Origin of the sequence: Levilactobacillus huananensis (genome assembly GCF_003946145.1) — a bacterium.
Lineage (GTDB): Bacteria > Bacillota > Bacilli > Lactobacillales > Lactobacillaceae > Levilactobacillus > Levilactobacillus huananensis.
Map to the genome: position 1 here is coordinate 1 of NZ_RHOC01000010.1, position 57,671 is coordinate 57,671.

The 57,671-nt window shown below is 48.1% G+C and carries 53 protein-coding genes, 5 tRNA genes, 1 rRNA gene and 1 other annotated feature (1 of these 60 running past the window's edge); of the genes, 51 read left to right on the forward strand and 8 right to left on the reverse strand.

The genetic code is table 11. The features are described from left to right. The 16 genes from rrf to EKM71_RS08370 form a co-directional block, all read left to right on the forward strand. Positions 1-85: ribosomal RNA gene (gene rrf / locus EKM71_RS11345) — 5S ribosomal RNA — on the forward strand; the annotation flags it as partial. Positions 86-91: 6 nt separating this feature from the next. Further along, positions 92-164, forward strand: a tRNA-Asn gene (locus tag EKM71_RS08295). Between the two features lie 26 nt (positions 165-190). Next, positions 191-263: transfer RNA gene (locus EKM71_RS08300), tRNA-Thr, on the forward strand. Positions 264-513: 250 nt separating this feature from the next. Then, positions 514-837 carry a PTS sugar transporter subunit IIB gene (locus EKM71_RS08305; RefSeq protein ID WP_125574143.1) on the forward strand — a complete coding sequence of 108 codons (324 nt, stop codon included), beginning with the start codon at positions 514-516 and terminating at the stop codon, positions 835-837. Between the two features lies 1 nt (position 838). Further along, positions 839-1,141: a PTS lactose/cellobiose transporter subunit IIA gene (locus EKM71_RS08310; RefSeq protein ID WP_125574144.1), complete on the forward strand. Its 303-nt coding sequence runs from the start codon at positions 839-841 to the stop codon at positions 1,139-1,141. Between the two features lie 311 nt (positions 1,142-1,452). Next, positions 1,453-2,934 (forward strand): peptide MFS transporter, encoded by a 1,482-nt coding sequence (locus EKM71_RS08315; RefSeq protein WP_125574145.1) that lies wholly within the window; start codon positions 1,453-1,455, stop codon positions 2,932-2,934. Positions 2,935-3,009: 75 nt separating this feature from the next. Then, positions 3,010-3,816 carry a metallophosphoesterase gene (locus tag EKM71_RS08320; protein ID WP_318530885.1) on the forward strand — a complete coding sequence of 269 codons (807 nt, stop codon included), beginning with the start codon at positions 3,010-3,012 and terminating at the stop codon, positions 3,814-3,816. A gap of 80 nt (positions 3,817-3,896) precedes the next feature. Further along, positions 3,897-3,979, forward strand: a tRNA-Tyr gene (locus EKM71_RS08325). Between the two features lie 10 nt (positions 3,980-3,989). Further along, positions 3,990-4,061, forward strand: a tRNA-Gln gene (locus EKM71_RS08330). A gap of 512 nt (positions 4,062-4,573) precedes the next feature. After that, a complete protein-coding gene (locus tag EKM71_RS08335) occupies positions 4,574-7,093 on the forward strand; it encodes a leucine-rich repeat domain-containing protein (RefSeq protein WP_125574147.1) in 2,520 nt (839 codons plus the stop codon). A gap of 93 nt (positions 7,094-7,186) precedes the next feature. Next, entirely contained in the window at positions 7,187-9,880 is a 2,694-nt protein-coding gene (locus tag EKM71_RS11085) for a leucine-rich repeat protein (protein ID WP_164504765.1), read from the forward strand. Between the two features lie 284 nt (positions 9,881-10,164). Continuing rightward, on the forward strand, positions 10,165-12,114 hold the full coding sequence (locus EKM71_RS08350; protein WP_125574148.1) for a S9 family peptidase: 1,950 nt from the start codon (positions 10,165-10,167) through the stop codon (positions 12,112-12,114). Beyond that, positions 12,115-12,918 carry a pyrroline-5-carboxylate reductase gene (proC, locus tag EKM71_RS08355; protein ID WP_125574149.1) on the forward strand — a complete coding sequence of 268 codons (804 nt, stop codon included), beginning with the start codon at positions 12,115-12,117 and terminating at the stop codon, positions 12,916-12,918. It begins immediately after the preceding gene. A gap of 84 nt (positions 12,919-13,002) precedes the next feature. Further along, positions 13,003-14,145 carry an N-acetylglucosamine-6-phosphate deacetylase gene (nagA, locus tag EKM71_RS08360; protein WP_125574150.1) on the forward strand — a complete coding sequence of 381 codons (1,143 nt, stop codon included), beginning with the start codon at positions 13,003-13,005 and terminating at the stop codon, positions 14,143-14,145. A 36-nt stretch (positions 14,146-14,181) separates the two neighbouring features. After that, a complete protein-coding gene (locus EKM71_RS08365) occupies positions 14,182-14,883 on the forward strand; it encodes a GntR family transcriptional regulator (RefSeq protein ID WP_057877500.1) in 702 nt (233 codons plus the stop codon). 269 nt (positions 14,884-15,152) lie between these two features. Next, the gene (locus EKM71_RS08370; RefSeq protein ID WP_125574151.1) at positions 15,153-15,641 is read left to right on the forward strand and encodes a GNAT family N-acetyltransferase; all 489 of its coding nucleotides are present in this window, start codon (positions 15,153-15,155) and stop codon (positions 15,639-15,641) included. Here EKM71_RS08370 and EKM71_RS08375 read toward each other — a convergent pair. After that, positions 15,638-16,372: a WecB/TagA/CpsF family glycosyltransferase gene (locus EKM71_RS08375; protein WP_125574152.1), complete on the reverse strand. Its 735-nt coding sequence runs from the start codon at positions 16,370-16,372 to the stop codon at positions 15,638-15,640. The genes EKM71_RS08370 and EKM71_RS08375 overlap by 4 nt on opposite strands. Positions 16,373-16,524: 152 nt before the next feature. On the opposite strand from EKM71_RS08375, the gene EKM71_RS08380 reads away from it, so the two are divergent. The 11 genes from EKM71_RS08380 to EKM71_RS08430 all read left to right on the forward strand — a co-directional run bounded on the left by EKM71_RS08380 (position 16,525) and on the right by EKM71_RS08430 (position 26,550). Continuing rightward, complete coding sequence (locus tag EKM71_RS08380) at positions 16,525-17,991, forward strand: nicotinate phosphoribosyltransferase (RefSeq protein WP_125574153.1); 1,467 nt, start codon at positions 16,525-16,527, stop codon at positions 17,989-17,991. A gap of 32 nt (positions 17,992-18,023) precedes the next feature. Next, positions 18,024-18,854: an ammonia-dependent NAD(+) synthetase gene (gene nadE, locus EKM71_RS08385; protein WP_125574154.1), complete on the forward strand. Its 831-nt coding sequence runs from the start codon at positions 18,024-18,026 to the stop codon at positions 18,852-18,854. 24 nt (positions 18,855-18,878) lie between these two features. Further along, the gene (locus EKM71_RS08390; protein WP_125574155.1) at positions 18,879-19,313 is read left to right on the forward strand and encodes a hypothetical protein; all 435 of its coding nucleotides are present in this window, start codon (positions 18,879-18,881) and stop codon (positions 19,311-19,313) included. Between the two features lie 197 nt (positions 19,314-19,510). Continuing rightward, the gene (locus EKM71_RS08395) at positions 19,511-21,706 is read left to right on the forward strand and encodes a Tex family protein (RefSeq protein ID WP_125574156.1); all 2,196 of its coding nucleotides are present in this window, start codon (positions 19,511-19,513) and stop codon (positions 21,704-21,706) included. After that, positions 21,699-22,184 carry a SprT family protein gene (locus tag EKM71_RS08400; RefSeq protein WP_125574194.1) on the forward strand — a complete coding sequence of 162 codons (486 nt, stop codon included), beginning with the start codon at positions 21,699-21,701 and terminating at the stop codon, positions 22,182-22,184. Before EKM71_RS08395 ends, EKM71_RS08400 begins: the two co-directional genes overlap by 8 nt. 13 nt (positions 22,185-22,197) lie before the next feature. Further along, a complete protein-coding gene (gene thrB / locus EKM71_RS08405) occupies positions 22,198-23,082 on the forward strand; it encodes a homoserine kinase (protein WP_125574157.1) in 885 nt (294 codons plus the stop codon). 80 nt (positions 23,083-23,162) lie between these two features. Continuing rightward, positions 23,163-23,247, forward strand: a tRNA-Leu gene (locus EKM71_RS08410). A gap of 25 nt (positions 23,248-23,272) precedes the next feature. Beyond that, positions 23,273-23,554, forward strand: a complete 282-nt coding sequence (locus tag EKM71_RS08415; RefSeq protein ID WP_125574158.1) for a hypothetical protein — start codon at positions 23,273-23,275, stop codon at positions 23,552-23,554. 362 nt (positions 23,555-23,916) lie between these two features. Next, the gene (locus EKM71_RS08420) at positions 23,917-25,359 is read left to right on the forward strand and encodes an MATE family efflux transporter (RefSeq protein WP_125574159.1); all 1,443 of its coding nucleotides are present in this window, start codon (positions 23,917-23,919) and stop codon (positions 25,357-25,359) included. 77 nt (positions 25,360-25,436) lie between these two features. Next, complete coding sequence (locus tag EKM71_RS08425; RefSeq protein ID WP_125574160.1) at positions 25,437-26,045, forward strand: HAD family hydrolase; 609 nt, start codon at positions 25,437-25,439, stop codon at positions 26,043-26,045. 100 nt (positions 26,046-26,145) lie between these two features. Continuing rightward, positions 26,146-26,550 carry a PTS sugar transporter subunit IIA gene (locus EKM71_RS08430; RefSeq protein ID WP_125574161.1) on the forward strand — a complete coding sequence of 135 codons (405 nt, stop codon included), beginning with the start codon at positions 26,146-26,148 and terminating at the stop codon, positions 26,548-26,550. 54 nt (positions 26,551-26,604) lie between these two features. Here EKM71_RS08430 and EKM71_RS08435 read toward each other — a convergent pair whose 3' ends face one another. The 3 genes from EKM71_RS08435 to EKM71_RS08445 form a co-directional block, all read right to left on the reverse strand. Continuing rightward, positions 26,605-27,735, reverse strand: coding sequence for a GGDEF domain-containing protein (locus tag EKM71_RS08435; protein ID WP_125574162.1), 1,131 nt, complete (start codon positions 27,733-27,735; stop codon positions 26,605-26,607). A 122-nt stretch (positions 27,736-27,857) separates the two neighbouring features. Next, positions 27,858-28,514: an EAL domain-containing protein gene (locus tag EKM71_RS08440; RefSeq protein ID WP_125574163.1), complete on the reverse strand. Its 657-nt coding sequence runs from the start codon at positions 28,512-28,514 to the stop codon at positions 27,858-27,860. Between the two features lie 248 nt (positions 28,515-28,762). Further along, complete coding sequence (locus tag EKM71_RS08445; RefSeq protein WP_125574164.1) at positions 28,763-29,908, reverse strand: LCP family glycopolymer transferase; 1,146 nt, start codon at positions 29,906-29,908, stop codon at positions 28,763-28,765. A 363-nt stretch (positions 29,909-30,271) separates the two neighbouring features. Here EKM71_RS08445 and EKM71_RS08450 point away from each other — a divergent pair, with 363 nt between their 5' ends. The 6 genes from EKM71_RS08450 (at position 30,272) to EKM71_RS08475 (ending at position 37,196) form a co-directional block, all read left to right on the forward strand. Beyond that, positions 30,272-31,219: an AEC family transporter gene (locus tag EKM71_RS08450; RefSeq protein ID WP_125574165.1), complete on the forward strand. Its 948-nt coding sequence runs from the start codon at positions 30,272-30,274 to the stop codon at positions 31,217-31,219. A gap of 39 nt (positions 31,220-31,258) precedes the next feature. Further along, positions 31,259-32,353: a DMT family transporter gene (locus EKM71_RS08455; RefSeq protein WP_125574166.1), complete on the forward strand. Its 1,095-nt coding sequence runs from the start codon at positions 31,259-31,261 to the stop codon at positions 32,351-32,353. 157 nt (positions 32,354-32,510) lie between these two features. Continuing rightward, positions 32,511-33,182, forward strand: a complete 672-nt coding sequence (locus tag EKM71_RS08460) for a 2,3-bisphosphoglycerate-dependent phosphoglycerate mutase (protein WP_125574167.1) — start codon at positions 32,511-32,513, stop codon at positions 33,180-33,182. Positions 33,183-33,306: 124 nt separating this feature from the next. Further along, entirely contained in the window at positions 33,307-34,533 is a 1,227-nt protein-coding gene (locus EKM71_RS08465) for a serine hydrolase domain-containing protein (protein ID WP_125574168.1), read from the forward strand. Between the two features lie 205 nt (positions 34,534-34,738). After that, positions 34,739-36,040, forward strand: a complete 1,302-nt coding sequence (locus tag EKM71_RS08470) for a GntP family permease (protein ID WP_125574169.1) — start codon at positions 34,739-34,741, stop codon at positions 36,038-36,040. A 25-nt stretch (positions 36,041-36,065) separates the two neighbouring features. Beyond that, the gene (locus EKM71_RS08475; protein ID WP_125574170.1) at positions 36,066-37,196 is read left to right on the forward strand and encodes a glycerate kinase family protein; all 1,131 of its coding nucleotides are present in this window, start codon (positions 36,066-36,068) and stop codon (positions 37,194-37,196) included. A 126-nt stretch (positions 37,197-37,322) separates the two neighbouring features. Here EKM71_RS08475 and EKM71_RS08480 read toward each other — a convergent pair whose 3' ends face one another. The 4 genes from EKM71_RS08480 to EKM71_RS08495 form a co-directional block, all read right to left on the reverse strand. After that, on the reverse strand, positions 37,323-38,657 hold the full coding sequence (locus tag EKM71_RS08480; protein WP_125574171.1) for a C1 family peptidase: 1,335 nt from the start codon (positions 38,655-38,657) through the stop codon (positions 37,323-37,325). Between the two features lie 353 nt (positions 38,658-39,010). Beyond that, positions 39,011-39,817, reverse strand: a complete 807-nt coding sequence (locus EKM71_RS08485; protein ID WP_125574172.1) for an aldo/keto reductase — start codon at positions 39,815-39,817, stop codon at positions 39,011-39,013. A 348-nt stretch (positions 39,818-40,165) separates the two neighbouring features. Beyond that, on the reverse strand, positions 40,166-40,852 hold the full coding sequence (rpiA, locus tag EKM71_RS08490) for a ribose-5-phosphate isomerase RpiA (RefSeq protein ID WP_057877376.1): 687 nt from the start codon (positions 40,850-40,852) through the stop codon (positions 40,166-40,168). 6 nt (positions 40,853-40,858) lie between these two features. Further along, entirely contained in the window at positions 40,859-41,200 is a 342-nt protein-coding gene (locus EKM71_RS08495) for a GNAT family N-acetyltransferase (RefSeq protein WP_125574173.1), read from the reverse strand. Between the two features lie 165 nt (positions 41,201-41,365). Here EKM71_RS08495 and EKM71_RS08500 point away from each other — a divergent pair, with 165 nt between their 5' ends. The 18 genes from EKM71_RS08500 to EKM71_RS08585 form a co-directional block, all read left to right on the forward strand. Next, positions 41,366-41,905: a dCTP deaminase/dUTPase family protein gene (locus EKM71_RS08500; protein WP_125574174.1), complete on the forward strand. Its 540-nt coding sequence runs from the start codon at positions 41,366-41,368 to the stop codon at positions 41,903-41,905. 93 nt (positions 41,906-41,998) lie between these two features. Then, on the forward strand, positions 41,999-43,375 hold the full coding sequence (gene radA / locus EKM71_RS08505) for a DNA repair protein RadA (protein ID WP_125574175.1): 1,377 nt from the start codon (positions 41,999-42,001) through the stop codon (positions 43,373-43,375). Positions 43,376-43,404: 29 nt separating this feature from the next. After that, positions 43,405-44,592 carry a PIN/TRAM domain-containing protein gene (locus EKM71_RS08510; RefSeq protein ID WP_125574176.1) on the forward strand — a complete coding sequence of 396 codons (1,188 nt, stop codon included), beginning with the start codon at positions 43,405-43,407 and terminating at the stop codon, positions 44,590-44,592. Positions 44,593-44,743: 151 nt separating this feature from the next. Further along, positions 44,744-46,234 (forward strand): glutamate--tRNA ligase, encoded by a 1,491-nt coding sequence (gltX, locus tag EKM71_RS08515; protein ID WP_125574177.1) that lies wholly within the window; start codon positions 44,744-44,746, stop codon positions 46,232-46,234. Between the two features lie 188 nt (positions 46,235-46,422). Next, the gene (cysS, locus tag EKM71_RS08520) at positions 46,423-47,835 is read left to right on the forward strand and encodes a cysteine--tRNA ligase (protein WP_125574178.1); all 1,413 of its coding nucleotides are present in this window, start codon (positions 46,423-46,425) and stop codon (positions 47,833-47,835) included. Then, positions 47,835-48,254 carry a Mini-ribonuclease 3 gene (locus tag EKM71_RS08525; protein ID WP_125574179.1) on the forward strand — a complete coding sequence of 140 codons (420 nt, stop codon included), beginning with the start codon at positions 47,835-47,837 and terminating at the stop codon, positions 48,252-48,254. The genes cysS and EKM71_RS08525 overlap by 1 nt, the downstream gene beginning before the upstream one ends. Continuing rightward, positions 48,251-49,024, forward strand: coding sequence for a 23S rRNA (guanosine(2251)-2'-O)-methyltransferase RlmB (gene rlmB, locus EKM71_RS08530; protein ID WP_125574180.1), 774 nt, complete (start codon positions 48,251-48,253; stop codon positions 49,022-49,024). Before EKM71_RS08525 ends, rlmB begins: the two co-directional genes overlap by 4 nt. Before the next feature lie 21 nt (positions 49,025-49,045). Further along, positions 49,046-49,597 (forward strand): NYN domain-containing protein, encoded by a 552-nt coding sequence (locus EKM71_RS08535; protein WP_125574181.1) that lies wholly within the window; start codon positions 49,046-49,048, stop codon positions 49,595-49,597. A gap of 84 nt (positions 49,598-49,681) precedes the next feature. Further along, positions 49,682-50,242 carry a sigma-70 family RNA polymerase sigma factor gene (locus tag EKM71_RS08540; RefSeq protein ID WP_225418024.1) on the forward strand — a complete coding sequence of 187 codons (561 nt, stop codon included), beginning with the start codon at positions 49,682-49,684 and terminating at the stop codon, positions 50,240-50,242. Positions 50,243-50,317: 75 nt separating this feature from the next. After that, positions 50,318-50,467 (forward strand): 50S ribosomal protein L33, encoded by a 150-nt coding sequence (rpmG, locus tag EKM71_RS08545; protein WP_083488483.1) that lies wholly within the window; start codon positions 50,318-50,320, stop codon positions 50,465-50,467. Between the two features lie 49 nt (positions 50,468-50,516). Continuing rightward, a complete protein-coding gene (gene secE, locus EKM71_RS08550) occupies positions 50,517-50,693 on the forward strand; it encodes a preprotein translocase subunit SecE (protein WP_057877849.1) in 177 nt (58 codons plus the stop codon). 125 nt (positions 50,694-50,818) lie between these two features. Continuing rightward, positions 50,819-51,370, forward strand: a complete 552-nt coding sequence (nusG, locus tag EKM71_RS08555; protein ID WP_125574183.1) for a transcription termination/antitermination protein NusG — start codon at positions 50,819-50,821, stop codon at positions 51,368-51,370. 193 nt (positions 51,371-51,563) lie between these two features. Then, entirely contained in the window at positions 51,564-51,989 is a 426-nt protein-coding gene (rplK, locus tag EKM71_RS08560) for a 50S ribosomal protein L11 (RefSeq protein WP_020088139.1), read from the forward strand. Positions 51,990-52,087: 98 nt separating this feature from the next. Then, positions 52,088-52,786: a 50S ribosomal protein L1 gene (gene rplA / locus EKM71_RS08565; protein WP_125574184.1), complete on the forward strand. Its 699-nt coding sequence runs from the start codon at positions 52,088-52,090 to the stop codon at positions 52,784-52,786. Positions 52,787-52,857: 71 nt separating this feature from the next. Next, positions 52,858-52,982: a sequence feature (ribosomal protein L10 leader region), on the forward strand. Between the two features lie 24 nt (positions 52,983-53,006). Beyond that, positions 53,007-53,513, forward strand: coding sequence for a 50S ribosomal protein L10 (gene rplJ / locus EKM71_RS08570; RefSeq protein WP_125574185.1), 507 nt, complete (start codon positions 53,007-53,009; stop codon positions 53,511-53,513). A gap of 48 nt (positions 53,514-53,561) precedes the next feature. Next, positions 53,562-53,930, forward strand: coding sequence for a 50S ribosomal protein L7/L12 (gene rplL / locus EKM71_RS08575; RefSeq protein ID WP_057877845.1), 369 nt, complete (start codon positions 53,562-53,564; stop codon positions 53,928-53,930). A 463-nt stretch (positions 53,931-54,393) separates the two neighbouring features. Continuing rightward, a complete protein-coding gene (locus tag EKM71_RS08580; protein WP_164504766.1) occupies positions 54,394-57,018 on the forward strand; it encodes a YfhO family protein in 2,625 nt (874 codons plus the stop codon). Between the two features lie 182 nt (positions 57,019-57,200). Then, positions 57,201-57,671: the 5' portion of a response regulator transcription factor gene (locus EKM71_RS08585; RefSeq protein WP_125574187.1), read on the forward strand. It continues 225 nt past the right edge of the window; the window shows 471 of its 696 coding nt (coding positions 1-471); its start codon is at positions 57,201-57,203; its stop codon lies beyond the right edge, outside the window.

The following is a 57,671-nucleotide window of genomic DNA, read 5'->3' on the forward strand; positions in this document are numbered from 1 at the left end:
TCCCATGCCGAACACGGAAGTTAAGCTTCAGCACGCTGATAGTAGTTGGGGGATCGCCCCCTGCGAGGATAGGACGTCGCTACGCGATTATTCCGGCATAGCTCAGTTGGTAGAGCACCTGACTGTTAATCAGGTTGTCGACGGTTCGAGCCCGCCTGCCGGAGTCGGGTTAACCACGTTAGCCAGATATGCCGGCTTAGCTCAGCTGGTAGAGCATCGGTATCGTAAACCGAGGGTCGGGGATTCGAATTCCTCAGCCGGCATCAGATAAGCTTCTAGTCGTTGACTAGAAGCTTTTTTTGTTTCTAAAAAGTATGCGGGTGTTCAGTGAATTGTCTAGGTGATTAAAAATTGGTCTAAAATTTCTATACCAATTGGTATAGAAACGAGAACGCCGTCATACCAACATTAATTAAAAGTAATGATGAATTGATTTTATTAATAAATCTATTGTGGTATAGGTGTGTTAGTGCTATTCTGAGAGTAACTAGAAAAGGATAGGGAGTTGCCATCATGAAAAACATTCTGTTAGTTTGCGGTCAAGGAATCTCAAGCCATTTGTTTATCGGGGAAGCAAAGCGGGTATCGGAAACACAACGGGTACCATTACACTTTCAGGCAGTGAGTTATTTGGAGTTAACACCAGAATTGTTGGACGACCAAGATTTAGTCTTGTTGACGCCACAGGTGGCCTATCAAGCCGAAATTCAAGCCAAGATTGGCGACCGAGTACCAATGGCCGTGATTCCTAATGATATCTATGGTTGGCTAAACAGTCAGGCTCTCGTGAAGTTCACTTGTAAGCAACTAGCCGTTCACCCCGAAGTGGCTTACTAAAATGACGCCTGCAACGGTCACGCAACTGGCGATGCAACTTCTGTTAGCAGCGGGGGAGGCGAAGCAACTGTTGCTTAAAGCAGCAGCTGCTGGAGAGCTGACGCCGACTGGTGGGTTAGCGCCGTGTCGAACCAAGTTAGTCACAGCGCATCAGTTTCAGACTAAAATCATGGCTGAGTTGACATCTAAGGGGCTCGATCCCGATATCCTAGTGATTCATGCAATGGATAGCCTCATGGCGGTAGAAAGCAATTTTGAGTTAATTCAACTATTAAATCTAAAACAAGTGAAAGACGTCGACTAATCACGACGTCTTTTTATATTCACCGTAACTTTATTCATTAAAAGTATAATAGTCAATCAGATTAGAAATGAATAAAAAATAAGAGGATTGCATGAGACAGCTAATGCTTTCATCATTATTTTTTCCTAGGCGTGACGCGGTATGCGACGCTTTTTCTACCGAAAACCGTTGCGTAACGGCACTTCATGCAGTATAATTACTACTATGTTTTATTAGAGGTCTATGAGACACCGTGACTGTCGCCTTTTTCTTGGCGACGAGACAAAAATAAAAATATTCATTTTAACAATCGTACTGGAGGTATTATCGTTTTGAATAACAAACCAGAAACGCCTACCCAAGATCGCACTTTCTTTGGTCAACCGCGAGGGTTATCGACGCTGTTCTTCACTGAAATGTGGGAACGGTTCAGTTACTACGGGATGCGGGCCATCCTTATCTACTACATGTACTACTCTGTTACTAAGGGTGGTCTGGGCTTCGACCAAGCCACGGCTGCTTCGGTTATGTCCATCTATGGGTCCATGGTTTACCTGGCATCCGTTTTAGGTGGTTACTTAAGTGACCGTGTCTGGGGGAGTCGTAAGACTGTCTTCATTGGTGGGGTTTTAATTATGTTCGGGCATATTGCTTTGTCCATTCCTGCCGGTGCTATGGCACTCTTTATCTCCATTCTCTTGATTGTCTTAGGGACTGGGCTGTTGAAGCCTAACGTTTCTGAAATGGTTGGGGGTCTCTATGATGAAGGCGATACTCGACGGGATGCCGGGTTTACTATCTTTGTCTTCGGGATTAACTTAGGTTCTCTGGTCGCACCACTGATCGTTGGCTGGTTAGGTCTGAAGTACAACTTCCATTTAGGGTTCTCTCTGGCTGCTATCGGAATGTTCCTTGGTTTAATTCAATACTGGTATGGTGGAAAGAAGTACCTGAGTAAGGAAAGTCTTTACCCAACCGACCCCTTGGAACCAGGTGACATGTCCAAGTTAACGGTTCGTTCACTCGTTGGCTTAGTTGCCTTCGGGTTAGTCGTTCTCTTGATGTTCTTGTTAGGTTCTCTGAACTTAAACAATTTCGTGATGTTACTTTCTACGATTGCCTTGGCCGCACCTGTGATCTACTTCGTTATCTTCCTGACGAGTAAGAAGGTTACGCCAACCGAAAGAAAGCACGTCTGGGCTTACCTTGGACTCTTCATTGCCGCAACGATCTTCTGGGCAATTGAAGAACAAGGGTCATCCGTGTTAGCCTTATTTGCTGCTAACCAAACGAACAATAACTTCATGGGCTTCCACATCTTACCTTCTTGGTACCAGATGTTAAACCCACTGTTCATCCTGATTTACACGCCATTCTTTGCAATGTTGTGGAACCGTTGGGGCAAGAAGCAACCAAGTTCACCAGCTAAGTTTGCCACTGGGATGTTATTTGCTGGGGCTTCCTTCTTACTGATGGTTGTTCCTGTAACATTGTTTGGGACGGATGCTAAGATTAGCCCACTGTGGTTAGTCGGGAGTTGGGCAATCGTTGAAATCGCCGAACTGTTGATTTCCCCAATTGGGTTGTCTGTGACGACTAAGTTGGCACCAAAGGCCTTCCAATCTCAAATGATGAGTATGTGGTTCTTGGCCGATGCTGCTGGGCAAGCTGTTAACGCTCAAGCTGTTAAGCTGTACACGCCAGGTAACGAAGGTGCATACTTCCTGGGTGTCGCCATTGTGGCTCTCGTTGCTGGACTGATCCTGTTTGCACTGGTAAAACCTATTAAGAATTTAATGGCCGGAATTAAATAGTCAATTAAACCGGTAAAAAGTGCTACTCTATGGGAGTAGCACTTTTTTTGTGGAGGAGGTTTTTCCTTGGTTAAAGTGGCATTAGTCAGTGATCTTCATTTTGACGTGAATCATCAAGACCTTGAAACCGTTATCCCGGCCCACGTGGCTTGGCTAAAACAACACCGAGTAGGGGTGTACCTCATTGCGGGGGATATCAGTAATCACTTTGCTCAGTCACTGGCCTATGCCGAACGTATGCAGGCGGCTTTAGCGCCCGCACAGGTCCGCTTCGTAGCTGGGAATCATGATATGCTCCATGACGTCACCTACGATGAGTTAGGGACGTCTCTGGGACCAACCTATCTTCATCGCCAGTTTTTAGATATCACCGAAACCAACTGGCGAATTGTGGGAAACAATGGTTGGTATGATTACGGTTTTGCTGATAACTTACCAGGCCGGGATTTTGCGACATGGAAGCGTGCCTTCTGGGTAGATGGTAGTATTTCACAGCCACAGTCTGATCCGGAACGATTGGCGGTGGAGCTCCCCCTAATTCAAGATCAACTCGACTTAGCACGAGAAGCGGGCAAACGGGTGCTCTTCATGACGCACTTTGTACCACGGCGGGAGTTTATTCGCTACACGGATGATAATCGCTTCTGGAATATGGCCAACGCGCTGTTAGGTAGTCCTCAGATGGGAGATCTTTTGGCGAAAAATCAGGTTGAAACGGTCCTTTTTGGTCACGTTCACCGCCACTTTACACCTCGTCAATTAGCTGGCTCCTGGTACTACGATCAAGCGGTTGGCTATCACAATCGGCGAATTAACGAATGGACGCAGGCTGATTTTTCAGCAGAATGGCAGCAACGGGTTCGAATTTTAAATTTAAACTAAAAACATGACAAAAAATGCTTGACGATTTATGCAGAATTCTGTATGATAATAAACGTTGATTCGTTTCGACGTTTCATTTTGGTGGGGTAGCGAAGTCTGGCTAAACGCGGCGGACTGTAAATCCGCTCCTTCGGGTTCGGTGGTTCGAATCCACTCCCCACCATTTTTATTATTGGGCTATAGCCAAGTGGTAAGGCAACAGGTTTTGATCCTGTCATGCGCTGGTTCGAACCCAGCTAGCCCAACTCCTAACAGTCACTGTGTGTGGCTGTTTTTTTGTGTCCAAAATTAGGCGTTTCCACCTTGGGAGAATGAGTTAAATAGGTGACAGATCAATTAAAGACTAAGACCGTTGTGGACGGTGATTTGATTGGTTTCCGATAAGAAAATGTGATAATTGATTAGTTACGTTCTCAGAAAACAAAAAAAGTTTTTTTCCCACGTTTTCCCCAAAATGTGGTCAAGTTCATTTTTCTTGAAGGTGTCTGTCAAAGGGAGGCTTACAGTTAGCGAATAGTCATAAATTTATGATAAACGTACAATCAGTTGCGTCTAATATAGGTGAAATGATTACCCCCATCAGTGTTCAGGGGTTACTGGAAAATAATGAGTGAAGTGCTAGGATAATCATGAGGTTCAGTATCGAATAATTTGTAAAAAGATAATGAGTGAATTTAGTGTACGCACGATAAACGGTGTTGTTTCCTTAATCTAGGATAATAACCGATACAGGTAGAAAGAAGGGACGACAGCCATCATGTTAAAGCAAGAACAAAGAAAAACGATGCAGTTGACGCAAGTGCCACGCAAATGGCTTTACGCTAGCGTCACGATGGTCGTCGGCTTTAGTACAGTTTTTTTGGTGTCCACTCAGCCGGTCCATGCAGCGACAACAACTGAAGGAACGTCTGTTAACCAGCAACTGCCCGCAACCAAAATTGCTCAAGAAAAGCGGGCTGCCCCTGATAACGCAGAGGCTGATTCGGAGTCTGAAATGCAATCAGATGGGGAAAACGGTGATAACCAACCTTATCATCCGTCCCTGACGGATGATAAGGTTAAAGCAGACGCGGCTAATGAGCGACCTAATAAAAAAACGACGTCAGTAAATCCAGTCACACCGGCACAGCCGACGAATGTGGAAACGAAAACGGATAAAGTTGTTAATGTGAAGTCAGACTTTAGTTATAGCCAGGATAAGGACGGTACATACATTGTCACTGGTTACACGGGTAACGCTCAACAACAGGCCGATGGTTCGGCTCCTCAAGGCGGCTACGCCACGGCCATTACCATTCCCGATACCTATTTGGGAAAGGCCGTTACAGGAATTGCCGCCAATGCCTTCAACAATGTTGCTGGAAATGATAATCATTTGGGCATTGTGAAGGCGCTGACCGCTGTCACATTGGGCGCCAACATTCAGTGGATTGGGGCGAACGCCTTTGCGCACAATAACCTGACGTCACTGATTTTGCCGAACAGCACCTGGTCCATTAAGGCAGGTGCTTTCGAGGATAACCAATTAACCACGGTGGAATTAAATCGCATCGAGCAGATTGACGAGGATGCTTTTGCGGGTAATAAGTTAATCAAGGTTGTGGTTCCGGACACCGCCACTGGTATTGGGGACCGTGCTTTCAATCGAAACGCCATCACACAGCTAACCCTGGGTGATAAGCTACAGCGAATTGGAACCAGTGCCTTTGCTGACAATCAAATCAATGGGGACCTGGTCTTGCCAACCACGCTGATTAACTTAGGCGATGGTGCATTTCAAAATAACCAGTTAACTAAAGTCACACTGAACGCCAAACTTCGGACGATTGGCACGGATGCTTTCAACACTAACCGCATCGCGGGTAATGTGGTCTTGCCGGCTGAATTAACGGCGTTAGGTGACCGGGCCTTTGCCAATAACGAGTTAACGGGGGCGACCTTCAACTCAGCGATCTCTAAGATCAACAACGGTGTCTTCGAAAGCAATCAATTTAGTGGCGTACTCAAGTTACCAGACTCTGTCGAAAACATTGGGGACAGTGCCTTTGCTAACAATCAGCTGACGGGTGTCGATCTCGGTTCGAACGTCACGACGATTGGGACATCTACCTTTGCCAAGAATAAGTTGAGTGGGACGTTGCGTCTACCAACTAATCTCACGGCGATTGGGGATGGCGCCTTTAGTTATAACCAATTAACCGGGATTGATTGGAATGAACAGACGATTTCTCTGGGGGAGAGTGTCTTTGCTTACAATGACCTCAAAGGCACTCTGATCATTCCTAAGACGATTGTTAATATTGGGAAACAGGATTTTTACGCCAATGCACTTACTGAATTAATTATTGGTAACCCACTTGAAAGTTTGGGTGATGAAGCCTTTGCTTATAACAATTTACAAAATATTCAGGTCACTAAAGATATCGGAACGACAGGGGACAATGCCTTTGCTCACCAAGGTGTCCTGACAGGCGTTACCGTCACAATTCAGGGAGTTAAGGCAGCTAACGTCAAGGCAGCGATTGCCGAGCGCTTGGGATTGCCAGTCTCAAAACTAGCCAATTTGCAATTTAAGTTGAATGGTGAGACCTTGAAGTATGACGAATACAGCGATACCTTAACTTTACCGATTGAAGTGGCCTATGAAGATCAGGTTGAATTGAGCCTATCTTCTGACAGTACGGATACCGGACGCTATGGGGTCGACGAGTTGCTGCTGGCGCTTAATCGAATCCCGGATTTAACCCCACCGGGTCATGACCCGACCACGGATCCGACCACGGACCAAATAACAGACCCGACAACAGATCCGACCACGGACCCAATAACGGATCCGACCACAGACCCGACCACGGATCCAATAACAGGCCCAACCACAGATCCAATCGTAACGCCGGTGGATCCTAGCGATCCGCATGAAATCATTACGCCCGGGCCAATGGCTGTTAAGATTCAGCCGCTGGTAGTTGGTCCGATCGAAATGGCGAACCATCATGCTCATGCCACGGGCAACGTCTCTTGGGAATACGCAACGCCACTGGCAACTGTGTTTAGGGTAATAAGTCCTGTCACTTCATCTACACAACAGAGGGTTCTGAGCCAATCACCACTTGAAACAAGTGAAACTAGGCAAGTTGTCACGATCACGAAGACTGTCGTGACAACGACAAATCAGACATTGCCCCAAACAGATGAACGAAGAAGTATCTTCACTTGGTTGGGCTCCTTATTAGGATTATTGGGCACCTGGGGCCTATTACGCAGACGCCAAGATTAAAGCATAACTAATCACGAAACAGGCCTGAGACCATGCCAGGCCTGTTTCGCTTAATCGACCAATTATTTCAAATGAAAGAGACGGTAAGAAATAATGCCAAATGGAACGCAACAGCACTATAAAATGTATAAGGCTAAGAAACAATGGCTGGTAGTTGGCCTGACAGGCATAGCGCTGGGAGCGGGACTGACTTTGGGCACCACAGCACGGGCTGCCACACTAACTAACGAAAATATTAGTGGCAACACAACGGCACCTGCGAGTGGGACGTCAGAAACAGGGGGTGAGACGCCTAGCAGTGCCGCAAGTGGTGCTGAGGGAAAAACCATTCAAGCAAGGAGTGCTGCTCCGGAAAAATCACAGGCAGCACCAGCCTCTAGTACGGCGACTCAGGAAAAAGCGCCTGCAGAACAGTCAAAAATTGCACCGGGCCAACCAGAGAGAACGATAACTGATTTCGCTGACGTGTCAGCTGATGCGTTACCAAGTTCAGTGGTGACTCCGCCAGTCCAGGCATATCAAATCAATGATGAGGAGATCTTGAATCGTACGAGAATGTATGATTCTAGTTTGTACGCAGCACTTCCGGCGTCAAGAATGGCAGTTGCGCCGGATGATACGCCAGCAATCACGACCGACAGTGATTTTGTTATTTCCGACCACGTTATTACTGGATACAAGGGGACTGCAACGAAAATCACCATTCCAGCTAAGGTGAACGGCGAAGATGTGTATCAGATTGGGGCTAATGCCTTTAATTTTGCAGATACCGGCGTCAAATTAACTTCGGTAACTTTTGAGCCTTCCGGCATGTGGGGGATTGGGACCGATGCTTTCGCTGGGAATAATTTGACCGACGTCGTGCTTCCCGACAACGTAACGGTTATTGGTGCGGAAGCCTTTGCTAACAATGGTATGAAGATGCTGCATTTGGGAGCCAGAACCACCACGATTAGTGAGTCGGCTTTTGAAAAGAACAATCTTACGGAAGTGATCATTCCGGATTCGGTCACAACAATTGGAAAAGATGCCTTTGCCCAAAATAGTTTGCTAGCTACAGTAAAGCTCGGATCTCAGCTCACAACGATTGGTGATTCAGCTTTTGAAAAAGATAGTCTTTCATCGGTGACTATACCAGATTCGGTTAAAACTATCGGCGTTGGGGCCTTCCAAGGGAACGGCCTCAAGTCTGTGACATTGGGGTCTCACCTGATTACGATTGGTGGGTCTGCTTTTGCAGATAATGACTTGACCAGTATTGAGATTCCGGATCAAGTTGAGCCAGAAAACACAAATTCTGAATTTACTATTGGAACTGGTGCGTTCGCCAATAATAAGCAGTTAAGTAAGCTGACAATTGGTAAAAATATTTTTTCGATTGGTGATCAAGCTTTCTCTGGAGACGCAATAGTTGGACAGGTGACGATTCCCGATACCGTTAAATCAATTGGTGATGGTGCCTTTGAAAATAATCAGTTAACGGGTCTCATTCTAGGAACCACTGATGCCGTGACGCTAGATAATATTGGAAAATCGGCGTTTGCTGGTAATGATTTGGAAACGCTAGTCATCCCCGATACCGTTAAGTCAATTGGTGATGGTGCTTTTCAAGCCAATAAGCTGACCAATCTTAATTTGGGATCGGCCGATGGATCGAAGTTAACGACCATTGGAAACTCGGCTTTTGCAGGTAACCAATTAAAGGGAAAACTAAGTATCCCTAACGCGGTAACGACGATTGGTTCCGATGCTTTTGGTGGGGACGATACTTCCCAGACAAACCAACTCACGACATTGACTCTGGGTAAGCATGTGAAGACGATTGGCGACAGAGCATTTAGACGTAATGCTTTGGCCGGAACACTCACGTTACCTGACTCGGTCACAGATATCGGGACGGGAGCCTTTGAGGATAACGATCTGGAGACTGTGCAGTTTGGCAGTCAGGTGGCTAACCTAGGAAACCATGCCTTTGTAGGGAACGATTTACAACGGATCAATTCGACCACACCGATTGCTTCTTTTTCTGGAACGCCAGTAGATCCCAATAATCCTAACGGACCGCAAGACCCTGGGGATGCCTTTGCAGCACAGAAGAGTCTTAAAGACGTGACAGTTAAGACAACAGGGGGCACGGCCTTAGCAGTTAGAGCGGCTATCATAGAAAAGTTAGGCTTGCAAAATCTGCCATTGGGGAACTTATCCTTTGCGACGCAAAACGGTGAGACCCTCAGGTATGATGCGGTTAATGACGTACTCACGCTACCGGCCGGTAAAACGTCTGGTAGCTTATCATTGGTACTCACTTCAAGTGATACCGGTGATCAGAGTGAAGGAAATTATGGGACGCAGGATCTCGAGCTTAACCTAGTTCCAGAGAAGACGGATCCAAGCACCCCGGTAACCCCGGTGAATCCAGACGATCCGAACAAGCCTGTCGATCCAACGACGCCAACCAAGCCAACCAAACCTGGTAAGCCAACAACGAAGCCTGCCAAGCCAACGGAACCAGCTAAGAAGCCCACGGCGGCAACTAAAGCAACCTCTAAGGGCACACCAGCTAATCAGCATCATGGTACTAGTCAATCGTTAGGAACTGGTAATCGTCGGTCACTGACGACCGCGTCCGCTAGAACGACAAACAAAGCGAACCAGAGTTCTAACCGGCAGACGACTGCGATGCTTCCGCAGACCAGCGAGCAACAATCGCTATGGCAGTGGTTGGGACTACTGGGCCTCAGCCTATTGAGTTGGTTAGGCCTAGCCGATCGCCGACGCAAAAATTAACTTAATATCATGTGTAAGGCCTGTGACGGGTGACCGTTGCGGGTCTTTTCTATGTCCCTAAAAGAAATGAAACGCAGGGTGTGATTTTCAGACTTGATGCCCATATCACCCGAAGACTATCCACAGCTTTCAGTGCACTGCCCCTTGAAAGGCCAACTAGGATTGGCTGGGACCAGTGTGCAACCGGTAGGAAAAATTGACAATTGTGAGGAACTTCGCTAAAGTCAACTTAATAATTGTGCCAGACCATTTCGTATCCTAACGGGGAAAGTGGGGGTCTTGTGATGTCAGAAATCGTGAAGCCAGAAGACCTGTTTGCCTTGCGTTCACTAGCTCAACCGGTGAGTGACGGGCAACGGGTCTACTACCTAGAGAGCCACCTAGACCAGCAACGGAATTGTAACCAGTCCAGTATTTTTAGTGTCAGTTTGGCCACTGGGGCTGATCGGCGGCGTTGGAGTCCGGAAGGTGTGAGTGTTTCTCAGCTGACGTTGAGTCATGACCACCGCTATTTGGCCTTTATCGGCCAGATCGGTGATCATACGCAGCTCTTTCGAGTCGATTTGAGCGGGGGTGCTCCCGTGCAATTGACCAAGGGGGACCGTGATATTGATACCCCAGTCTGGGCCAAAGATGGACATGTGCTCTATTTTCAAACGGTCGTGGGTGAACCCAAAGTTGCTGAATTTCCACAACCCCATGTTGTGACGCGTCTATGGTATCAGGAAAATGGCGCGGGTATTCTGCCGCAAGGTCTGACTTACCAGTGTTTGCGTTATGATTGTCAGACTGGTGACCAGTCGGTAGTCTTGGAGCAGTCGACTGAATTTCAGGTCATGGCGGCCAACGCACAGGGCCTGGTTTATGGTCGTAAACGACTGCCTGACGATGATCAGGATTTCAGTGAGGGGGTCTATTGGCATACTTTCGATGGCAATGGCGATCGGTTGCTGAATGCCGCTGTGGCCCAAGGAACCTTCGACAGTGCCGTCCTTAGCCCTGACGGCACACACGTGGCCATGTGGGGGCTAGATAATCACATCATGGATGTGGCTCAAGCCCACGCCTGGGTGGTTGATCTGACCAATGGCCAATTGACAGATGTGACCGCACCACGAGATGTTGAGGTTGGGGACAAACTGACCAATGATAGTCAGCACGGGCAGTCGGGCCAATCAGTGGCCTGGCTGAATGCCGAGACTCTTTTAACCTTGGAAAATGTGGCTGGACGAGTATCATTGATGTGTCAGACGATGCTCGGAGACCGGGTAACACCGCTACTTGATGGCGATCGTGGCATCACAGACTTTTCCGTCGTCGATGACCACACAATTGTCTTTACCGAAACGACAATGACCAGCGTTAGCCGGTTGAAGGTCCTCGATTTGACGACGATGGTGGAACGCGAGTTGGTTAATCCCAATGCGCAGTACGAGGCAACGCATGCCCTCGTAGCCGGACAACGCTTTACCTTCCAGAGCGCTGACTTTCCAGTTACCGGATGGTACTTCCCACCGGTAACGCCGCAAACGAAGCATCCGGCAATTCTCTATATCCACGGTGGCCCTGAGGTGAACTATGGGTATAGCTTCTATCATGAATTCCAGTACTTGGTTGGCCAGGGCTATGGCGTGATCGCTGTTGATCCTCGGGGTAGTACGGGTTACGGTCAGGATTTCTCAGCTGCGGTGATTGGGCATTACGGTGAAGGAGACTTTGCCGATTTGATGGCTGGGACTGATGCGGCGCTAAAATACGATCCGACTATTGATCCGCAACAACTCTGTGTGACTGGCGGGTCATATGGTGGTTTTATGACCAACTGGATTGAGACCCACACGACGCGCTTCGCAGCGGCTGTGACGCAGCGCTCAATTTCAGACTGGGTGAGTTTCTATGGTACCAGTGACATCGGCTACTTTTTCACCAAATGGGAAATGGCTCAGGACATGACAAATGTGGCAGCCCTGTGGGCATTGTCACCGTTAGCCCACGTTAAGGACGCGTCTACGCCAATTCTAATTCTACATGGTGAATCAGACCGACGCAGTCCGACAACGCAAGGGATGGCTTTTTACGTGGGTTTAAAGGAGACTGGTGTGGATACCCAGCTGGTCCTCTTCCCAGAATCGACTCACGAATTGTCCCGATCGGGCTTACCAAACTTAAGAATTGAACGATTAAAACAAATCAATCGGTGGTTTAAGGATCACCTACCGCAGGAGGAAATTTAAATGAAGATTGGATTTATCGGTGTTGGCGGGATGGCTCGCGCTATTATTGGCGGCTTATTACAGGCCCAGACATTTGCGCCCACGGAGATCGTGGTTCACAGTCATCGGCAGGAGAGTTACCAGCCTTACGCGCAAGAACATGGTCTCGTAGCCGCGCTTAGCAACCAAAAGGTGGTTCAGACCAGTGATCTCGTGGTCCTCGCCGTAACACCGAACGTGGCCCCAGCCGTTTTAAAGGAAATTAAGGCTGATTTGGACGGGACTAACAAGGTGTTACTCTCGATTGTGGCTGGGCTGTCGCTCAGCGACATCGCCGATCTCGTTGGCAATTCAGTCCCAACGTTACGGACGCTGCCAAACGTCAACGTCGAAGTAGGAGCAGGGATGACCGCGGTTGCTGCCAACGCCGCCCTGAATGGTGACAACTTAGCCGCAGCACTGCGGGTTTTCAACACGATTGGCGATACGACCGAACTGGCTGAAGACCAATTTGGCGTCTTCAGTGCCCTGGCCGGCAGCTCGCCCGCCTACATTGACTTCTTCATCGACAGCCTAAGTCGGGCCGGTGTTAAGCACGGGTTGACTAAGGCTCAAGCGACCCAGATTGCCGCGCAGGCCACTTTGGGGTCCGCCAAGATGGTGCTTAGCAGTCACAAGATTCCCTTTGAACTTATTGACCAAGTTTCCTCGCCCGGTGGTAGTACTGTGGCTGGCTTGCTGGCGATGGAAGAGGCGGGATTAATGACCGCCGTGGTTAAGGGAATCGACGCCACGATCAAACGGGATGCTGGGGGTCCAGCTTAGTTTAGATCGCGTGAGTTGCATTTTTGGTCTATACCGATTACAATAATGATGTTGAGATTGTCAGTATTGATTAGGAGGAGACTCATGAGTATTGTCTTAAAACACGCGAAGATTTACACCGGGGACAGCGTCATTGCCGACGGGTATGTGCGCTTTGACCGTCAGATTGAAGCGGTTGGACCTGTGGCGGACTTTCGCCCCCAACCAGCCGATGAAGTTCACGTGGTCACTGGCCGCACAATTGTACCAGGATTTATTGACGTGCATAGTCACGGAGGCTATGGATATGATAGTATGGATGGTGACCCCGACCAAATAGATCAAATGGTTAATCAGATGGTCTATGAAGGGATCACTACCATTTTTCCCACAACGATGACACAGTCAAATGACGCGATTGATCATGCTATGTCGGGAATCGCAGCGGCGGCTGAGCGGAACCCTGTGATTCAGGGTGTTCACTTGGAAGGACCGTTCATCGCGGCTATTTACAAGGGTGCTCAGCCAGAAGCTTACATCAAGGATCCTGACGTGGCCCTGTTGGATCGATGGAACACGTTGTCGGGTGGCCGGGTCAGACTGATCACCTATGCACCAGAAGATGCCGGTGCCGCTAAATTTGAAACGTATTGTTTAGCCAATGGCATCGTGCCTTCAGTGGGTCACTCGAATGCCACCAGAGCGCAATTGTTGAACAGCCGGGCCACGCATGTGACACACTTGTACAACGCGCAACGGGGGCTCAAGCATCGTGAACCGGGTGTTACCGGTCATGCTATGTTGGAGGATAATCTTTACTGTGAGTTGATCTGTGACGGGTTCCATATTGTACCCGATATGATCAAGCTAGCCTACGAACAGAAAGGCCCTCACCGCTTAGAATTGGTAACGGACTCGATGCGTGCCAAGGGGATGCCCGAGGGTGTCAGTGAGTTCGGGGGCCAGAAGGTCATCGTTAAGGATCGGCAAGCCCGACTCGAGAGTGGTAACTTGGCTGGATCTGTTCTTCGTTACGATGAAGCTTTCCGTAACGTGATGTTGTTTACGGGTTGCGATGTCAATGAAGCCGTTCAGATGAGCTCGGTTAACCAGGCCGAAGAATTCCAGTTAACACAGAAGGGCAAGCTTGAACCCGGTCGTGACGCGGATCTTAACGTGATGACACCAGGCTTCCAGCTAGAAACAACGTATAGCTTGGGTCGAGCATTTAGTCAAAAGAACAAATAACTTAAAGTTGGATTTTTAGAAGGGACGTTGGGTGCTGTGAGTTCACCGATTTATATTCAAATTCATAATGACATTAAGCGCGCGATTGAAGCTGGAAAGTGGGCGGTTGGCGACCGAATTCCGTCAGAACGGGAGTTGTCGCGTGAGTTTGATGTGAGTCGGATGACTCTACGCCAGGCCATTCAAACCTTGGTCGATGAAGGAATTCTCGAACGCCAGGTGGGGTCTGGAACCTATGTGGCCAACCAGAAGGTTCAAGAGAAAATGTCTGGGGTCACCAGTTTTACCGATTTGATGTTGGCTCAAGGCAAGCAGCCTTCCAGCAAGACCATTTCCTATCACGTCATGAGTCCCTCATTGAGTGAAGCTGAAAAGTTAAAGCTCAGCGAAGAGGACCTCGTGTTGCGAATGGAACGAATTCGTTATGGAGATGATGTGCCTATTTGTTTTGAAGTGGCGACCGTTCCAGAACGACTGGTCGATGGGCTCAGCAAGAAAGAAGTCACGAGTTCTCTGTACCGTGCACTCGAAGATAAGAAGGGTCTGAATCCTGGTAAGGCACAACAGACGGTTTCCGCTATGTCGGCTTCCGAACGGATTTCAGAATACTTGAACATCAAGCGTGGCGATGCGATCTTGCGGCTTCGTCAGGTGACCTGCTTACAAGATGGTACGCCATTCGAATACGTGCGGACCCAATATGTTGGCGAGCGTTTTGAGTTTTATTTGGAAAAGTAACAACGTGCTATGGATCGCACGGCTTAACAAGCTACATTTGAAAATAAAAAGTGGCGCTATGACATTTGTCACGGCGTCACTTTTTTCAAAAAGAAGTGGGACAACCGAATTTAAGGTAGGCGGTGGTATCTCCTTCACAATGAGCACAGATCGGAAAATTCGGGGGCAATGCTAGTTGCATACGAATGATACCGAAACCAAACTGACGCCACGACTTGATCGTGATGGGCAGTCTCTATTGAATCAGGGACGCTAAAGGGGGCAGGCTGATGTTTATTCGGCGAGCAAAACAGAACGATAATTTTCATGAAGTCGCGAACCTGTATCTGACAGTCTGGCGCTCTGCTTATGCGGGCATGCTGCCAGCGAAATTTTTGGATCAATTGACTGTCGATACTTGGCACCCCGAACGTGGTTGGCAGCAAACTTGGTTGGCCTTTCAAGGGGAAAAGGTGGTCGGTGTTTGTGCCGCGGGTCCTGCCAGAAAGGCCGAGCGATCAAATTGGGGCGAAATTTATTCGATTTATGTTCATCCTCGCGTGCAGCATCAAGGTGTCGGACAGCAACTCATGACGGCGGCCCTTACAGCCCTAAACGCAACGACCGAGCGGGTTTATTTGGAAGTCCTCGAGGCGAATCATTCGGCGCAGGCATTTTACCGCGAATTTGGTTTCAGACAAAAAGACCCTGCCCGGTTACGGACAGAGTCACAAGGTCAACTCTCGGTGATTGAAATGGAACGGGTACGCCACAACTAGCGTTGCTGCCTTGCCTGTTGGCGTACTAAATGGAGGTAGCGAGGGATAATGGCAATCCGCTTAAGCCGCTTGGGGTCCTTAACTGTGCGGTAGGCCCATTCCAAATGATGATCCTGCCAGAACTTAGGTGCCCGGTCGACGGCCCCGGCGAGGACGTCGAAGCTTCCGCCGACCCCCATCCACAGGCCCTTGGTCGTGTGTCGATGCTGGGCGATGAATTTTTCCTGTTTTGGGAACCCGAGAGCCGCAAAAACCATGTCAGGTTGAGTGGCCTTGATGTCGGCAACAATGTCGGCATCATCGTCGAAATAGCCATCGTGAATACCGGCGATGGCGAGCCCTGGGAAGTCATGTGGTAAGGTTTGCTTCAACGTGGCGACCACTTCGGGCTTGGCGCCTACAAAGTAGGCTGAGCGGTGCTGTCTGCTAGCCCACTCGAGGAGCGCGTACATCGTATCGAAGCCGGTAATTCTTTCCGGTAGCGGTTGATTTAAAAGTTTAGCGCCGTCTAAGATTCCTACCCCATCCGGGGTAATGTAGTCCGCGTTGCGAATCAGCCGTTGATAGTCCGGGTGTTCGTGCGCGTACATCACGATTTCAGGATTGGCGGTGACGACGAAGGTATTTTGTTTGGCCACGATGCGGGTTTGTAATGTGGTCAGCAGATGGTCAGCCGTGGTTTTGACGAAGGGGACGCCAAGAACGGTAACCGTAGAGAATGAAGGTTGCATAGGGACTCCTTTCAGGATTGTCATTCGGACTAATTAAGCACCGATGACCATGTTAAAAAGTATGACGCTCCATGGGTTTCATGCTAAAATAAGTCTATTAGAATTGAAAATGAAGTCAGCCAGCTTAAAACCAGCTAAGGGAGAAACTCATTATGACGAACTTGTATCCCGACGACAGTTATACACTGCACACGGATGCCTATCAGATCAATATGATTCAGACGTATTATCAACAGGGAATTGCCGACAAACACGCGGTCTTTGAAGTCTTTTTCCGCGACATGCCATTCCATAATGGGTATGCAGTGTTTGCTGGTTTGGAGCACATCGTTCATTATATCCAAAATTTGCATTTTTCCCAAACCGATATTGATTACTTACGAGAAGCTGAAGATTATCCAGAAGATTTTTTGGATTATTTGGCTAACTTCAAGTTTCGTGGATCAATTCGTTCGGCCGTGGAAGGCGAATTGATTTACGCCCACGAGCCTATCTTACAGGTCGAGGGACCGTTGGCCGATTGTCAGCTGGTCGAAACGGCGATTTTAAATATCGTCAACTACCAAACTTTGATTGCGACGAAGGCGGCGCGGATTCGTTCCGTCGCTGGTGATGATGCCTTGATGGAATTTGGGACGCGACGGGCACAGGAGTTTGATGCGGCCATCTGGGGAACCCGAGCGGCTTACATCGGCGGGTTTGACGCAACGTCTAATGTTCGCGCCGGTAAACTCTTTGGTATTCCGATCAGTGGGACCCATGCGCATGCCTTGGTTCAGGCCTATGGCAATGATCACGATGCCTTTATGGCCTATGCGCAGACGCATAACGACTGTGTCTTTCTAGTGGATACCTACGATACTTTACGTAGTGGGGTACCAAATGCTATCGCAGTTGCTAAGGAAATGGGCGATCGGATTAACTTCCAAGGTGTCCGGATTGATTCCGGAGATATGGCCTATTTATCCAAACGAGTTCGTCAAAAGCTGGATGAAGCTGGCTTCCCGAATGCTAAGATTTACGCCTCCAACGACCTGGATGAAAAGACTATCCAGAGTTTGAAGATGCAAGACGCCAAAATTGACGTCTGGGGTATTGGGACGAAACTAATCACTGCTTTTGATCAGCCTGCTTTGGGTGCCGTCTACAAGATGGTTTCGATTGCAGATGAACATGGCGAGATGAAGGGAACCATTAAACTGTCCAATAATGCCGAGAAGGTGACGACGCCAGGTAAGAAACAGGTTTGGCGGATTACCAAGAAGGCGGATGGTAAGACCGAGGGGGATTACGTGACCTTGGCTGATGAAGATCCCCGGCGTGAGGAGAGTATCTTCATGTTCCACCCGAGTTTCACGTATATTAATAAAACGGTGAATGATTTCAATGCGCGGCCAATCCTACAATCGATTTTTGAGGATGGTGAGTTGGTTTATAAGTTACCAGCACTGTCTGCTATTCGGGATCGTTGTCGTGGAGCTTTGGCCAATCTTTGGCCAGAGTATAAGCGTGACCTGAACCCACAGAAGTATCCAGTGGACCTGTCACAAGATTGTTGGGACCACAAGATGGCCCTCATTCAAGAGATTCATCAGTACGTTCAAAAGATGCCGGAATAAGTTAGGCGTTTAGAATTTAGGGGGATGGAAATATGCGAGAGATGCAGAAAACCATTATTGAAGCGTTGAAGGTTCAACCAACGATTGATCCGGAAACGGAGATTCGGCGAAGCGTGGATTTCCTCAAGGATTATCTCAAGCGTTATGATTTTATGAAGACGTTGGTTCTCGGAATCTCTGGCGGGCAGGATTCGACGTTGACTGGTCTGTTGTGTGAACGGGCCGTTACTGAACTTCGTCAGGAAACCGGCGACGAAGCCTATCGGTTTATTGCTGTGCGGTTGCCCTATGGCGAACAAGCCGATGAGGACGATGCGATGATGGCGATCGACTTCATGGGGGCCGACGAGGTACAACGAGTCAACATTCAACCAGCAACGGATGCCATCGTGGCTGCGGTGGAAGCCAACGGTGGCCCCATCAGTGATTTTAACAAAGGGAACATCAAGGCGCGACAACGGATGATTGCACAGTATGCCATTGCTGGAGCTCGTTCTGGCGCAGTCGTGGGTACCGACCACGCAGCTGAAGCCGTGACGGGGTTCTACACCAAGTATGGTGACGGGGCGACCGACATTTGCCCAATTTGGCGGCTGGACAAGCGCCAGGGAGCAGCGATGTTAGCCTTTCTCGGGACGCCGGAACACCTCTACAAGAAGGTACCAACTGCAGATCTAGAAGATGATCGACCAGCTCTGCCCGATGAGGCCGCTCTAGGTGTTCGTTATCAGGATATCGACGACTACCTGGAAGGCAAGCCAGTGAGTGAAACTGCTGCAGAAAGAATTGAACAATGGTATCAAAAGACCGCACACAAGCGGCACTTACCAGTCAACGTGTATGATACGTTCTGGCAGAAGTAGGTTACAGACAAAGGATGGATAGCCATGCAAAAGAATAATATGAATAGTTATATTCGTGTTTTGAGTCAAGTTCTTCAGGAAACTGAGGATGGTGGAGAAGCCATGAACGGTGACTTTGAAACGATTCGTCACGCCCTGGATAATCAGACCGTAGGGGACCTCTCACAGGTTGAACTGCAGAAGATTGTTGATAATTTCCAGCGGGGAACCGATGCTTATGAAGCTAAGCTCAATCAACTCCAACAGGCCAGTGTACCGGTTCGAATTCTGGGTAAGCACAAGTCATTGGTGGCTGCTTACCGGATCTATACGGATGCCTGTCAAGCGATGACGGATAGCCTGGACGTTGAACACCAGACGGTCGATCAAGCAGCTTTCGATGCGGCAGAGACGACGCAGGAGAATGCCATGGAAAAGGTTACGGCAGCTACGCAACGCATCATGACGAGTCCAATGTAAAGTTTCATTTCAAAAATGCACGTCAAACGGGAGGGGCCGAGTGAGCCAACTCCCGTTTTGTGATCCTGAATTAAATTGGCTCACGCAAACGTAGAATCGGGCGACCCACACCAATGAAGATGGTATAATACGTGTATGCGAAGTGGGCCGTCTTAAGACGACCTCTAGAGGCGATTAAGAAGTGATGGAGGGTTTGCATGGCAACTGAAAGAGAAGAAAAGTTGGTCGATTTAGCCCCGTCGGTTCATCGACAATTCGGGCAGTACCGCGTCGATCAGATTCGCGCTGTGCTCACGCTGATGGATGAGGGGAACACAGTTCCTTTCATCGCTCGGTATCGAAAAGAACGGACAGGATCACTGGATGAAGTGGCGATTCGAGAGATTGAAGACGAGGCCACTCGGCTAGCCAAACTGAACAAGCGCCGGACAGATGTCTTAGGGATTATTGCTGATCAGCAGGCGCTAACGCCAAAGTTAAAACAGGCACTGTCTCAGGCGACGACCCTTCAGCAGGTGGAGGATCTTTACTTACCTTACAAGAAGAAACGGCAAACCAAGGCGACGGTGGCCATTCAACATGGGTTGAAGCCTTTGGCACAGTGGTTATTGACCTTTCCCACAGGAGATCTCGATCAACGGGCCAAGGCTTACGTGAACCCCGATCAGGATTTGCCCGATGTGGCTGCCGTTTGGGCTGGCGTTCACGAAATTCTAGCTGAGGCCTTCAGTGAACAAGCAGCTTTTCGGGAGTGGATTCGTAAGTTCACTTGGCAGCATGGCGAACTTACTAGTAAACGCCGCCGAGGGTCAGACGATCGTGACGAACAGCAAGTTTACGCGACCTATTATGATTTTCATCAACGATTGAATCAGATCCCTCCGTATCGTGTCTTAGCCATCAACCGTGGTGACCGGGAGAAGGTCTTGTCGGTTGGCATTAGTGTCGATCCGGCGTCGATCTTGCAATATGGGCACTTTCGACTAGTTGGCCAGCATCATGGACCGGCTGTAGCTCGAGTCAATCAGGCCTTTGAGGATGCCTATAAACGGTTCCTGGGACCAGCCATTGATCGGGAATTACGGCGAAAATTGACGGAGACGGCCAACACCCATGCCATTCAGGTCTTTGGGAACAACCTTTATCATCTGTTAATGCAGGCACCTCTGAAGGGGAAGGTTGTATTGGGGTTTGATCCTGCGTACCGGACGGGTTGCAAGTTAGCTATTATGGATGCCAATGGGCGGTTTTTAACCAAACAGGTGATCTACCCGCACAAGCCCGCTAGTCAACAGAAACGAGCAGCGGCTGGGCCTGCTTTCAAGAAACTTCTGACAACTTACCACGTGGAAATGATTGCGATTGGAAATGGTACGGCCAGTCGCGAGTCCGAGGAATTTGTAAGTGAAATTTTAAAGACGTTGGATCGGCCAATCTATTATGTTTTGGTCAATGAAGCTGGGGCATCGGTCTATTCGGCCAGTGCAGCGGCTCGAGCGGAATTCCCCGACCTTCACGTTGAGGAACGTTCCGCTATTAGTATTGGTCGCCGGCTGCAAGACCCTTTGGCCGAACTGATTAAGATTGATCCCAAGGCCGTGGGTGTGGGGCAATATCAACATGACGTTCCTGAGAAGGCCCTAGACAGCCAGTTAGACCGCGTTGTCGAGACGGCGGTCAATCAGGTTGGGGTCAACGTGAACACTGCGAGTGCGGCGCTTCTGACCCATATTTCGGGGCTAACCGCGACAACAGCTAAGAATATCGTCGGTTATCGTAACGATCACGGGGCCTTTGCGACTCGCCAAGAATTGAAAAAGGTGCCTCGACTGGGACCTAAGGCCTATCAACAGGCCGTGGGCTTCCTGCGAATCATTGCCGGGACACAGCCTTTAGACAATACCGATATTCATCCCGAAAGTTATTCCGCGGCGGAACAATTGCTGCAAGGCTTGACCACGCCGGTTACGGCGATCGGGACACCGAAGCTCCAACAGCAGTTGGCACAGATCAACACGCAACAGTGGGCAGAACGGTTAGATGTTGGGACCACAACACTCACCGATATCATCGATGGGCTTAGTAAGCCCGGGCGAGACTTGCGAGATACCATGCCGGCGCCATTATTACGGCAGGATGTCCTCACCATGGCCGATTTGAAGCCGGGCATGGAACTCCAGGGGACGGTTCGTAACGTGGTCGACTTTGGGGCGTTCGTGGATATTGGCGTCAAGCAGGATGGCCTGGTTCACATTTCACAATTGGCAGACCATTTCGTCAGCGACCCCAGTACCGTTGTTACAATTGGTGATGTGGTCACCGTGTGGGTGTTGACCGTGGATGAGCAACGTCAACGGATTCAACTTACGATGCGTGGCGAACAGCATGACTGACCAAGACTTACAACGGTTGGTTGCCCAGATTTCTCTGGCATCATTTGGGAAACCCTTCACGCATCGCGCGTGGTTCAATTACCGGCTACGTACCACTGGTGGCCGGTATCAGCTGACTGACCACAGTATCGAAATTAATCCGCGGATGCTCAGCGAGCATGGGCAGGCAACGCTAGTGGGAATTATCAAGCATGAATTGTGTCACTACCACTTACACCTGGCCGGCCAAAGTGGACAACATCGGACAGCCGCATTTAAGGCGCTATTGAAACAAGTAGGTGGCTTGCGTTACGCACCAGCACCTCGGGTGTCTAAATCTAAGGTTAGACACTGGCAACTTTATGAGTGTACACAGTGTCATTATCAGTATTATCGGGCTCGGCGGCTCAACGTCAATAAGCTTGTTTGCGGTCGCTGTCGGGGACGTTTAAGGTGGCAGCGGACCGTGACGGCGGTCACCCGGCCACAGGCAAATTAGGAGGTTAGTGAGTATGGGTAAAACAATTATTCGGGTACCAGCAACTTCGGCGAACCTAGGCCCTGGAATCGATTCAATTGGTGCCGCATTACATCTCTATTTAACAGTTATTATTGAAGAAGAAACTGACAAGTGGCGAGTTAATCACGCTCTTGGCACAGAAATTCCACGGGACGAAAATAATTTGATGGTGCAGACGGCTCTCAAGGTGGCACCCAAGATTCATCCCCATCAACTGACCGTGATGTCGGATATTCCTATCTCACGCGGACTGGGAAGCTCAACCAGTGCGATTGTGGCAGGGATCAAGATTGCAAATGAACTTGGCGAGCTTGATCTGAATATTTCTGAACAACTAAATTGGGCTGTTAAGCTCGGGGGGACGTTGGATAACGTGGCACCAGCATTGTTGGGGCAAGCGGCCGTGGCAACGGTCAATGATGATCACGCTGACGCCATCCAATTGCCCTTGCCAGATGACATGCGTGTCTTGGTCTTCATTCCCGGACAACAATTGTTGTCACGGAAGAGTCGTGAAGCCTTGCCAAAACAGGTTGCGCTAAAGACCGCGGTCCATGCCAGCAGTGTGGCCAATGTGTTAGTGGCAGCCTTGTTGGAGAAAAATTGGGAACTTGCCACTCGGATGATCGAACGCGATGAATTCCATGAACAGGCGCGTTCACAACTGGTACCAGAGCTCAAGCTGATTCGAACAGCGGCTCACGAGCAAGGGATCACAGGAACTTACCTCAGTGGAGCTGGTCCAACCGTGGTGACCTTTGGAACGTCACCACAATTAACGTTGCTACGAAACAAGCTCGCAACGGCTGATTTGCCCGGTAGCTTGCGGATCCTAGAACTTGATCCAGCCGGGGCAACTGTCCTCACAGATGCATAAGTTCAGATTTTTTTGAATTAACTTGCAAAAAATATTGTCAGCACCCGGATCATTTGTTATACTATTTCTTGTGAGTTAATGCGCCCATGGCGGAATTGGCAGACGCGCAAGATTAAGGATCTTGTCGGGGTAAACCCGGTGGAAGTTCGAATCTTCTTGGGCGCATAACGAAACAGTGAAAGAGGTCGTGATGACCCGCGAAAGCGGTGGTCATCACGACCTCTTTTTAGTTTATAAGTCTGAGCCTAATTATTTATTAAGCAAGATTTTCGTGAAGGATGGTTTAGTATGCCTGCCGACAGAGCTGAGCATACCTGAACAAAAAACAACTCATTTTGACAAGACACTTATCTCATTGTGGTCGGTCACGGAAATTAAGAGAATGAAATTAGACCAAGTTCGTGGTATGAACGGTGAAAGCAGAAGCTTGGTTTTCACCCGCAATGGTCCGCGACCATTACGGGAAAAGTAGCAGGCAGTGTTTGCAAGCATAAAAATGGCCTTTTTTTCAATAATGTGGCACAATCAGGTCGCCAAGAAAATCGATTTGTTCGGTTCTCCATTTATTGATCGAGGGAATCTCGTTGTTTTCAGAATTGCTAGCTGAATTTCCGTAAATTTGGCGGCTTTCATGACAGTTAGATAACATTTTGCCTTAGTAACCGTTTCCAATGAAAATAGCTCTTCAATTCTTTCATGGATGGGCGTAGTATATGAGTCTACATTGATCATTACCAATTTTATGAAACAAAACCACTGACAAATGATCTGAAACGCGTTATAGTAGTTGTCTTGTGTCAAAAGATTGGCAAAAATTCTAAAGGAGGTCGGCGCATGAACGACTTAACTAAGGGTAACTCCCTCAAACTCATTTTCTTTTTTACGATTCCACTTTTAATTGGTAATTTATTTCAGCAATTATATAACGTTTCCGATACCGTAGTCGTGGGACAAACTCTTGGTGTGAAGGCGCTGGCCGCCGTTGGGGCGACGGGCTCTATTAACTTCTTAATCATTGGGTTCGCCCAAGGCCTGACCGCTGGATTAGCTATTATCACGGCAACGCGGTATGGTGCCAGAGATTACAAGGGTGTCCGTAAGTCTTTTGCTGCGAGCATCGTCATTTCGATTTTAATGACTATTATCTTGACGATTCTTTCGTTAGCATTTGTCGACCCAATTCTACATTTGATGCAGACGCCAGCGTCGATCTTTGCTAACGCACGGATTTTTATCAGCATCATCTTTATCGGGATATTCGCCTCGATGGCGTTCAACCTGTTGTCCAACATCATTCGGGCATTAGGGGATTCCCGGACGCCACTGATCTTCCTGGTGATTGGAACGGTTGTCAACGTTCTCTTGGAACTGCTCTTTATCTTGGTCTTCCACATGGGTGTGGCCGGGGCCGGTTGGGCCACCGTGATTTCTCAAGTGGTGGCTTCACTGCTATGTGTGGCTTACATCATCCGCTCCATTCCACTTTTACATGTGTCCAAAGATGATTTCAAATTAGACGTCAACGAACTCTGGCAACACTTTACGACGGGGATGCCGATGGGTTTTCAACTGTCGATCATTGCCATTGGAACGATGGTGATGCAGGCGGCCTTGAACTCCTTAGGGACTGATTCCGTAGCGGCATCTACGGCAGCTTCTAAGGTTGACCAACTCTGCTCCTTACCCATGTCCTCATTTGGGGTTACCATGGCGACCTTTGCCGCTCAGAACTTTGGAGCTGGCAAATACAGTCGGATCATGGAAGGGGTCAAGAAGACCCTCTGGTTATCCGGGAGCTTCGCTGTCTTCGCTGGTGGTCTAGTGATTTTCCTCGGCAAGCCGATTGTGACTCTAATTATCGGAACAGCCGACGAAAATGTTATTCAATTATCACAGACTTACTTCAATATCATTGGGAGCACGTATCTCCTATTAAGTGTTCTCTTCGTCATTCGTAATACGCTCCAAGGTTTAGGCCGCCGCGTGTTGCCGACCCTAGCCGGTGTGGGCGAACTGAGCATGCGAATTTTTGCTGCCGTCTTCATGGTGGGGGCCTTCGGTTATGCGGGAGCCGTTTCCGCCGAACCGTTGGCTTGGTTGGGTTCTTGTGCTATCCTGATTCCTTCATGGATCAGAGCTGTTAAGCAGTTGCGGAACCTGCAACGGTCTGAAGATGTGGTTGCCGGTAAGCCAACGACGGATGAGCTGGCACAAGTAGCAACCAAGGCCACGCCTAGCGACCCTGCTATGGGTGTGACGCCAAAGTTCGAGTCCTAAAGCAAAGCATGATACACTAAGGAAGATGCGCAATCATCTTCCTTTTTTGATCTCAACGATAAGGAGTATTTAAATCCATGCAAAATTTGATTTTCGATCTTGATGGGACATTACTTGATACTGAAACGATGTACATGCGTGCCCTACAGGCAGTGTTACATGAACGAGGTATCAATCGACCCTACGCTGAATTAACGGCCACCTTTGGTATCCCCAGTCGTGATGCGCTGGTACGACTTCAGATTCCCGATCTGGAGAATGTTCTGACCGCTTGGGGAGATCGAACGGTGGCTTACCAAGATACCGTCTCTATCTATCCTGGCGTTAGAACGGCCTTAGCTAAATTACGAGAGGTCGGGGCCAATCTTGCCATTATGACCTCGAAACGACGCTTTGAATACGAGCGTGACGTGGTGAGTGTTGGTCTGGACCAGTACTTTAAGGTGAGTGTCGTGGCCGAAAATGTGGATCACGGGAAACCGGCCCCAGATGGAATTCTCCTGGCGATGCAACGTTTAGGCGCCGATCCAGCGTCGACGGTTTACGTGGGTGACACGGCTTACGACTATACGGCCGCACATGCTGCGGGTGTTGACTTCGGTTTTGCTGGATGGAACGGTAAAACGCCCGTTAATTACCAACCAGATAGACTGTATATGACGCCCGGAGATTTGCTGATTCACTAGGTTTCTGGATTAGTGGAGCTGACTGGCATTTTGTGCTATATTAAACCCATAAACAAGTGGTTTTGATTAACGTAAACCGTTTTATAAAAGGGGTGGCAGGATGATTGCCATAATTATCACAGGCCACGGTGATTTTGCCCGTGGTATCTTACAGAGTGCCGAAATGATTTTCGGTAAAGCGCAGAAGGTCAAGGCTGTGACCCTGAGTGCCAATGAGAGTGTCGAGGACCTGGCAAACCATTATCAGGCTGCTATCCAGAGCCTTCAACCCATGTCGGAGCTCCTGTTTTTGGCCGACCTCTGGGGTGGGGCACCCTTTAATGCGGCCAGTCAACTGGTCCAACAGAATCCTGACAACTATGCCGTGATCGCGGGTGTGAATTTGCCCATGTTGATTGAGGCTTTGGATAGGCAGGATCAGCCCTTAGCGTCGATGTTGCCGCGTCTGGAACAGGATGGGCGTAATGGTATTCGACCCTTTAATGGGACTATTTCGACTGATTAAAATACAGAGAGTGAAAAAAGATATGCCTGCGGGCATATCTTTTTTAGGTTTAGTCTAGTTAATCTTCACCTGATCACGCCCATGTTGCTTGGCATAATAGAGGTTTTGGTCCGCCCGCCGGAAGAGATCGACAGCTTCCCGATCGTCAGGTTGGCGTTGGGTGCCCCCCACAGATAGCCGAACGTTGAGATCTTGACCACCATGGTGAAAGGTGTGCTGACGAATTGATTCGGTTAAGGTGGTGATGAGGCCGGTAGCTTGTTCGGTGGTATAGTCGGTAAAAAGAATCGTGAACTCCTCCCCCCCGGTTCGGTAGAGAACGAGCTCTGAGTCTAGCTCCGCCAAGGTATGCATCATCGTCTGTGCCACGTGGTTGAGGACATAATCCCCTGTCAAATGGCCATACGTGTCATTGACATGCTTGAAGTGGTCAATATCGAATAGCATGAGCGTTAGAGGGGATTGCGTTCCCGTCGCTTTTTTAAAGGCTTGATCGAAGTCATTCTTGAAGGCGTAGTAATTATTGACGCCTGTCAAATCGTCGTAATTGGTGGTATAGGTGAGCTGTGCTAAAGTATCAGCGCCAGCCAAGAGTGAATCCACGTAGACGTACATCATACTCAAAATAAAGAAGCTGAAGACGAGTTCCCAGGCCAAAGTGGTGAGTGGTAGGTGAAATTGTGCACCCATTAGTCCCCAGAGGATGGCCGAGAAGAATAGGGTTGCAATAGTAAAGTCCAGAAAGTCGGTCCATCTGTGATGATGATGGGTTTTCACGAGTTTCATGACGAAGTAGAAAGCGACATAGACCGAAGCGAAGAGCCAGGACCAGCCGTTGCCCATCGTTTCGTTGATTCCCATGAAGAGGCCAATGGCAATCAGAAGCTGCCAGAGTTGTATTTCCAACATTAGAAAGTAACTGACAAAGACGATGGCAAATATCTGAAAGTTAGTGAAGGCCCAACTATAGGCGGTTCCGCTGACAGATGTCTGGCTGATGATAAGAATGATCACCATATAGATCAGACCGACGTTGGTTCGGATGGCAGCCGCGTTGGGCTGACGGTGCTGACGATCGAGATGTTGAATGATTTTATTGGTAATGAACCAATAGAGGGTCAGGACACCGAGTAAAAAGAACAGACTCGTAATTGCGGGTGCCACAAACCATTTGGACCAAGTCATGCGAAACCTCCTATCGGGGATAGTCCTGATTATTAACGGTAAAAATATATTATACAATAGATTTAAACGGTCGAACACCCACTTGGACTAAAAGAAAAAGTTTGGGATTTCTCCCAAACTTCTTAATTGCGTGGTACTAGACTTGGTTTACCATAAAGATAACCTTGATGAAGGTTAATGCCGAAGTGCTTAGCGAGTGCCTGGTCCTTAGCGTCTTCTACACCCTCGAGGATGAAGCTCAAACGAAATTGCTGAGCAATTTTGGCCCAGAACGCTAAGCATTCTGGAATTTTAGCCGCAACCCCGGCCATGCGGAAGTTCTGCATAGCAAACTTGATTTCGTCAACGAATGGCAATAGATATTGAATGTTGTGGTAGGTGTTGGACCCAGTACCGACGTCATCTAACACGAGGGCAATGTCGTATTGGTGGAGGGCTAGACTAAATCGCTGAATCTCATCTAATGTTGGGGCTTCTGTTAGTTCGATAGTTAAAGTCGCCGGACTGATTCGCTTCTTAAGGGCAATGATCGTTCCCAAAGTGAGGGGATCACGCAGCTGTTGGTTGTTGAGGTTAAAAGCCAAGACCTGTTTAGTCTTCGCAGTATTCAGATCCGTCGCTGTCTGTTCAAGGAGTTTGGCCTGATCTGTCACGGAGATGTCAGTGAACTTGTGTGGCAGGACCCACGCTTTATCCTGTTGTTTACGCAGGAGGACCTCATAGCCAAAGACCTGTTGATTGTCTTGATTTACTTGAGGTTGAACGAAAAAACGGTACATATTAGTTGACCCCTTTAATTACGGCGTACCGCATAGAATTAATTATCTCTATTCTAGCGCTTTTTTTCAAAAGAACAACGTCATATATCGTTTAGTGTGGTGATTGATTAAGCCTGCAAGTAGGTGGATGCGCTTACGAATGCGCCCGTGTATGATTTTGCATTATTCGTGATTATAAGGTTTCTGATCTGGAGTAGGTGGACAATCAAAAAGACGCGTGAGATCTTCGGATCTCACGCGTCTTTTCTTTAGTAGCCGTAGCCATTGTTGGCATTACTGTTATCGTAGCCACTGGTATTGCTTCCATAGCTGGTATCAGTGGTGCCATAAGCCGACGTATCGGCATCAGTTGTGAAGTTTTTGGTTTCTGAGAGGTTCAATGTTTTACGAATATGATTAGAAATCTTTTTTAGCTCTTGATTGGTTGGCACTTGGTAGGAGAGGCCATCGATCATCGCGTCTTGGCCTTGTAAGGTTTCAGACTTGATGTGATGGGAGGCATCCCCATACTTAGCGCGAATCTGCATCAGATCATCAAACGTCAGGTCAGTCTTGAGGTTCCCATTAAGGGAGGTCAAAATCTGTTGGTAACGCGTAATGGAGGTCAGCCCAGCCGCCTTAACGACCAGCTTCTGGAGTACTTGTCGTTGTCGCTTTTGTCGACCATAGTCACCCAGTGGGTCTTCATGACGCATTCGTGAGTAAGCCAAGGCTTGCTTCCCATTCAAGTGGGTTGTCTTGCCCTTGACCACGTTAGCGGCGCCATATTGGAAGGTTAATGGTGGTTTAACGTCGACCCCATTGACGGCATCGACCATTTTCTCCAGGCCCCCCATGTTAACGATAGCATAGAAATCAATTGGGATGTCCAGCAAGTCTTCAACGGTCTTAACAGCCGTTTTGGCGCCACCAATGGTGTAAGCTGCGTTAATCTTCTGCACACTGGCGTTAGCGCCAGACCCTACGGTGACCCGAGTATCCCGGGGGATACTCGTTAGGTACGCAGTTTCTTTGGTTGGATTAATCGTGGCAACCATCATGGTATCGGTCCGACCCATATCGGAACGGCCCAGGGCCCCGGTATCTGTTCCCATCAAGAGAATTGAAAAGGGCTTGTTCTTCTTAAGAACGGAGGCCACGTTACGACTCTTCGCAGTGTTAGATGAAGCGTAAGTCTGGCTGAAGGTCTTTTTAGCAGAACTCCAGGCATGATAGCCGTACGCCAGTCCACCACTGATTAGGAAGAGCACGGTGAGCACGATAGTCCACATCACAGGACGATGGGGATGAACCGTGGGTGTTTTAAAGTGTGAGTGTCGGTCAGAACGACGATCGTAGACTTGCTCGAAGTCCTCTGGCGATCGTTGCCGTTTGTTTCCATTATCATTAGGCATATTTATTTCCTCATCCTCGTCAAAATCTTTTTCCATTATAAACTGGTCCGTGGCGTAACGATAGCGCCAATCGTCGATTTAATCAGATTTTAAAAGTTCCCCGACCAGTTTTGCTTGTGACCTCAATTAATTCATTACACCACAAAAAAAGTTATTCGTAAACGGGTGGGAATGACAATCACAATTTGGGAATGTTAATGACCGGTAAAACTGGCAACATTTCCGGGCGTGTCAAGGTGACAAGAATCCTATTATAATCAACGTTGGAACCGGTTACGGATCTGATGAGATCACTTCTTATGCTATAATAAGAAGCGTTGCTTAAGAAACAGTTATTTTTTGAAACGACGGGGAGGTTACCGAATGGCCGTCTTTATCAGAAGTGTTTCAGGCGTGCTGATTATCCTGGTGATGATCGGTTTAGGTTACGTGCTGTCTCGCCGAGGCTGGTTTGATGACCAGGCACCACGGTTGATTGCCCGGTTGGTGACGCAGATCGCCTTACCCGCCTATATGATTAGTACCATCACTGCTAAATTTTCGGCAGCGACGTTGAAAGCAACGTTGCCAGACCTTCGTTTTCCGATCATCTCGATGACGATTATGTTTGGACTGTCGATTGTGGCTTTTCACTTGTTTCGAATTCATGACGATCATCGGGGATTGTTTGAGTCGATGTTTCTGAATTCCAACACCGTGTTTGTGGGCTTACCCGTTAACGAGGCCTTGTTTGGATCGAAAAGCTTACCTTTTGTACTGGTGTATTATATGGCCAATACTACTTTCTTCTGGACCCTGGGGGTCTATCTCATTCAGCGAGATGGAAAGGACAAGGCTAAGTTCGATCTAAAGAGCACTTTACAGAAGATTTTTTCACCGCCCCTGTTGGGCTTTATTTTTGGGGTTATTTTGGTCATGCTGAATATCCAACTACCCGATTGGATCATGCAGGATTTTCAATATGTTGGTGGTTTGACGATTCCATTGTCCATGATTTTTATTGGGACCGCGATTGCCGGTGCCGGGTTACAGAATATTCGGATTGATCGCGATAGCCTAGGGATTCTATTAGGACGATTTATTATTGCCCCAACCTTGATGGCTTTTCTGGTGATTCCGACCGGGTTGCCGGTACTCATGAAGCAGGTCTTTATCTTGCAGGCGGCCATGCCCGTCATGACCAATGCGCCAGTTGTCGCTAAGCTTTACCGAGCGGATGCTGACTATGCGGCCATTATGGTCACCGAAACCACCCTCCTGAGTCTAGTGGTGATTCCAATCTTAATGGTTATTGTTCAGCGAATTGTTTAGTTGTGTTTACATGTCTTAAAAGGAGGAACTAGTTTCGTTTTGAGAAAAACCATGTTGTACATCGCTTTTTCAACCTTAATGTTTAGTTCGATGGAAATCGCCTTAAAGGCTGCTGGAGGGGCATTTAATCCCATTCAGTTGAACCTGATACGGTTTCTCATTGGGGGAATCGTGTTGTTGCCAATTGCTTTGCGGGCGCTTAGCAAGCAACAACACCATTTGACCAAGGCGGATTGGGGGCTATTCTTCCTGACCGGATTGGTCTGTGTCATTGTTTCAATGACGTTGTATCAATTGGCCATCACCGTTGACGAAGCGTCGACGGTGGCCGTTCTCTTTAGCTGTAACCCTGTATTTGCTCTTATTTTCTCGTACTTAATTTTGCATGAACGTCTCGGTCGGGCGAACTTGATCGCCGTGGTCGTTTCTATTATTGGATTGATTGTGATTGTTAATCCAGCCCATCTGACGAATCCGCTAGGGTTGGTGTTGGCGATTAGTTCTGCTTTGACCTTCGGACTGTACAGTATCGTGTCTCGGTGGGGATCTGTTCGTCACCACTTCAATGGAATTACCATGACCTGCTTTACGTTCTTGGCCGGATCATTGGAACTCTTTGTTTTGATGATGATTACCCATATTCCCGCCATTGCTGGGGGAATGCGTCAGGTTGGTTGGCTCAGTAACTTTGCTGCGCTCCCAATCCTGAAGAACATCAGCATGCAGTATTTTTGGTTACTCTTCTTCATCGGGGTCTGTGTGACCGGTGGCGGATTTGCCTTCTACTTTTTGGCCATGGAACGTTCCGATGTCTCCACGGCATCCCTGGTCTTCTTCATTAAGCCAGGGCTGGCGCCAATTATGGCGGCTGTGCTGATTCACGAGCACATCTTACCAAATACGATTGTTGGGATTGTCATTATCCTGATTGGTTCCGTGATTACCTTTATGGGGAACCGAGTCAAGGCACGCGAATCGCAATTGGCAGAACAAAATGCAACTGTTCCTGCCAGCGATTTTCAGCAAATGCCAACGGCTAAGGCTGACCAACTCGAGGCTAAATTAGAAGCTGACTTGGAAGCCAAGCTTGAAGCAAAGCTAGATGCCAAGCGTGACCCGTCGTCGCCGGATTAAATTTAATTTGTGTGAAGGATCTGAGGTTATTCCTTGGGTCCTTTTTATTTATCGTGTTGGTACTCTTACGTGAAAGGTGGCACAAATTCAACGATTCTACCGGAACGCTATGTTATGATAATCCGTGAGAGTAAGAGCAGAGAAAGGGAGAATGATGATGGCAACGTTAGTCATCCTACGACACGGTGAAAGTGTCGCCAACCGGGATAATATCTTTACGGGATGGAGCGACGTCCCTCTGACAGCTAGGGGACGCCAGCAGGCCTTGGCAGCAGGAAAGTTGGTGGCGCAGACCGGACTACGGTTTGGCGCCCTGCACACGTCGATGCTTCAACGAGCCATCGTAACCTCGAATATTGTACTGGAAGCCATCGACCAGTTGGCAATTCCTGAATACAAGTCCTGGCGGCTTAATGAACGCCACTACGGCGCCTTACGTGGGAAGAATAAGGCGGCGGTGCAGGCAAAAGTCGGTGAACGGCAGGTGAAGATCTGGCGGCGGAGTTTTGAGACCGTGCCACCACGGTTGGATCACGTGGTTCAGGATCGACGTTATGATCAGTTTGGCCCGCACACGGAGCCATTGGGCGAAAGTCTTGAGATGGCCTATGACCGGTTAATGCCATACTGGGAGGACCAGATTGCGCCGCGTCTGCTGGATGGTCATAACCAGCTCGTCGTGGCTCATGGGAGTACCTTACGTGCGCTCATCAAGTACCTTGATCGCGTGCCAGACGCTGACATTAGTCGGGTTGAGGTGGCTAACGGCGAACCAATTCGCTACGATTTTGATGATCGATTGCGAATCAAACGTAAAGTTATATTGTGACGATTACCTTAACAAAAGGATAAGTTAATAAGGTCGGACTAAACAATTGAGAAAAACGATTGTATTTGTCCGGCCTTTTCGTATAATCAGATTTAGGAGTTGGGAACAGAGGGGAAGTCAGGGAATGAATAAGAGAAATTTGGGCCACTGGGCAATTTTAATGTCCGTTATTGTGGTTATTATTGGGGTTGTTTCATGGATGCACGTCATCGATGCTAATGATAAAAAGCAGGTGGCAATTAGCAACCAGCACCATGCAGAAAAAACGAAAGATGCGATTACTCGCTATGCCTTGAAGAGCCAGCAAGATCGCGAAAATAAGGTCACACAGTATGACCGTGAAAATTTGGGAGAGAAGAATCCCGTCTTTGCGGCTAAGCTGACTAAAGATCTTCAGGCTAAAAAATTTGTCGGGTCAGCCATTGTTGTCAAAAACAATCATGTTGTTTATCAACGGGCTTTTGGCTGGGCCAATGTAAAAAAGCAGCGTAAAAATAAAGTCACGTCACAATTTCTGATCAACTCCGTCCAGAAATCACTGACCGGGGCCTTGGTTATGCAAGCCGTAGAAAAGGGCCAGATCAAGTTGTCCGATCATTTGAGCAAGTATTATCATATTAAGCACAGCAGTCACGTTACTATCCGTCAGATGTTGAATATGGAGGGCGGAATCAGCGGTAAGTTGGCACCAGGAACTGTCTTGACTGAACCGGCGGTCTACAAGTATGCTAGTCAACAGGCCATCATCAAGAAGAAGCGAATCAACCATTTCCATTATCAACCAATCAGTTATGTCTTACTGGCAGGGATTCTGCATAAGGTGACTCATCAATCCTACTATCAAGCGTTCTATCAGGACATTGTGACACCACTTGATCTCAACCACACGGGCTTTAACCAGATCCGGAAGATTACGCCGAATATGACCTTAGGTTATGGCGGCATGGAACCCGGTCAGTATAAGGAACCTCACGCACCGCTTAAAGCGAATACAGCGGTTCAGGTGGCAACTGGAAATGTCATTATGAGTACTGGAGATGCCTTCCAGGCGGAACGTGGCATCATTCAGGGAACGACATTGGATAATCCAGCCGGTGCTCAGGTTCTCCATGAGGCGGGCCAAACGCGGCACTATACCGGTGGTCTGTATCATCTCGGAAATATCGGCTACTACAGTCACGGTATGGGGGATGATTACGAAAGTACCGTCGCGATGAGTAAAGATGGTAAAACAGGTGTGATTTTCTTATCAAACAACTTTGTTAAGAAGGCCATGTTCCCGCGTTGGTCGACGGAACAACTTGCCATTCAGACCCTTGAGGCTATCAATAATGTGAAGGCCATCAAGTAGGTATCCTTAAAAAAATAATCAAATTAAAAGGTCGAAAACGTTGGTTTTCGGCCTTTTTTATATGGCCTAAAACGTTTTACTTGGTAATGGTGTAGACCCAACAAAGTGTTTGGCCCTTTTAATTACTCAAGGATTGTTGTATCATTAGTTAGTTCAAAAAGTTCGTTAATTAATTCACTTAGTACATAGATAGGAGTGTCGTCAGATGGGTGTTTCTGTTAGTTGGATTGGGGCGTTAATTGGGTTAGCCCTTGCCATTATTTTAATTTTACGTAAGTTGAACCCGGTCTATTCGCTCTTACTTGGAACAATTGTCGGGGCCCTCATTGGAGGAGCCAACCTGACACAGACGGTAAACATTGTGGTTACGGGATCCCAGAGTGTTATGGGAACCGTTATCCGGGTGTTAGCCGCCGGGGTTTTTGCCGGTGTCATGATGGAGTCTGGGGCCGCAAATGCGATTGCCCGGGGCATCGTGAACAAGTTCGGGGAGAGTCTTGCCATTCTTTCGTTAGCTTTGGCTACCATGATTATCACGGCCGTGGGGGTCTTTATCCCTGTTGCCGTCTTGATTGTGGCCCCAATTGCCCTCGAAGTGGGGAGTCGGATGAAGATTTCTAAGCTGGCCCTGCTAGTCGCTCTTTCTGGTGGTGGTAAGGCGGGGAACATCATCTCACCAAATCCCAACACGATTGCTGCCGCTCATGGGTTCCATTTGGAACTCAGTCAATTGATGGTTGCCGACTTTATTCCTGCTGTCTTTGGGTTGTTGGCAACGGTTTTGATCGCCACGTTATTACGTCACCGTGGGTCAATTGCCACTATGGCTGACGTGCAAGCTAACCAGGACCAAGGTGCAACTGAACCTACTGATTTGCCATCCTTAAAGACGGCGATCGTTGCGCCACTTTTGGCTGTTGTTCTGTTGTTATTAAATCCAGTTGGAAATATTTTACACATTAGTATTTTGGAAAAATTCGAAGTTGATGCCATGTACATCTTGCCAATCGCTGGGTTGGTTGGAATGCTAGCGATGCACCAAGGGAAAAAGGTCTTGGCCTATACGAAGTCAGGGATGGCTCGGATGACTGACGTGGTTTTAATTTTGATCGGTGCCGGTGCTATCGGGGGATTGATTACCACCTCGACATTACCTGCCGCCATTGTTCATTTAATTAAGATTTCCGGAATTTCCGGAACCTTCTTGGCTCCAATCGCCGGGATCTTAATGGCTGCCGCAACGGCTTCTACTTCAACCGGTGTTATCTTAGCTACTGGATCGTTCGGTAAGGCTATTCTGTCCTTCGGAACGGCGCCATTGGCTGCCGCTGTGATGGTTCATACCGGTGCTACGGTGATTGATCATTTGCCACAAGGAAATTACTTCCATGTGACGGCCAACGCCATGAACATGTCTCTCAAGGAACGGATGCAGTCGGTTCCTTATGAAACGGCAGTTGGGTTAACCATGACGATTGTCGGAACCATTATGTTTACCCTCTTCTAGACACGACGGAAAGGATGAAGTTCAAATGAAATTTGTCATTGCCCCCGATTCTTTTAAAGGTAGTTTGACCGCGAAACAGGCGGCGGATGCCATTTATGCTGGGTTGAAGCGTGTATTTCCAGACGCCGACTATGAACTGGTTCCGATGGCCGACGGTGGGGAAGGCACGGTGCAATCTCTGGTCGATGCAACTCATGGGACGTTAAAAACCGCGTCTGTCTTGAATCCATTGGAAGAGACCGTTGCTGCTCAGTATGGCTTACTGGGTGATGGTCGGACGGCTGTAATTGAAATGGCCGCGGCTAGTGGCATTCAGTTTGTGGATGAACAGACCAAGGATCCGCTGGTTACCACAACCTATGGGACTGGTGAATTGATGTTAGATGCCATGCATCACGGTGCCAGAGAGATTATCATTGGGATCGGTGGCTCGGCCACGACTGATGGTGGTCAAGGGATGGCTGAAGCCCTCGGGGCAAAGTTTCTCGATAAGGACGGTCAGCCCATCAAACGTGGGGGTGGCGGTTTAGCCGACCTTGCTAAGATTGATATCTCTGATGTTGACCCATTGGTTGCTAAGACGAAGGTTCGGATTGCCTCCGACGTCACGAACCCACTGATTGGGCCTAAGGGTTCAGCTGCCGTCTTTGGTCCGCAAAAGGGAGCCACGGCGGAAACGATTCCTGTACTAGACCGCAACTTGGCGCATTACGCGGCCATCATTAAACGCGATTTGGGCAAGGATCTCGCTGATTACCCCGGTGCCGGTGCTGCTGGTGGATTGGGTGCGGGGTTACTGGCCTTTACCCAATCTGTCATGGAAAAGGGTGTCGAGATCGTGGTTAAGGAAACACACCTGAAGGAACGAGCCGTTAATGCGGACTACGTCTTCACAGGCGAAGGTGCCATTGACTTTCAGACCCAGTATGGCAAGACGCCAATGGGGACAGCACTGGCTGCCAAGGAAGCGAGTCCACACGCCAAGGTTATCGGGTTAGCCGGTAATGTCGGCGAGGGGATCGATCAGCTTTACGATCTGGGTATTGATGCCATCTTCCCAATTCTGCCAGGGGTTGTTGATCTTCCAACGGCCATCAAGACCGGTGAGGAAAACCTCACTCGGACCGCGGAGAATATTGCTAGGGTGTTAAAGTAAAGCATGTGATCAAAGACGATTAGTTAGTGAACGTGCGTTTCGACACAACAACTAAAAAAGCCGAAACAAAATCGCCTTCCCAATTTAAGGGAAGGCGATTTTTAATGACAATTAAAGTTCGAATCCTTAAGCTAAAGCACCCATTGGATCCCAAGGAGCCAAGACCGTTGGTTCTTCAGTTTCCTGAGTCTTCTTTAAGTCGTCAGGCAGGAATTGTTTGTTCACAACGACTTGGTAGCAGTATTCGTCCATCCAAGCGTCGCTCATGACGAAGTAACCCTTCGTGCCGACCTTTTCACCCCAAGAGTTTTCAACTTTCCACTTGGTAGGTTGACCATCGACTAAGTCGACACCGGTCAAGACCATGGCGTGGGTCATCATGCTTTCGCCGTAATCGAGGCGTTCTGCCTTGGTCGTGGAGAAGTCGATGTTGAAGAGGGCATCCTTGTCGTAGAACTTGGTGTCCATGATTCCCTTTTGACGTTCTGAGGATTGACCAACATCACAACCGAACCAGACGGATTGTCCCGCTTGGAGTTGCTTGATGGCCAGGGCTTTGAAGTCCTTCATCGTGACATTCAAGTGCTTGACTTGACGGCCATTGACCACGTTACCTAACATTTCAACTGTGTAGGTGTGGTTGTAAGGCTTGTCGGCAGTCGGGGCGTTGATGATGGACACGTAGTCGGACAGGTTCCAGTCGACGTACTTGTCGAAGAATGACTTAGGGGTTAAGCCCTTGTCGATGTGGTAGTTCTTGTCATCGTCACGGTATTCGAAGTCAAATTCATGAACGGGTTCGCCGAGTGAGAAGCTCAGTAAGCGGTAAACTTCACCGAGCATCTTGTCTTTAGCAGCGGCAATGTCAGCATCGCTGGCCTTGTCAGCAACTAATTTCCGTAAAGTTACGGCGTCCTTACGCAGTTTCAAGTTCAACGTACTGTTAAGTTCGCTAGACTTGGAACTGTTGTAGGTTTCAGGCATAACTGACTTAGGCACGATCCCGTATTTTTCAATGATGGCACACAGCATGTCCCATTGGCCCCCGTCTTGTTGTGGGGTAGCCATTAAGAAGGCCACCTTACGGCTAGACGTTGGTTGGTCGGCAGTGGCCAAGACGTTTTCGTAAAAGTAATTGGCTTTTTCGAATTTATCCCAGAAATTGGTGTAGTTTTGGGATAATTCAAAGTCACTCAAATTAAACAGATCGGCTAAATGATGACGCATCGTGTTCAATGCGGCAAACATCCAACAACGACCACTTTGTTTTTGGTTGGCAACTTTCCCGGTATCCAAATCAATGGATAAGACGGGAGTCATGTCGGTTTCAGAAGCGTAATCGGCAGAGGTTGCTAAGATTCCTTGATGGCTGACGGCGCGTTCTAAGACCTTCGCGGTGGGGTCAGCAGCTAAAGCTTGTTGATAACGGGCGGTTTGGTCCGCCGTGATTTCTTTACTCAATGACGTCACTCTCCTAACTATTCTCTCATTGTACCCCAATCTTCTCATTTTTTGTATAGGTGTATGGAAAATTCAATTGACAAGGCACTTGGAACCGCTCATATTGAAGTTATTATACAAAAATAATGTTGTAATTATGAGAGGTGGGGCTTCCATGTTCAGTGGATCAGGTAGTGGCGTCACACTTATCCTATTTGCTGTCGTTTTCTTTTGGGGAGCGGCCATAGGAGAATTTATTTTTAGTTGGGGTCATCGACGTCACTGAAATGAGTCAGTCCCAAAAAGGCAATCCAATACCAACTGTATTGGATTGCCTTTTTAAAGCGTAAAGATTGATAGTCAGAGTCAGCAGATTAGTCGTAGTTAAGGTGCTTGTCTTGGTCCAAAGCGTTAATCTCGGCAATTTCAGCGGCTGTTAAGTTAAAGCCGGAAATTTCAAAGTTTTCGCGAACCCGGGCTGGCTTAGAAGACTTAGGGAAGACCACGAAGCCAGTATCAATTTGCCACCGTAAGACGATCTGAGCGGGTGACTTACCGTATTTATCGGCCAATTTAACAATCACAGGGTCTTCAAGAATTAAGTGACCGTGCCCGATTGGGGAGTAGCCTTCATTGACGAGACCGTTATCTGTGTCGAATTTGCCTAATTTGGCTTGAACCTTGTAAGGGTGACGCTCGATTTGGTTGACCATTGGCTTAACCTTAGCCATGGCAAAGACTTGGTTGAGTTGGTCTTCAGAGAAGTTAGAAACTCCAATTGCCCGAACCTTCTTTTGTTGGTAGAGGGTTTCTAGGGCGCGCCAAGTGTCTAAGGTCAACTCGAAGTTTTCTTCATTTGGCCAGTGAATCAGGTAGAGGTCTAGATAGTCTAATTGTAAGTCAGATAGTGTTTGTTCAAAGGCGGCCAGGGTCTTGTCATAACCTTGGTCAGCGTTCCAAACCTTAGAGGTGATGAACAGGTCGGAGCGGTCAATGCCGGAAGCCTTGATGGCCGCGCCAACGGCTGGTTCATTGCCGTAGATGTGGGCGCAGTCGAGATGCCGATAGCCAGCATCTAAGGCCGTCTTGATGGATGCAGGGACGTCCTTACTGTCGATCAAGTAAGTCCCAAAACCTAACATTGGGATAGTAACGCCGTTGCTTAATTGTGTCGTTTCCATGTGATTACCTCGCTATATAAGTATTTTAAAATCACCGTACATTTGTCTATGATACACTGCTGGGCGAATAGTTTCAGGGATTGTCCCTTATGCAGGGGATATTTATACAGGTAACCAGTTTGTTCTGAAGGGGTTGGGGTCCCATGATAGCGGCCTTCATGAGTTGTCGATCACAGACTTAGCAGTAGAAGTTAGATCATATGAAATGAGACTAATAGCAGGAAAAATAAAAACGTTATCGCCACAGCCTAGCTAGGTCGCGGGATAACGTTTCGTGGATCTTGGCAGGCGATCATCGCCTGTCATTTTTTAGTGGTCCAAATTATTTGGGATAATCACTAACGATGATTAGTCGCGAGCGTTCAACACTTCTGGGCCATCTTGACGGCCGACAATAACCGTGTTGACCGTGTCCAAGAACAAGCCGTGTTCCACGATGCCGACAATTCCGTTTAAGGTGTTGGCTAATTCGTGTGGGTGATCGATGCGGCCAAGGTGCAGGTCGATGATGTAGTTTTTGGAATCCGTCAAGACGTGGCTACCGTCTTCATTCATCCGGAAGGCAGGGTGTAAGTCCATCTTGTCTAATTTTTCCAGAACGTGGCTGGAACCGAATGGGATGACTTCCAAAGGTAGTGGGAACTTGCCTAAGTGGTGAACCATCTTGCTTTCATCAACAATCCACATGTTCTTCGTGGAGTTGATGGCCACAATCTTTTCCCAGAGGTGAGCGGCACCGCCACCCTTGATACCTTGGAAGTTGTCGTCGATTTCGTCGGCACCGTCGATGGTTAAATCAAGGTGGTCAACTTCATCCAACTGCTTGATGGTAATCCCCAGAGACTCGGCTTGTTTAGCGGAACGATCGGAAGTCGCAACCCCAACGATACTGAGGCCTTCTTCTTTGACACGCTTACCTAAGGCGTCAATCATGTAGCGAACAGTCGAACCAGTTCCGATTCCGAGAATCATGCCATCTTTAACATACTTGACAGCTTCTTGGCCCACGAGGGCTTTTAATGCGTTTTGATCCATGCTGAATTACTCCTCTTCTGTGTGACGTAAATTTAAGGCAACTGGCTGGACGGCGGTCGGCCCTGTTACTGGTAGCTGATTAGCTGCCAGCAAGTCAGGAACGGGATGTTGCGAGAAGTAGCGCTTGGCGTACGGATCCAAGACCTTGACAGTGACGTCGTTCTCCCGTGCTAAGTCAACAAAGCGGCTAATCAACTGTTGTGCAACGGCTGAAACGTCTTGCGTGGGACGAACAAAGAGTTGTTCGAGAACCCAAGAGGTGGTGCTCAATTGAAGGTAGTGTAGGCTCGCGATTAACTGTCCGTCAGACATGATAGTCAGCCGTCCGGGATGTTCCGTAATGGTCATGCGTGACTCCTTTCCAAACCAGTCTTCCTCTCGATTTTGGTCTATCCACGTCGGCTTGTCAACTAATTTTGGCCTGCGGGACAATTTTACTGGTAATCGGGGAGAAAGGTGTTTACTCTAGTAACAGAGTGTCAAATATAGACTATAAGAAGAGGAAGTGTCAGTATGCAACGGGGATTTGAAGTTGTCAGTAAGTACGCCAACCAGGGTGTAAAGCGACCATATCGGACGACCCAACAGGCTGCGGGTTATGATTTCGAATGCGCCGAGGATTTTACGTTACCCTCAATTTGGCGGCACGATCTGTTACATGCTTTTAAACGACTACGTCACAGAGACGCCTTAACGACGACCGAACTCATGGCGGGGCAGAGTGACTTGAAGCCTTGGCTGGTACCTACAGGCATCAAAGCGTACATGCAGCCAGGAGAGGTGCTCATTTTGGCTAACCGGTCGAGTAATCCGCTTAAGCACAATTTGATTCTGCCAAATGGTGTCGGGGTGATTGATGCCGATTATTATAATAACGAAAAAAACGAAGGAGAAATTTTCGTTCAGCTGATAAATGTTGGCATAAGTGATGTGGTGATCAAGAAAGGACAACGGATCGCGCAAGGGATTTTCATGCCTTATTTGTTAGCCGACGATGAACAAGCGCCACAGCAACAACGAACCGGTGGTTTTGGGTCCTCTGATCGTAACTAATTCTTTAGAATTGCACTAACGGACTAGTGGGGGATTGGCTTGTAAATATGCTAGAATAAAGATACGAAAACGGAACGGATTTGGGGGATGAACGTGGCTAAAACCAAAACTAAATTTGTGTGTCAGAATTGTGATTACAGTTCACCGCGTTATCTGGGTCGCTGCCCCAACTGTGGAGAATGGAACACCATGGTTGAAGAGGTTGTTGCGCCTGCTAATGCGAAGCCCCAATCAACCCGTGTGACGGTGAGTGGTGAACGATCCCACCCACAATTAATGAAGGAGATCAAACACACCACTGAGAGCCGTGTTAAGACTCAAATGGAGGAATTAAATCGCGTCTTGGGGGGCGGCATTGTGCCGGGCTCTCTAATTTTGATCGGTGGGGATCCCGGTATTGGAAAATCTACCCTGTTACTCCAGGTTTCCGGTCAGCTGAGTGCGACCGGGGGCAAGGTACTTTATGTCTCTGGGGAAGAAAGTGCTTCTCAGATTAAGATGCGGGCAGACCGGTTGGTCGTTAACAGTGACAACCTATACTTATATCCAGAAACGGATATGGCGAGCATCCGGGCTAATATTGAAGAGATGCGACCAGATTACGTGGTCATTGACTCTGTACAAACGATGCAGGCGACGGGTATCGAGTCTGCCATCGGATCGGTTTCACAGATTCGTGAAGTGACGGCTGAGCTGATGCAGATTGCCAAAACCAACAACATCACAATCTTTGTGGTGGGGCATGTGACCAAGGGTGGGGCGATCGCTGGGCCCAAGATTCTGGAACACATGGTAGATACCGTGTTGTACTTCGAAGGTGACTTGCACCATACTTACCGAATCTTACGGGCAGTCAAGAATCGGTTTGGGTCGACTAATGAACTTGGGATCTTTGAGATGCGCGAAGGTGGCCTCTATGAGGTTGCCAATCCATCGGAGATTTTCCTAGAGGAACGACTGGCAGATGCCAATGGGTCAGCCATTGTCGTCTCCATGGAAGGGACGCGGCCAATCCTGGTTGAAGTCCAAGCATTAGTGACGCCATCTGTCTTTGGCAACGCACAACGGACCTCGAGTGGTTTGGACCGTAATCGAGTGGCCCTATTGATGGCTGTTTTGGAGAAACGAGCTAATCTGATGCTCCAGAACCAAGACGCCTTCTTGAAGGCGGCGGGGGGCGTTAAGCTTGATGAACCCGCTATTGATTTGGCGATTGCCATGAGTATTGCGTCCAGTTATCGCGATAAGGCCACCGCACCAACGGATTGCTTCGTAGGTGAAGTTGGGTTGACTGGTGAGATTCGACGGGTTAGCCGGATCGAGCAGCGGGTCGCAGAAGCTAAGAAACTTGGATTCAAACGTATATTCGTTCCAAAGAACAATTTACAAGGCTGGAATCCCCCTCACGATATTGATGTGGTCGGGGTTACGACCTTGCGTCAGGCGTTGAAGTTGGCGCTGGGCGTCTAAAATTGGCAACTTTGAAAGGAGGTGAATTTATGCGTAAGAAAACAGTTATTCTGGTGATCTTTGCAATTCTCGGGGGTGTTATGGGAGTGGCTTACCTGCCACGTCTCTGGCATCTTGTCGGCTTAACCAGTCCACTGGTAAATAATGCGTTAGCTAATATCTTAATTGGTGCAATTATATTCCTTATTTTAGGCTTACTATTTGCCGGACTGATTATGTCATTGATTAGCCGTCTCGAATCCTATCTGAATAAGCAGGATCCGATGGTGTTAATCTTCGGGAGCTTGGGTGCTATCATCGGCCTGGCCTTGGCTCTGTTGATTTCTCAGTTTCTGTTCCGAGTTCCCTCATTTTTTATCGGCACGCTGATTCCAGCACTGCTTATGCTGCTCTTCGGCTATCTTGGTTTTCGGATCGGGATGCGCCTCAGCAAGATGCGGGGGGAAGAATGGCGGAACTTGTTCACGCCGCGGAGTAAGAAGGCGACTGAAGAGGATCCTGAGAAGGTATTGGATAAGCCAACGGAACCTAACTTTCACCACTACAAGATTCTGGATACCAACATCTTAATCGATGGTCGGATCTATGATTTGGCGAAGACAGGTTTCCTGGAAGGTACGTTACTGGTTCCTAACTTTGTGCTCTACGAACTTCAGTACATCGCAGATTCTAGCGATTCCATCAAACGGGTTCGGGGACGGCGAGGATTAGACATTCTCAACAAGCTCCAAAACGAACACATCATGCCAATCGAAATGTATGAAGGGGACTATGAAGATATTCCCGAAGTCGATAGCAAGTTGATTCGGCTCGCTAAGGAGAATGGTGGGGTGATCGTCACCAATGATTACAATCTCAACAAGGTCATTCAATTTCAGAATGTGCAAGTCTTGAACATTAATTCATTGGCTAACGCGTTGAAGCCGCGAGTCATTCCAGGTGAGAACCTGCATGTGATGGTGGTGAAGAACGGGACGGAGCGACAACAAGGGGTTGCTTACCTGGATGATGGGACGATGGTCGTCGTTGAAGACGGACGTTACTTCATCAACAAGCAGTTGGATGTGGTCGTTACCAGTGCCATTCAGACTGATGCTGGGCGAATGATTTTCGCCAAGCCAGCTCACTCCAGCAAGAACATTGAAGAAGAGACTCATACCGAAAAGCCCAAGACTGGCGGTAAAGGGACTTCGAAAAAGACGAAGCGATCACGTTAATTGCGATGACTGAGTCCTTTTAAGGGTGTTTACGAGGGCCACCCCTTTATTTTTCGGGGTGAGCATTGTACACTTAATACAATCTGTCATCAGCACTTGGTGACAATAAGTCTAAATTGACGTAAAAATTAGAGAAAGAGGCGCAAACGTTTTGGCAAAGAATTCAATTCGGGTTCGGTACGCACCGAGTCCTACCGGTCATCTGCACATTGGTAATGCCCGGACAGCGATCTTCAACTACTTATTTGCCCGACACAACAAGGGTAAGTTCATTATCAGAATCGAAGACACGGACACTAAACGCAATATCGCGGATGGTGAAAGAAGCCAACTTGACAACTTAAAGTGGTTAGGTTTGGACTGGGATGAAGGTCCCGATGTTGGTGGTGACTACGGTCCCTACCGGCAATCAGAACGTCGTGATATTTATACGCCACTGATCCAACAATTGTTGGATGAAGGCAAGGCCTACGAATCTTACCGGACGGAAGATGAATTACAAGCCGACCGTGAAGCACAGAAAGCACGTAAGGAAATGCCACATTACGAGTACGAATATGCTGGTATGGATGAGGCTGAAAAGCAAGCTGCTATCGACGCCGCTAAGGCTAAGGGCTTGAAGCCAGTTATCCGTTTCCGCGTACCTAAAGATGAAATCTTCGAATGGGATGACATGGTTAAGGGCAATGTTTCCTTTAACTCTGACACCATTGGTGGGGATTTTGTCATTGCTAAGCGTGACGGGATGCCAACCTACAACTTTGCCGTTGTTGTTGACGACCACAAGATGGCTATCAGCCACGTTTTCCGTGGGGACGATCACGTTGCCAACACGCCTAAGCAATTGATGATCTACCAAGCCTTTGGTTGGGAAGCACCTAAGTTCGGGCACATGAGCCTGATCATCAGCAAGGACACTGGGAAAAAGTTATCCAAGCGTGACGAATCTGTTCTGCAATTCATCGAACAATACCGTGACTTGGGTTACTTGCCAGAAGCCATGTTCAACTTCATTCTGTTGTTGGGCTGGTCACCAGTTGGAGAAGATGAAATCTTCAACCGGAAGCAATTCATCAAAATGTATGATGAAACGCGTTTGAGTTCATCACCTGCCACCTTTGACAGTGACAAGTTGGACTGGTTAAATAACCGCTACGTCAAGGATGCCGATGATAGCACCGTCATGGACTTGGCCTTGAAGCAATTGATCAAGGCTGGCAACGTGCCAGCTAATCCAGATACCAGTACAATTGAATGGTCACGTCAATTGATCAACTTGTACAAGCGGCAGATGAGCTACATGGCACAAATCAATGACATGGCTTCGGTCTTCTTCGAAGAACCCGACCAAGTTAGTGGGGAAGCCTTGGAAGAAATCAGTAACGAAACGGCCCCAATTGTTTTGAAGGCCTTCGCCGCTGAAATCGAAAAGCTCGATCTGTTTGACTCGGTCGAGATTTTCCACGTGATTAAGCGGGTTCAAGCACAGACTGGAATCAAGGGTCGTCAACTTTGGATGCCTATCCGGATTGCCGTTACCCATGAAATGCATGGTCCAGAATTACCAGAATCAATTGAATTAGTTGGCCGTGAAACGGCCTTACAACACATTCGCCAAACTCTAGCGCAACTTGAAGGCTAACGATTTGGTAAAGAAGCCGGATGAAGGGCCTATGGCCGTCCATTCGGCTTCTTTGTTATCGGTTGAATATGCTACAATAGACCTATCTTACGCATGGTTTTGGTTTCGGCATTGTTCCTGCCTACCGGTAGTTACTTAACCAGACGACCGTGGCGTTTTAATTCAAGTTACCCGAAAGGAGCCTCGTGATGCTCAAAGTATTCAATACGATGACCCGCCAGAAAGAAACATTTGAACCTATCACTCCCGGCGTGGTGAATATGTACGTCTGTGGGCCAACCGTCTACAACTACATCCATATTGGTAATGCGCGGAGTGCGATTGCCTTTGATACTATCCGCCGTTACTTCGAATATCGCGGCTATCAAGTAAAGTACGTGTCTAACTTTACCGATGTCGATGACAAAATGATTAAACAGGCAAAAAAATTAGGAATTACGGTACCGGAACTTGGGGATCGGTTTATTCAAGCCTTTAAGGAAGACACTGCGCAGCTCAATATTGAACCTGCCACGGTTAATCCACGGGCAACTGATCATATTCCCGAAATCATTGAATTTGTGGAAGCCTTGATTGATAAGGGCTACGCTTATCCAGTCGATGGGGATGTTTATTACCGAGCACACAAGTTCGCCAACTATGGTGAACTGTCCCACCAGAACCTCGATGAACTCGAAGAAGGGGCTTCGCAACATACGGCTGACGAAGAAACTGCCCGTAAGGAAGACCCAGTCGATTTTGCTCTCTGGAAGGGTGCTAAGCCAGGGGAAATTTCCTGGCCATCCCCATGGGGGGCCGGGCGTCCTGGTTGGCACATCGAGTGCTCAGTCATGTCGACACATTTCTTGGGCGATACATTTGATATTCATGGCGGTGGTGAGGACTTGACGTTCCCCCATCACGAGAATGAAATTGCCCAGAGTGAAGCCAAGACCGGTAAGACTTTTGTCCATTACTGGCTACACAATGGCTTCGTGACGGTTGGCGATGAGAATGAGAAGATGAGCAAGTCCCTTGGAAACTTCGTGACAGTGCATGACCTCTTGAAGACTGTTGATGCGCAAACGTTGCGATTCTTCATGGCGACGACCCAATACCGTCGGCCGATCCAATACAGCCAACGGAATCTTGACACCGCGGCACGGAATCTTGAACGTCTGCAAACAGCTTACAATAACATGGGTTACCGGTTGAAGGATGCCGAGACCGGTAATGATCCGAAAGTGGAACAGGAGATTCGTCAGATTACGGCAGACTATATTGATGCCATGGATGACGACTTTAATGTTCAAAATGGGATTGCTGAGGTCCATGATTTGGCCCGTTTAGGGAATGTCTACGCTGAGCGGCCGGTAGTCTTTGCTGGGACGCTCGAATTCATTCGTAAGACGCTCAGCGACCTCTTAGCTGTATTTGGGGTGACCTTTGCGGAAGCGACCGAGTTAGACGATGACCACATTCAAGCATTGATTGACGAACGAATTGAGGCTAGAAATGACCGAAACTTCGAACGCAGCGATGAGATTCGGGAGCAACTTAAGAATCAAGGCATCATTTTGGAAGACACGCCCCAAGGGACGCGCTGGAGAAAGGGAAATTAATGACTGAACAAGCTGAAAAAACTGATTTTCGACAACTAAATGGCGTGGCATTGGCCTACATGGGTGATGCCGCTTATGAGGTTCATATTCGCCAACATCTGATTGAGGCGGGAATTGCTAAGCCCAATCATTTGCAGAAGACGGCGACACACTATGTTTCTGCTAAGGCCCAAGCGGCTCTCATCGCGCTGATGGAGGAAGATAAGATTCTCAGTGATGAAGAATGGACCATGTTCAAGCGTGGACGCAATGCGAAGAGCTACACCCATGCTAAGAATACGGACGTGGTGACTTACCGGATTTCGACGGGATTTGAAGCTCTGATGGGGTATTTGGCTCTCAGTGGTCAGACCGACCGGGTCACCGAGCTGAGTAACTGGTGTATTAAACAAGTGGAAGCGGGGCGGACAAACAAATGAGACCAGAACAAAATGAACCGAAGGACACCGCAGCAGATTTCGTGATTGGCCGACACCCGGCCGTTGCGGCCCTACGGAGCCAACAAACGATTAATAAAGTTTTCTTGCAGAGTGGGTTAAAGGCCGAAGCTATTGATGAAATTCGACAATTAGCGCGTAAGCGTCACTTGGTCATTTCTGAAGTCCCTAAGCAGAAGCTAGACCAACTGACGGATCACCAGAATCACCAAGGGGTAGCCTTAGGTGTGGCGGCCTTTGAGTATGCCAGCATTGACGATCTCTTTGCTAAGGCCGAAGCTGCGGACGAGCCGCCATTCTTCCTGATTTTGGACGGTGTGGAAGATCCCCATAATTTGGGGTCAATCATGCGGACGGCCGATGCCAGTGGCGTTCACGGGATTATTATTCCGAAACGCCGGGCGGTGGGCTTAACCTCTGTGGTTGCCAAGACCTCGACTGGGGCCATCGAAACGGTTCCCGTTGCTCGGGTCACAAACCTGGTTAATACCGTCAAGGACTTGAAGGAACGGGGACTCTGGATCTTCGGAACCGACATGGCCGGAACCGACTATCGGGATTGGAACGCCAAGGGCGCTACAGGTCTGATCATTGGGAACGAAGGCAAGGGAATTTCACGCTTGCTGAAGGAAACGGTTGATGAAACCTTGACCATCCCAATGGTGGGGTCGGTTCAGAGCCTGAATGCCAGTGTGGCGGCTGGACTTCTGATGTATCAAGGGTTCAATTCACGGCACCCCGTACAACACTAATCGTAGAAATGGGCGAGGGATATGAAAGAAGATATTTTAATTGTCGATGCCTATAACATGATCGGCAACTGGCCTGAGCTCAATCGGTTAAAGTTGAAAGACCGGTTACCGGAGGCCAGAGACCAACTCCTGAGTATGTTGGCTAATTACCGTAAATTGCGAGATGCGAAGATCACCGTGGTTTTTGATGCCATGTACGTGCCGGGTATTTCGAAAAGCTATCAGCAATTTGACCTGGAAGTGGTCTGGACAAATCGTGATGAAACGGCGGATAGCTATATTGAAAAGCTAGCCAAGGAGCGGCAGACTCGTTTTACACAAGTCACCGTGGCTACCAGTGATCAGGCCGAACAGTGGACGATCTTCTCGGAGGGCGCCTTGCGGATTCCCGCCGGTGAACTGCTTCGAGATATTGAGCGGGCTAAAAATGAGGTCAAACAGACTGCCCGTGAATTTGCGGACAAGGGACTGGTGCGTAAATCACCTTGGAACGACCAACAACTCTACAAGTTAGAGAAGTTACGTGACCAGATGATGGCCAAGCCAGCACATTCTGAGAAACCAGGACAATAAATAAAACACGCGTTCGCTCGGCGGACGTTAAGCCTTCCTTTAGACTGAAGTTGTAGCTAAAGGGAGGCTTTTTGATTGGAACAAATGACTGATTGGGCACTCTTGACTTTGATTCGCCAGAGTGTGGATTCACCCGCATTAATGGTTTTATTTGACCGTTACCGACCGATCCTCTTACATTTACAGCAACAATACTTTATTCCGGGACACGATAGCGAGGATTGGGAGCAGGAAGCACTACTGGTCTTTTGTCGGGCAACCCTGACATTTTCGCCCCGGCGGTCACCCAATTTTGGAGCCTTCTATCGGCTAATTCTGAGTCATCGGGTTTTTGATCTGATTCGGCAAAGCCAAGCCCAGAAGCGACAAGCAGCGGGACCAGAGGTATCTTTGGAGGACCACCGTGAATATTTAGCCGATACTGTTCCGGACCACCGATTGGCCGTGCGTGAACAACTTGAGATTAAGGAGGCCCTCAGAGTGTTTCCCGGGCGTCTTTCACGTGTTGAAAAGGCCGTTTTTGCGGGCCTAATGCGTGGTGAAACTCCTGCGATAATTGGGGTGCAAGAACAGATGAATCGCCAACAGGTAACAGCCGCGGTTCACCGTTGTCAGGTAAAGCTACGGGAGTTATTGGCCGAATGATTGACGCGACCGGTATTTGATGGTAATCTAATGCAGTATGAGATTGAACATGATTTAATTAAAGGTGGTGGCAAGATGGCTCAGAAGAAGATTGCTTTGGCCTGCTCAGTTTGTGGGTCACGGAATTACACCATCACAGCAAGCGCAACCCGCACGGAACGACTTGAGGTTAAGAAGTTTTGTAAATATTGTGGGAAGTACACGTTACATCGTGAGACCCGTTAATTTAGACTAACAATTCCAACGAACACAGGACATTTTAGGAGGCAACAGCATGCGTTTATTCCGATTTTTTAAATCAGTAGGGCAAGAAATGAAGCAGGTTTCTTGGCCAGGTGTTAAGCAAACACGGCACGATACGGGAACCGTTGTGGGGATTTCTATTCTTTTCTCCATTTTCTTCGCTGTCGTTGACTGGGTCGTGCAGTACGGACTGAAGTTCCTCTCCTAGTGGAATTGTCAGTGGTCAAACACGGTTAAATATGCTATATTGGTAGGTAACAGGAACTTCGACTTGCGCGGAGTTTTTTTTATTTTGCTCGAAAAAGTCAATTATTTAAAGGAGTTGCACCGAACATGGTTGAGTCAGCGGAAAAGCAATGGTACGTCTTGCATACGTACGCCGGATATGAAAACAAGGTTATGGCGAACTTGGAATCCCGGTCAGAATCAATGGGCATGCAGGATAACATCTTCCGGGTTGTTGTCCCAGAAGAAGAAGCCCACGAAGTCAAGAATGGTAAGGATAAGGTCTCAATGGAAAAGACCTTCCCTGGCTACGTCTTGGTGGAAATGGTCATGAGTGATCAGGCTTGGTACGTGGTTCGGAATACCCCTGGGGTTACCGGGTTCTTAGGTTCTCACGGTCAAGGAAGTAAGCCAACACCACTGTTACCAGATGAGGTTGAACGGATCTTGCGTCGTGTCGGCATGTCCGCACGTCACGCCGATCTGGATGTGGCACCTGGTGATTCAGTCACGATTGTCGACGGTGCCTTCAGTGGCCTGGTCGGTAAGATTACCGAAGTTGACAATGAAAAGATGAAGCTTAAGGTGAATATCGACATGTTCGGTCGAGAAACCAGTACCGAATTAAACTTTGATCAAGTTGATCCAATTTTAGGGTAGGCTGACGTCAAGGTCTGTTGATACCCGACCGTAGTTAGGCGGCGGAGCATCTCAGCAATAGTTTAAAATGAACTTGTTGTAGTTAATGAAGTGTGGTATGATTCTCTAGTATGCGTTAGAGCATACAGTTAACGTGGGAGGGGCAAACTAACAGCCCCACTTACCACACACGGACTCAAGGAGGTATTGTCTCGTGGCTAAAAAAGTAGCTAATGTCGTTAAATTACAGATTCCTGCGGGTAAAGCAACCCCAGCTCCCCCAGTTGGACCAGCTTTAGGTCAAGCAGGTATCAACATCATGGGCTTCACTAAGGAATTCAACGCTCGTACCGCTGACCAAGCTGGTATGATCATTCCTGTTGTGATCAGTGTCTATGAAGATCGTTCCTTTGATTTCATTACCAAGACCCCTCCAGCAGCAACGCTGTTGAAGAAGGCCGCTGGTGTTGAAAGTGGTTCCGGCGAACCTAACACGAAGAAGGTTGCTACGGTAACCAAGGATCAAGTTAAGCAAATCGCTGAAACTAAAATGCAAGATCTAAACGCAGCTGATGTTGAAGCAGCTATGCGCATGATTGAAGGTACTGCCCGGAGCATGGGCTTCACGGTCGAAGGTTAAGCTCAGTTTTCGGATAGTCGGACACTTCACGAAAATGAAATGTGTCAAGTGGGAGGTTTATCCGTTACAACCACATTTGCAAGGAGGAATACACAAAAATGGCTAACAAAAGAGGTAAAAAGTACCAAGACGCTGCCAAGCTGGTTGAAGCCGACAAGGTTTACAGCATGGACGACGCCGTGGCATTAGTAAAGAAGATGGATTTCGCTAAGTTTGATGCATCCGTAGAGGTTGCTTTCAAGCTTAACGTTGACACCAAGCAAGCGGACCAACAACTTCGTGGTGCCTTAGTATTACCTAACGGTACTGGTAAGGACACGACTGTTGTTGTATTCGCCAAGGGTGACCAAGCTAAGGCTGCAGAAGCTGCCGGTGCTGACGTCGTTGGTGACCAAGACTTAGTTGAACGTATCCAAGACGGCTGGTTAGACTTTGACGTTGCTATCGCAACGCCAGACATGATGGCCCAAGTTGGTCGTTTAGGCCGGGTCTTAGGACCTAAGGGCTTAATGCCTAACCCTAAGACGGGGACAGTTACGATGAACGTCGAAAAGGCTGTTTCCGATGCTAAGAATGGGCAAGTTACTTACCGGACTGACCGCGACGGTAACGTTGCCGTTCCATTTGGTAAGGTTTCATTCGATGCAGACAAGTTAGCTGGTAACTTAAAGGCTATCGCTGAATTGATTGTTCGTGCACGTCCTGCCGCTGTTCGTGGCACTTACGTTCAACATGTCTCAATCTCTTCAACGTTCGGCCCTAGTGTTGACGTTGACTTGGCATCTATGATTGCCTAAGTTTTATTGAGACTGAAAAAATCCCTAGCCATGCATTGACAGTTTCTGCCAAGTATTGTATGCTATTGAAGTTGTATTTAATAGATCTACCTAAGACTCAGGTGGCCTACTGGCCTTAATTTCCTGCCGAGGCAGAAGTTTACTTAAACTTTTGACTCCTTATGTCTTGGTGGCATAGGGATTTTTTTATCCCACCAAACTACTCTGGGAGGTGAACAATGTGAGTGAACAAGCTATTGCTGTTAAAGCAAAAATCGTTGATGAGGTTGTTGAAAAATTCAACGCTGCCACCAGCGCTGTAGTTGTTGATTACCGTGGTTTAACGGTTGAACAAGCTACTGAATTACGTAAGGAATTACGTGAAGCTGGCGTTCAAATGAACGTCATTAAAAACAAGATTTTGGTTCGAGCTGCTGAAAAAGCTGGTTATGGTGACTTAAATGACATCTTCGCCGGCCCAACTGCTGTTGCCTTCTCTAACGAGGATCCAATTGCTCCTGCTAAGATTTTAAAGAAGTTTGCAGATAGCGTCGATGCCCTTTCTATTAAGGGTGGTTACATCGAAGGCAAGATTGCCTCTGTCGATGAAATCAACGTCTTTGCTACCTTACCTAGCCGTGAAGACCTGCTCTCCATGCTTGCTAGTGAACTTCAAGCACCTGTACGTAACGTGGCCTACGCTATTAAGGCTATCGTTGACAAGGGTGACGAAGGCGACGCAGCCTAAGTACCCGAGAAATACAAAAATAAAACCCAACTATTGGAGGAAAATAACATGGCTTTTGATAAAGATGCTATCATTGCTTCCCTTAAAGAAGCATCCATTACTGACCTTAGCGACTTAGTTAAGGCAATTGAAGACGAATTCGGCGTTTCTGCTGCTGCACCAGTTGCTGCAGCCGGTGCTGCTGGTGGCGATGCTGCCGCAGCCAAGGACTCATTCGACGTTGAATTAACTGAATCTGGTGACGCCAAGGTTAAGGCCATCAAGGCTGTCCGTGAAATCACTGGTTTAGGCTTGAAGGACGCTAAGGGCCTCGTTGACAATGTACCATCTGTCATCAAGGAAGGCGTTTCTGAAGACGAAGCTAACGACATCAAGGAAAAGCTTGAAGCCGTTGGTGGTGTGGTTACGCTTAAGTAGTCACTTTCACTTACGAAAAATCGAAAACGCCATCCTAGGGTGGCGTTTTTTTGTACTTATTTTTCGATCGGATGGTTTAATTTTTAATCGTCGAAATGGATTAACCCTTAATATAATTACCTAATAGCGGGTAATTAGCGGCGATGAACACCATAGAGGAAGTGACGGTCTGGTAGTTGGGTTTATTAAGAAACAGTGGCATTTCTGCCAAAGACTAGTTTTTACCAATACAGTCCTTTATTATATATATAATACGGGCTTTTGGTGTCCAAGTTTCAGGTGACAGGGAGTTGCCTGAGGTGACGAGTTATGGTGCATTTATGGATGAACCGAAATTCTGGTAAGTTGACAGATCTAATCGGGGATAAATTAAACCTAATCACCGGGCTTGCTGTCAGCGCTAGCCTCGTGGGAGTAGACCAAGATTGCGGAAGCATGGCATATAGGAGTGGGGGAAATAAGATTGGCAAGGCTTCATTTGAATCGCAGGTGGCAGAACGTGATAGTAGCGTTCTGTCTGGCCTTTATTTTAGTTGTGGGTGTTTTTGGTTATTGGCAAATCACACCCTTTGGTAATCGGAGCTTGATTTTTAGTGACATGGGGACGCAATATGTCCCCATGCTGACGGATTTTCAACACGCTTTGCGGACATTGGATTTCCGAATGTTTTCGTTTACCCATGTGATGGGAAGTAATTTAGCACCAACGTTAACCTACTATCTCATGAGTCCCTACAACCTCATCGTCCTTCTCTTTAGTCCGGAGAATGTGCCAATGGCGGTGACAATCATCATTATGGCAAAAATCGCTAGTATTGCAGCGACGATGACCTGGTATTTACAGCGGCACTTTGCGACCACGACCCGAATGAGTCTTGTTTTTGGCGTGGCTTTTGCGTTTTGTGGATTCGTTGCGGTGAACTATTTCGATTTGATGTGGTTGGATGCGCTAATCGTCTTACCACTTGTGGCTTTTGGGTTAGACCAACTCGTTCGTGAGTTACGACCAGCTGCCTTTTTCTGGTGGTTACTGGTTAGCATGCTCGTCAATTATTACTTGGGTTATATGACCTGCATCTTCAGTGTTTGCTATTTTATCTATTTATTGGTTATCGACCGACCAGAAGGGGTCAAAACTTGGTGGCAACCGATCAAACGGTTTATGGTAACGGCAATTCTCAGTGGAATTAGCGCGGCTGTTGTCCTGATTCCAACCGGGCTTGGCATGCTGCAAACGGCCAAGGGTGCGCCTTATGCGGCCAATTACCGGGTTGAACCTACATTTGGTCTTGAAGCCTTTGGCCAGTTCATGGTAGGGGGGACCAATAACAGTCAACGGCTGGATCACGCCCCCACACTCTTTGTCTCCAGTGCGATTGTCCTTTTAGTTCTTGTCTACTGGGTTCATCCAGCGATCTCTCGTCGCCACAAATGGGCGGGTGCTGGGTTTTTGACAGTATTATTCCTCGGACTATGGATTCGGTTGTTCAATACCTTCTGGCATCTCATGCAGGCGCCAGCAGGATTTCCATTCAGGAATGTCTTCTTCTTTAGTTTTGTCATGGTCATTTTGGCTTTTGCCGCTTGGCAGGCAGAACCTCGGGAGATTGCGGCAAGGTTTAAATGGCTGTTGCCAGTGGGCCTGGCGGTGTTAGCCGTTGTAGGGTCGTTGCTGATTCCAGTGATGTTGCGGCTTGTGACGGGGCATTCGTCTCGGATGGTGAATTATTATACCAATATTTCACAGGTTCATTGGACAAGTCTGATTTTGGGAATTATTTATCTTTTTGTAACAGCAGCCATCATTTTTGGGACGCGGCGTTTGTGGCGTAAATGGCTGTTGGGAGCTGTTGTGGCGACTGAGGTTGCGGGTAACTTTGTCTTGGCGATGAGTACCAGTGAATTTGGCCATCATGATGTTTATACGCGTAACTACATGCTAGAAAAGCAACAGATGGCGAACGTTCAGGCGCCAAAAGGGCAACTCTATCGTGTGAATAACGAGAACAGTCTCATTAAACGCGCCTTCGAGTCTTCCTATAAGAGCTATAACGACAGCCTGTTGTTTGACTTCTACGGGGTGTCAGGGTATAACTCGACCATCAATAACCGGACGCGAAAAACGATGCATCGGCTAGGTTTGGGGAGCGACAACCCTCGGCGAATTAGTAGTGGGGGTCTTACACCAGTTACAGAAATGTTGTTTGGGGTGAAGACTTCGGTAGAATTGGCAACGATAGGGGCAAACGCTACGGCGAACTCTAGTTATGTCGGCATGGGCTTCGCGGTACCGAAGACCTTAACGCATTTAAAATTAAAGTTCGATGCTTTCGGTAATCAGGAGAAGATCTTACAGGCCTTAAAGCCAAGCAAGACATCTTACTGGTCATCGGCAACTAACAAGGTTGACCAGGTCGAGCATTCGCCATACTGGGATGGACAACCGACCGGGTATACCTACCAACACACGATGTACTTTATTGCTAAAACGGCTGGCCCCATGTATATGTGGGCACCCAATGGGAGCATTAAGTATTCCACAATGTTAGTGGACCACATCCCAGTAGGACCGGAGATTAACATGAATCAGCATACGACATTGATTAACCTAGGAACCTTTAAGGCTGGGCAGCGGGTTCGTGTTCGATTTAGCGCTTATGACCGAGGAGCCGATCTTGGCTTGGAACTTAAGACGTTACGGCAACCGAAGTTTAAACAGGTGGTCAAGACGGTTAAGAAGCATGCGTTGAACTTGCACATCACTGATAGTCATTGGCGAACTGAGTTGACGGGGAATGTCACTGGAACCGCTAAGAAACGTAGACTCTATGTGAGTCTGCCAAATGATGGCGGCTGGCATGCCCAAGTTAATGGCCGCCAAGTGACGCCTAAGCGGATGCTACATGGAATGATGGTCTTGCCAATTAAGGCAGGGAATAACGATATTCGACTGACTTACCGCGTTCCTGGTGGTCGAGCTGGTATCTTGCTTAGTATCGTTGGCATCGTGGCCTTCGCTGGCATGGCGATTTTATGGCGTCGACATGACTACTGGGCATCATTGAAGAATGGCCATTTTAAAAAATAATAAGGACTAGTTGGTCTTTTCGACTAGTGAGTGTGCCTGTCAAAATATTGACAGGCACACTTTTTTTTGGCTCGTTTGGAGAAAATAGCAATCTTTAAGAATCGGTGGCATTTCAGCTTGGGGCTAGCTTTGTGAACGGGAACCGCTTATGCTAATAAAAAAGGGTGAACGGGAGTGAGCAAATGGCCGGAATGGTTTTGGTTGTGGAGGATGATGAGGCCTTATTGAGTTCGTTAACGACGGAACTTCAATTCGAAGATTATACTGTGTTGAATGCCACGGATGGTAAATCGGCACTGACAATTTATGAAAATAACCGGGGACAACTCGATCTGATCCTCTTGGATTGGATGCTCCCAGAGCTGGATGGGCTAGGCGTTCTGCGCCGAATCCGGCGACACGATGATCTACCGGTAATCATGATGACTGCCCGCGATTACGTGGGGGATAAGGTGGCTGGTTTGGATACGGGTGCGGATGATTACATCACCAAGCCCTTTGATATTGAAGAGCTACTGGCCAGAATCCGAGTGATTCTACGCCATCAGCATCATCAAGCGGTAGTGGAGAGCAAGCTACACGTGGGGGATGTTTCCTTAGATACACGGTCACGTCAGGTCTTGCGGCAAGGTCGATTGATTCAGCTGACGCAA

Coding starts and splice junctions, on each gene's coding strand:
- EKM71_RS08305 (WP_125574143.1), top strand. CDS start 514: ATGAAAAACATTCTGTTAGTTTGCGGTCAAGGAATCTCAAGCCATTTG.
- EKM71_RS08310 (WP_125574144.1), top strand. CDS start 839: ATGACGCCTGCAACGGTCACGCAACTGGCGATGCAACTTCTGTTAGCA.
- EKM71_RS08335 (WP_125574147.1), top strand. CDS start 4,574: ATGTTAAAGCAAGAACAAAGAAAAACGATGCAGTTGACGCAAGTGCCA.
- EKM71_RS11085 (WP_164504765.1), top strand. CDS start 7,187: ATGCCAAATGGAACGCAACAGCACTATAAAATGTATAAGGCTAAGAAA.
- EKM71_RS08350 (WP_125574148.1), top strand. CDS start 10,165: ATGTCAGAAATCGTGAAGCCAGAAGACCTGTTTGCCTTGCGTTCACTA.
- proC (WP_125574149.1), top strand. CDS start 12,115: ATGAAGATTGGATTTATCGGTGTTGGCGGGATGGCTCGCGCTATTATT.
- nagA (WP_125574150.1), top strand. CDS start 13,003: ATGAGTATTGTCTTAAAACACGCGAAGATTTACACCGGGGACAGCGTC.
- EKM71_RS08370 (WP_125574151.1), top strand. CDS start 15,153: ATGTTTATTCGGCGAGCAAAACAGAACGATAATTTTCATGAAGTCGCG.
- EKM71_RS08375 (WP_125574152.1), bottom strand. CDS start 16,372: ATGCAACCTTCATTCTCTACGGTTACCGTTCTTGGCGTCCCCTTCGTC.
- EKM71_RS08380 (WP_125574153.1), top strand. CDS start 16,525: ATGACGAACTTGTATCCCGACGACAGTTATACACTGCACACGGATGCC.
- nadE (WP_125574154.1), top strand. CDS start 18,024: ATGCGAGAGATGCAGAAAACCATTATTGAAGCGTTGAAGGTTCAACCA.
- EKM71_RS08390 (WP_125574155.1), top strand. CDS start 18,879: ATGCAAAAGAATAATATGAATAGTTATATTCGTGTTTTGAGTCAAGTT.
- EKM71_RS08395 (WP_125574156.1), top strand. CDS start 19,511: ATGGCAACTGAAAGAGAAGAAAAGTTGGTCGATTTAGCCCCGTCGGTT.
- EKM71_RS08400 (WP_125574194.1), top strand. CDS start 21,699: ATGACTGACCAAGACTTACAACGGTTGGTTGCCCAGATTTCTCTGGCA.
- thrB (WP_125574157.1), top strand. CDS start 22,198: ATGGGTAAAACAATTATTCGGGTACCAGCAACTTCGGCGAACCTAGGC.
- EKM71_RS08415 (WP_125574158.1), top strand. CDS start 23,273: ATGACCCGCGAAAGCGGTGGTCATCACGACCTCTTTTTAGTTTATAAG.
- EKM71_RS08420 (WP_125574159.1), top strand. CDS start 23,917: ATGAACGACTTAACTAAGGGTAACTCCCTCAAACTCATTTTCTTTTTT.
- EKM71_RS08425 (WP_125574160.1), top strand. CDS start 25,437: ATGCAAAATTTGATTTTCGATCTTGATGGGACATTACTTGATACTGAA.
- EKM71_RS08430 (WP_125574161.1), top strand. CDS start 26,146: ATGATTGCCATAATTATCACAGGCCACGGTGATTTTGCCCGTGGTATC.
- EKM71_RS08435 (WP_125574162.1), bottom strand. CDS start 27,735: ATGACTTGGTCCAAATGGTTTGTGGCACCCGCAATTACGAGTCTGTTC.
- EKM71_RS08440 (WP_125574163.1), bottom strand. CDS start 28,514: ATGTACCGTTTTTTCGTTCAACCTCAAGTAAATCAAGACAATCAACAG.
- EKM71_RS08445 (WP_125574164.1), bottom strand. CDS start 29,908: ATGCCTAATGATAATGGAAACAAACGGCAACGATCGCCAGAGGACTTC.
- EKM71_RS08450 (WP_125574165.1), top strand. CDS start 30,272: ATGGCCGTCTTTATCAGAAGTGTTTCAGGCGTGCTGATTATCCTGGTG.
- EKM71_RS08460 (WP_125574167.1), top strand. CDS start 32,511: ATGGCAACGTTAGTCATCCTACGACACGGTGAAAGTGTCGCCAACCGG.
- EKM71_RS08465 (WP_125574168.1), top strand. CDS start 33,307: ATGAATAAGAGAAATTTGGGCCACTGGGCAATTTTAATGTCCGTTATT.
- EKM71_RS08470 (WP_125574169.1), top strand. CDS start 34,739: ATGGGTGTTTCTGTTAGTTGGATTGGGGCGTTAATTGGGTTAGCCCTT.
- EKM71_RS08475 (WP_125574170.1), top strand. CDS start 36,066: ATGAAATTTGTCATTGCCCCCGATTCTTTTAAAGGTAGTTTGACCGCG.
- EKM71_RS08485 (WP_125574172.1), bottom strand. CDS start 39,817: ATGGAAACGACACAATTAAGCAACGGCGTTACTATCCCAATGTTAGGT.
- rpiA (WP_057877376.1), bottom strand. CDS start 40,852: ATGGATCAAAACGCATTAAAAGCCCTCGTGGGCCAAGAAGCTGTCAAG.
- EKM71_RS08495 (WP_125574173.1), bottom strand. CDS start 41,200: ATGACCATTACGGAACATCCCGGACGGCTGACTATCATGTCTGACGGA.
- EKM71_RS08500 (WP_125574174.1), top strand. CDS start 41,366: ATGCAACGGGGATTTGAAGTTGTCAGTAAGTACGCCAACCAGGGTGTA.
- EKM71_RS08510 (WP_125574176.1), top strand. CDS start 43,405: ATGCGTAAGAAAACAGTTATTCTGGTGATCTTTGCAATTCTCGGGGGT.
- cysS (WP_125574178.1), top strand. CDS start 46,423: ATGCTCAAAGTATTCAATACGATGACCCGCCAGAAAGAAACATTTGAA.
- EKM71_RS08525 (WP_125574179.1), top strand. CDS start 47,835: ATGACTGAACAAGCTGAAAAAACTGATTTTCGACAACTAAATGGCGTG.
- rlmB (WP_125574180.1), top strand. CDS start 48,251: ATGAGACCAGAACAAAATGAACCGAAGGACACCGCAGCAGATTTCGTG.
- EKM71_RS08535 (WP_125574181.1), top strand. CDS start 49,046: ATGAAAGAAGATATTTTAATTGTCGATGCCTATAACATGATCGGCAAC.
- EKM71_RS08540 (WP_225418024.1), top strand. CDS start 49,682: ATGACTGATTGGGCACTCTTGACTTTGATTCGCCAGAGTGTGGATTCA.
- rpmG (WP_083488483.1), top strand. CDS start 50,318: ATGGCTCAGAAGAAGATTGCTTTGGCCTGCTCAGTTTGTGGGTCACGG.
- secE (WP_057877849.1), top strand. CDS start 50,517: ATGCGTTTATTCCGATTTTTTAAATCAGTAGGGCAAGAAATGAAGCAG.
- nusG (WP_125574183.1), top strand. CDS start 50,819: ATGGTTGAGTCAGCGGAAAAGCAATGGTACGTCTTGCATACGTACGCC.
- rplA (WP_125574184.1), top strand. CDS start 52,088: ATGGCTAACAAAAGAGGTAAAAAGTACCAAGACGCTGCCAAGCTGGTT.
- rplL (WP_057877845.1), top strand. CDS start 53,562: ATGGCTTTTGATAAAGATGCTATCATTGCTTCCCTTAAAGAAGCATCC.